Annotated in this window: 48 protein-coding genes and 2 CRISPR repeat arrays (1 of these 50 only partly in view); of the genes, 14 read left to right on the top strand and 34 right to left on the bottom strand. The window is 66.8% G+C overall.

Features of this window, described 5'->3' with window-relative positions:
• Positions 1 to 602, top strand: a 602-nt coding sequence (locus N5K27_RS03795) for a Kdo hydroxylase family protein (RefSeq protein WP_279814759.1), incomplete at its 5' end; no start/stop codon positions are given.
• A 40-nt stretch (positions 603 to 642) separates the two neighbouring features.
• On the opposite strand, the gene pcaQ is transcribed toward N5K27_RS03795, so the two are convergent.
• Entirely contained in the window at positions 643 to 1,602 is a 960-nt protein-coding gene (gene pcaQ, locus N5K27_RS03790) for a pca operon transcription factor PcaQ (protein WP_279814758.1), read from the bottom strand.
• A gap of 123 nt (positions 1,603 to 1,725) precedes the next feature.
• Between pcaQ and N5K27_RS03785 the strand changes: the two genes are divergently transcribed.
• Both N5K27_RS03785 and N5K27_RS03780 read left to right on the top strand, forming a co-directional pair.
• The gene (locus tag N5K27_RS03785; RefSeq protein ID WP_087836813.1) at positions 1,726 to 2,688 is read left to right on the top strand and encodes a tripartite tricarboxylate transporter substrate binding protein; all 963 of its coding nucleotides are present in this window, start codon (positions 1,726 to 1,728) and stop codon (positions 2,686 to 2,688) included.
• A gap of 79 nt (positions 2,689 to 2,767) precedes the next feature.
• On the top strand, positions 2,768 to 3,742 hold the full coding sequence (locus N5K27_RS03780) for a tripartite tricarboxylate transporter substrate binding protein (protein ID WP_279814756.1): 975 nt from the start codon (positions 2,768 to 2,770) through the stop codon (positions 3,740 to 3,742).
• A gap of 68 nt (positions 3,743 to 3,810) precedes the next feature.
• On the opposite strand, the gene N5K27_RS03775 is transcribed toward N5K27_RS03780, so the two are convergent.
• The 13 genes from N5K27_RS03775 to N5K27_RS03715 form a co-directional block, all read right to left on the bottom strand.
• A complete protein-coding gene (locus N5K27_RS03775; RefSeq protein WP_279814754.1) occupies positions 3,811 to 4,152 on the bottom strand; it encodes a helix-turn-helix transcriptional regulator in 342 nt (113 codons plus the stop codon).
• A gap of 35 nt (positions 4,153 to 4,187) precedes the next feature.
• A complete protein-coding gene (locus N5K27_RS03770; protein WP_279814752.1) occupies positions 4,188 to 4,445 on the bottom strand; it encodes a type II toxin-antitoxin system RelE/ParE family toxin in 258 nt (85 codons plus the stop codon).
• 108 nt (positions 4,446 to 4,553) lie between these two features.
• Positions 4,554 to 6,475: a CRISPR direct-repeat array (repeat unit 29 nt; unit sequence CGGTTCATCCCCGCTCCCGCGGGGAACAC).
• Between the two features lie 64 nt (positions 6,476 to 6,539).
• Positions 6,540 to 6,839 carry a type I-E CRISPR-associated endoribonuclease Cas2e gene (gene cas2e / locus N5K27_RS03765; RefSeq protein ID WP_087836809.1) on the bottom strand — a complete coding sequence of 100 codons (300 nt, stop codon included), beginning with the start codon at positions 6,837 to 6,839 and terminating at the stop codon, positions 6,540 to 6,542.
• Positions 6,839 to 7,726 (bottom strand): type I-E CRISPR-associated endonuclease Cas1e, encoded by an 888-nt coding sequence (cas1e, locus tag N5K27_RS03760; RefSeq protein WP_087836823.1) that lies wholly within the window; start codon positions 7,724 to 7,726, stop codon positions 6,839 to 6,841. The genes cas2e and cas1e overlap by 1 nt, the downstream gene beginning before the upstream one ends.
• A gap of 72 nt (positions 7,727 to 7,798) precedes the next feature.
• Positions 7,799 to 8,458, bottom strand: coding sequence for a type I-E CRISPR-associated protein Cas6/Cse3/CasE (cas6e, locus tag N5K27_RS03755; RefSeq protein ID WP_087836808.1), 660 nt, complete (start codon positions 8,456 to 8,458; stop codon positions 7,799 to 7,801).
• 1 nt (position 8,459) lies between these two features.
• Entirely contained in the window at positions 8,460 to 9,173 is a 714-nt protein-coding gene (cas5e, locus tag N5K27_RS03750; protein ID WP_087836807.1) for a type I-E CRISPR-associated protein Cas5/CasD, read from the bottom strand.
• Positions 9,174 to 9,176: 3 nt separating this feature from the next.
• Positions 9,177 to 10,274: a type I-E CRISPR-associated protein Cas7/Cse4/CasC gene (gene cas7e / locus N5K27_RS03745; RefSeq protein WP_279814746.1), complete on the bottom strand. Its 1,098-nt coding sequence runs from the start codon at positions 10,272 to 10,274 to the stop codon at positions 9,177 to 9,179.
• A gap of 59 nt (positions 10,275 to 10,333) precedes the next feature.
• Positions 10,334 to 10,837, bottom strand: coding sequence for a type I-E CRISPR-associated protein Cse2/CasB (gene casB, locus N5K27_RS03740; protein ID WP_279814745.1), 504 nt, complete (start codon positions 10,835 to 10,837; stop codon positions 10,334 to 10,336).
• Complete coding sequence (gene casA, locus N5K27_RS03735; RefSeq protein ID WP_279814743.1) at positions 10,837 to 12,465, bottom strand: type I-E CRISPR-associated protein Cse1/CasA; 1,629 nt, start codon at positions 12,463 to 12,465, stop codon at positions 10,837 to 10,839. The genes casB and casA overlap by 1 nt, the downstream gene beginning before the upstream one ends.
• A gap of 237 nt (positions 12,466 to 12,702) precedes the next feature.
• On the bottom strand, positions 12,703 to 15,459 hold the full coding sequence (gene cas3, locus N5K27_RS03730; RefSeq protein WP_279814741.1) for a CRISPR-associated helicase Cas3': 2,757 nt from the start codon (positions 15,457 to 15,459) through the stop codon (positions 12,703 to 12,705).
• Between the two features lie 523 nt (positions 15,460 to 15,982).
• Positions 15,983 to 16,234 carry a type II toxin-antitoxin system RelE/ParE family toxin gene (locus N5K27_RS03725; RefSeq protein WP_279814739.1) on the bottom strand — a complete coding sequence of 84 codons (252 nt, stop codon included), beginning with the start codon at positions 16,232 to 16,234 and terminating at the stop codon, positions 15,983 to 15,985.
• Positions 16,235 to 16,260: 26 nt separating this feature from the next.
• The gene (locus tag N5K27_RS03720; RefSeq protein ID WP_279814737.1) at positions 16,261 to 16,521 is read right to left on the bottom strand and encodes a CopG family ribbon-helix-helix protein; all 261 of its coding nucleotides are present in this window, start codon (positions 16,519 to 16,521) and stop codon (positions 16,261 to 16,263) included.
• A gap of 135 nt (positions 16,522 to 16,656) precedes the next feature.
• A CRISPR array of direct repeats spans positions 16,657 to 17,966; the repeat unit is 29 nt; unit sequence CGGTTCATCCCCGCTCTCGCGGGGAACAC.
• A 556-nt stretch (positions 17,967 to 18,522) separates the two neighbouring features.
• The gene (locus N5K27_RS03715; RefSeq protein ID WP_243724383.1) at positions 18,523 to 19,101 is read right to left on the bottom strand and encodes a nucleotidyltransferase domain-containing protein; all 579 of its coding nucleotides are present in this window, start codon (positions 19,099 to 19,101) and stop codon (positions 18,523 to 18,525) included.
• Positions 19,102 to 19,578: 477 nt separating this feature from the next.
• Here N5K27_RS03715 and N5K27_RS03710 point away from each other — a divergent pair, with 477 nt between their 5' ends.
• Positions 19,579 to 20,349, top strand: coding sequence for a phytanoyl-CoA dioxygenase family protein (locus tag N5K27_RS03710; RefSeq protein ID WP_087836799.1), 771 nt, complete (start codon positions 19,579 to 19,581; stop codon positions 20,347 to 20,349).
• Positions 20,350 to 20,351: 2 nt separating this feature from the next.
• On the opposite strand, the gene N5K27_RS03705 is transcribed toward N5K27_RS03710, so the two are convergent.
• Positions 20,352 to 21,263, bottom strand: a complete 912-nt coding sequence (locus N5K27_RS03705; protein ID WP_087836798.1) for a LysR family transcriptional regulator — start codon at positions 21,261 to 21,263, stop codon at positions 20,352 to 20,354.
• 97 nt (positions 21,264 to 21,360) lie between these two features.
• Between N5K27_RS03705 and N5K27_RS03700 the strand changes: the two genes are divergently transcribed.
• The 4 genes from N5K27_RS03700 to N5K27_RS03685 all read left to right on the top strand — a co-directional run bounded on the left by N5K27_RS03700 (position 21,361) and on the right by N5K27_RS03685 (position 25,177).
• On the top strand, positions 21,361 to 22,485 hold the full coding sequence (locus tag N5K27_RS03700; RefSeq protein ID WP_087836797.1) for a muconate/chloromuconate family cycloisomerase: 1,125 nt from the start codon (positions 21,361 to 21,363) through the stop codon (positions 22,483 to 22,485).
• Between the two features lie 25 nt (positions 22,486 to 22,510).
• Positions 22,511 to 22,789: a muconolactone Delta-isomerase gene (catC, locus tag N5K27_RS03695; RefSeq protein WP_087836796.1), complete on the top strand. Its 279-nt coding sequence runs from the start codon at positions 22,511 to 22,513 to the stop codon at positions 22,787 to 22,789.
• Positions 22,790 to 22,836: 47 nt separating this feature from the next.
• The gene (locus N5K27_RS03690; protein ID WP_132979090.1) at positions 22,837 to 23,820 is read left to right on the top strand and encodes a tripartite tricarboxylate transporter substrate binding protein; all 984 of its coding nucleotides are present in this window, start codon (positions 22,837 to 22,839) and stop codon (positions 23,818 to 23,820) included.
• 82 nt (positions 23,821 to 23,902) lie between these two features.
• On the top strand, positions 23,903 to 25,177 hold the full coding sequence (locus N5K27_RS03685) for an aminotransferase class I/II-fold pyridoxal phosphate-dependent enzyme (protein ID WP_087836794.1): 1,275 nt from the start codon (positions 23,903 to 23,905) through the stop codon (positions 25,175 to 25,177).
• A 41-nt stretch (positions 25,178 to 25,218) separates the two neighbouring features.
• Here N5K27_RS03685 and N5K27_RS03680 read toward each other — a convergent pair whose 3' ends face one another.
• The 14 genes from N5K27_RS03680 to N5K27_RS03615 form a co-directional block, all read right to left on the bottom strand.
• On the bottom strand, positions 25,219 to 26,271 hold the full coding sequence (locus N5K27_RS03680) for a hypothetical protein (protein WP_279814730.1): 1,053 nt from the start codon (positions 26,269 to 26,271) through the stop codon (positions 25,219 to 25,221).
• 40 nt (positions 26,272 to 26,311) lie between these two features.
• Positions 26,312 to 27,178, bottom strand: coding sequence for an IclR family transcriptional regulator (locus N5K27_RS03675; RefSeq protein ID WP_279814728.1), 867 nt, complete (start codon positions 27,176 to 27,178; stop codon positions 26,312 to 26,314).
• Positions 27,179 to 27,186: 8 nt separating this feature from the next.
• On the bottom strand, positions 27,187 to 28,119 hold the full coding sequence (locus tag N5K27_RS03670; protein ID WP_132979092.1) for a DUF6282 family protein: 933 nt from the start codon (positions 28,117 to 28,119) through the stop codon (positions 27,187 to 27,189).
• On the bottom strand, positions 28,116 to 28,910 hold the full coding sequence (locus tag N5K27_RS03665) for an aldolase/citrate lyase family protein (protein ID WP_087836790.1): 795 nt from the start codon (positions 28,908 to 28,910) through the stop codon (positions 28,116 to 28,118). Before N5K27_RS03665 ends, N5K27_RS03670 begins: the two co-directional genes overlap by 4 nt.
• 2 nt (positions 28,911 to 28,912) lie before the next feature.
• Positions 28,913 to 29,281 (bottom strand): cupin domain-containing protein, encoded by a 369-nt coding sequence (locus N5K27_RS03660; protein ID WP_087836789.1) that lies wholly within the window; start codon positions 29,279 to 29,281, stop codon positions 28,913 to 28,915.
• A 20-nt stretch (positions 29,282 to 29,301) separates the two neighbouring features.
• Positions 29,302 to 30,294 (bottom strand): tripartite tricarboxylate transporter substrate binding protein, encoded by a 993-nt coding sequence (locus tag N5K27_RS03655; protein WP_279814724.1) that lies wholly within the window; start codon positions 30,292 to 30,294, stop codon positions 29,302 to 29,304.
• A gap of 258 nt (positions 30,295 to 30,552) precedes the next feature.
• A complete protein-coding gene (lipA, locus tag N5K27_RS03650; RefSeq protein ID WP_087836787.1) occupies positions 30,553 to 31,557 on the bottom strand; it encodes a lipoyl synthase in 1,005 nt (334 codons plus the stop codon).
• A 60-nt stretch (positions 31,558 to 31,617) separates the two neighbouring features.
• Entirely contained in the window at positions 31,618 to 32,304 is a 687-nt protein-coding gene (gene lipB, locus N5K27_RS03645; RefSeq protein ID WP_087836786.1) for a lipoyl(octanoyl) transferase LipB, read from the bottom strand.
• 6 nt (positions 32,305 to 32,310) lie between these two features.
• Entirely contained in the window at positions 32,311 to 32,589 is a 279-nt protein-coding gene (locus N5K27_RS03640) for a DUF493 family protein (protein ID WP_087836785.1), read from the bottom strand.
• Positions 32,590 to 32,595: 6 nt separating this feature from the next.
• Positions 32,596 to 33,459, bottom strand: a complete 864-nt coding sequence (locus tag N5K27_RS03635; RefSeq protein ID WP_087836784.1) for a D-amino acid aminotransferase — start codon at positions 33,457 to 33,459, stop codon at positions 32,596 to 32,598.
• A gap of 155 nt (positions 33,460 to 33,614) precedes the next feature.
• Positions 33,615 to 34,775 (bottom strand): D-alanyl-D-alanine carboxypeptidase family protein, encoded by a 1,161-nt coding sequence (locus N5K27_RS03630; protein ID WP_254914538.1) that lies wholly within the window; start codon positions 34,773 to 34,775, stop codon positions 33,615 to 33,617.
• A 267-nt stretch (positions 34,776 to 35,042) separates the two neighbouring features.
• Entirely contained in the window at positions 35,043 to 35,702 is a 660-nt protein-coding gene (locus N5K27_RS03625) for an alpha/beta hydrolase (RefSeq protein ID WP_087836782.1), read from the bottom strand.
• A gap of 7 nt (positions 35,703 to 35,709) precedes the next feature.
• Entirely contained in the window at positions 35,710 to 36,027 is a 318-nt protein-coding gene (locus N5K27_RS03620) for a ferredoxin (protein WP_087836781.1), read from the bottom strand.
• A 33-nt stretch (positions 36,028 to 36,060) separates the two neighbouring features.
• Entirely contained in the window at positions 36,061 to 37,230 is a 1,170-nt protein-coding gene (locus N5K27_RS03615; protein ID WP_279814717.1) for a VanZ family protein, read from the bottom strand.
• Positions 37,231 to 37,362: 132 nt separating this feature from the next.
• Here N5K27_RS03615 and N5K27_RS03610 point away from each other — a divergent pair, with 132 nt between their 5' ends.
• The 3 genes from N5K27_RS03610 to N5K27_RS03600 all read left to right on the top strand — a co-directional run bounded on the left by N5K27_RS03610 (position 37,363) and on the right by N5K27_RS03600 (position 40,178).
• Positions 37,363 to 38,202, top strand: coding sequence for a biotin--[acetyl-CoA-carboxylase] ligase (locus N5K27_RS03610; protein ID WP_176400633.1), 840 nt, complete (start codon positions 37,363 to 37,365; stop codon positions 38,200 to 38,202).
• Between the two features lie 239 nt (positions 38,203 to 38,441).
• A complete protein-coding gene (locus tag N5K27_RS03605) occupies positions 38,442 to 39,290 on the top strand; it encodes a type III pantothenate kinase (RefSeq protein WP_176400632.1) in 849 nt (282 codons plus the stop codon).
• 21 nt (positions 39,291 to 39,311) lie between these two features.
• A complete protein-coding gene (locus N5K27_RS03600; protein WP_279814712.1) occupies positions 39,312 to 40,178 on the top strand; it encodes an SPOR domain-containing protein in 867 nt (288 codons plus the stop codon).
• Between the two features lie 6 nt (positions 40,179 to 40,184).
• Here the strand turns inward: N5K27_RS03600 and rfaE2 are convergent, their stop codons facing one another.
• Positions 40,185 to 40,664 (bottom strand): D-glycero-beta-D-manno-heptose 1-phosphate adenylyltransferase, encoded by a 480-nt coding sequence (rfaE2, locus tag N5K27_RS03595; RefSeq protein ID WP_087836777.1) that lies wholly within the window; start codon positions 40,662 to 40,664, stop codon positions 40,185 to 40,187.
• A 120-nt stretch (positions 40,665 to 40,784) separates the two neighbouring features.
• Between rfaE2 and N5K27_RS03590 the strand changes: the two genes are divergently transcribed.
• The 3 genes from N5K27_RS03590 (at position 40,785) to N5K27_RS03580 (ending at position 44,558) form a co-directional block, all read left to right on the top strand.
• Positions 40,785 to 41,444: a response regulator gene (locus N5K27_RS03590; protein ID WP_087836776.1), complete on the top strand. Its 660-nt coding sequence runs from the start codon at positions 40,785 to 40,787 to the stop codon at positions 41,442 to 41,444.
• Positions 41,441 to 42,766 (top strand): ATP-binding protein, encoded by a 1,326-nt coding sequence (locus N5K27_RS03585; RefSeq protein ID WP_279814709.1) that lies wholly within the window; start codon positions 41,441 to 41,443, stop codon positions 42,764 to 42,766. Before N5K27_RS03590 ends, N5K27_RS03585 begins: the two co-directional genes overlap by 4 nt.
• Positions 42,767 to 43,103: 337 nt before the next feature.
• Positions 43,104 to 44,558: a DegQ family serine endoprotease gene (locus N5K27_RS03580; protein ID WP_279814708.1), complete on the top strand. Its 1,455-nt coding sequence runs from the start codon at positions 43,104 to 43,106 to the stop codon at positions 44,556 to 44,558.
• A 38-nt stretch (positions 44,559 to 44,596) separates the two neighbouring features.
• Here N5K27_RS03580 and N5K27_RS03575 read toward each other — a convergent pair whose 3' ends face one another.
• The 4 genes from N5K27_RS03575 to ubiB all read right to left on the bottom strand — a co-directional run.
• Entirely contained in the window at positions 44,597 to 45,436 is an 840-nt protein-coding gene (locus N5K27_RS03575; protein ID WP_087836773.1) for a ferritin, read from the bottom strand.
• A 145-nt stretch (positions 45,437 to 45,581) separates the two neighbouring features.
• Positions 45,582 to 47,015 carry a sodium:solute symporter family protein gene (locus N5K27_RS03570; protein WP_087836772.1) on the bottom strand — a complete coding sequence of 478 codons (1,434 nt, stop codon included), beginning with the start codon at positions 47,013 to 47,015 and terminating at the stop codon, positions 45,582 to 45,584.
• Positions 47,016 to 47,169: 154 nt separating this feature from the next.
• Positions 47,170 to 47,928 carry a sulfite exporter TauE/SafE family protein gene (locus N5K27_RS03565; protein ID WP_087836821.1) on the bottom strand — a complete coding sequence of 253 codons (759 nt, stop codon included), beginning with the start codon at positions 47,926 to 47,928 and terminating at the stop codon, positions 47,170 to 47,172.
• Positions 47,929 to 48,013: 85 nt separating this feature from the next.
• Positions 48,014 to 49,479: the 3' portion of a ubiquinone biosynthesis regulatory protein kinase UbiB gene (ubiB, locus tag N5K27_RS03560; protein ID WP_087836771.1), read on the bottom strand. The gene runs 88 nt beyond the window's last position; 1,466 of the gene's 1,554 nt are visible here — the last part of the coding sequence; its start codon lies off the right edge, out of view — the gene reads right to left on this strand; its stop codon occupies positions 48,014 to 48,016.

Here is a 49,479-nt window from a genome sequence, read left to right as displayed (position 1 = left end):
ACTACGAAACCACGCGCCGCTTCCTGGACCGCCTGCTGCCCGAGTACGCCTCGCACCTGCACGCGCCCACCACCAGCCTGCGCCTGCACCGCATCGGCACCTGGAAGATGTCCTGGCGCAAGGACGACACCCGCCTGCACGTGGATGCCTTCCCTTCGCGGCCGGTGGGCGAGCAGCGCATCCTGCGCGTCTTCAACAACATCAACCCGCACGGCGATACCCGCCTATGGCGGGTGGGCGAAGCCTTCGACACGCTGTCGGCGCGCTACCTGCCGCAGATGCCGGCCTATCGGCCCGGCGTGGCCTGGCTGCTGCACAAGCTGCACATCACCAAGAGCCGCCGCAGCGCCTATGACCATTTCATGCTGCAGTTGCACGACCGCATGAAGGCCGACGCCGGCTACCAGCGCGACGGCATACAGGAAAGCATCGAATTCCCGCCCGGCAGCACCTGGATCTGCTTCTCGGACCAGACCCCGCACGCCGCCATGACCGGCCAGTTCATGCTGGAGCAGACCTACCTGCTGCCGGTCTCGGCCATGGCCCGGCCCGACCTTTCACCCCAGCGCGTGCTGGCGCGGCAGGTCGCCGCGGCGCACTAGCACTAGCGCCCTTCCCGTGGCCGCGCCCCGCGCGGCCGTTTCAGGCATTTCCCTCGGCCTGCTCGCGCCGCTGCGCGGCCGCGGCCCGTATGCATTCGATCAGCGCCCGCACCGCGTGCGAAGGCACCGCGTCGCTGCGCAGCGTCAGCCCGACCGAGGCCGAGGTGTGCTGCGTGTCGCAGGCCAGCCGGACCAGGCTGCCGGCGCGCAGGTCGTGCTCGACCACTCCCAGCGCGATCATCCAGACCGCGTCGGTGTGGGCCACGTAGGATCGGGCGAAGGCATCGGACAGGGTCTCGATCGCCTCGCGTCCCACGCCCACGCCATGACGGACCATGTACGAGTCGATGGTGTGGCGGATGGCCGTGCCCGGCAGCGGCACCACCATGCCGCAGGCGGCGATCTCCTCGGGCTCCACGCGGCGGGCCCGCGCCAACGGATGCCCCGGCCGCGCGACCACCACCACCGGTTCCTCGTACAAGTGCTCGTATGACAGGCCCAGCATTTCCGAGGGCTCCGCCACACGCCCCAGCACCAGGTCCAGTTCGCCCTGCTTGAGCAGCGCCAGCAGGCCCGCATTCACACCCGTATGCACGCTCAGCCGCACCGACGGCCATTGGCGCTTGAACAGGCTGGCAGCCTGCGGCCCGATGGTGGGGGCGACGGTGGGCAGCGTGCCGATCGCGATCACCGCCGCGTCGTCTCGCACGGCCGACGATACGTGATCCAGGCCCTCGCGCAGCGTACGCAGGCTGCTGCCGGCGTAGCCCAACAGCACGCGGCCCTTGTCCGTCAGCGACGCGCCGCGCTTGCCGCGGACCACGAGCTGCGCCTGCACCACGTCCTCGAGTTCCGCCAGGGTCTTGGAGATGGCCGGCTGCGAGATGCCCAGCGCATCGGCGGCCTGCCCCATGTGACGGTACGCGGCGATGGCGACCAGGCATTGGAGGTGCCGCAGCTTGATGCGGCCCAGTCCCATGGATATGCCGTGTTCCTGCATGAACCCTCCCCTGACCAGTGCGAATCATAACTAAAATGAAATCATCGCTTCTTATTTTTCATTTTTCATAACCAAAATAACTAAATACACTGCGGCAAAACATCAGTATCAGGAGCGAGACCCATGCCCGTTCTTCGACCGGCCCTGCTGGCCGTCGCCATGCTTGCCGCTTATCCCGCCGCGCACGCGCAATCCGACTACCCAACCAAGCCTGTACGCGTCCTGGTCGGCTCGCCGCCGGGGGCGCCCTCGGACATGGTCGCCCGTGTCCTGGCCGAACGCCTGGGCAGCCGCTTCAAGCAGACCTTCGTCGTGGAAAACCGCGCCGGCGCCAACAACGGCCTGGCCGCGCAACAGGTCGCCAAGGCCGCGCCCGACGGCTACACGCTGCTGGTCACGCCCGACACCGTGGTCACGGTCAATCCCTTCGTCTACAAGAAGATGGACTTCGACCCGCGCACCGATCTCGTGCCGGTCTCGCTGGTGGCCAACTTCAACCAGATGATGGTGTGCGGCGCCGCGCTCAAGCTCACGTCCATGGAGCAACTGATCACGCGCGCCCGGCAGACGCCGATGACCTACGCATCCGGCGGCCAGGGCTCGCCCGGCCATCTCGCGGCCGAACTGGTCCTGAGCAAGGCCGGCGTCGCCATGACCCACGTGCCCTACAAGGGTCCGAGCCCGGCGATGACCGACGTCATGGGCGGCCAGGTCGACTGCGGCTTCCTGGCGACGCCCACGGTCCTGCCCAACGTCCAGGCCGGACGGCTGACCGCGCTGGCGGTGTCCTCGGCCCGGCCCTCGCCCATGGCGCCCACCGTGCCCACCTTGCCGCAGGTCGGACTGCCCAACATCGACGCTTCGTTCAACCAGTACCTGATGGCGCCCAAGGACACGCCGGCCGCCGTGCTCCAGGCCCTGCAGGAAGCCGTGACGGCCGCGCTGCAGGAAGCGCCCGTGCGCCAGCGCCTGACCTCGCTGGACCTGACGCCGGTGGGCCAGGTGGGCGCGCAGGCCGCAGAAACCCTGAAGCGCGACACGGCCAAGTGGGCCGAGGTGGTCAAACGCATCGATATCAAGGAATAGGCCGCCTGACTACTACACTACGGGGGCAGGCCGCGACGCAGCGGCCGCGCCGACAAGATATCTGCCCCCGGAGACCCCCATGCCCGCATTCACCCGTCTGGCCGCCACCGGCATCGCTGCCACGCTTGCCGCGGCCGTCGCATCGCCCGGCCACGCCCAGGACTATCCCAGCCGTCCCATCCGCGTCATCGTCCCCTACTCGGCCGGCGGCGGCGCGGACAATGCGGCGCGGGTGATCGCGCAGCGGCTGGGCACGGCACTGCACACACAGGTCGTGATCGACAACCGGCCGGGCGCCAGCGGCATGATAGGCGCGCAGGCGGTGGCCCAGGCCACGCCCGACGGCTATACCGTGCTGTACGACGCCTCCACCTACGCGGTGAACCCCGCGCTGCGCAAGATGCCCTTCGATCCGGACAAGGACCTCGTGCCCGTGTCGCTGGCGGTCACCGTGCCCAACATCCTGGTCGTCCACCCCGACGCCCCCTACAAGAGCTTCAAAGAATTCGTGGACTACGCCCGCCAGCATCCGGGCAAGGTCAGCTACGCCTCGTACGGCGCCGGCAGCCCCGCCCACCTCGTGGGCGAGCTGCTGAAGAACCAGGCCGGCATCGACATGCTGCATGTGCCCTACAAGGGCGGCGCTCCGGCCCTGGCCGACGTGATGGGAGGACAGGTGAACGCCTACTTCGCCAACGCCGCGTCGGGCCTGTCCTACGTCCAGTCCGGCCGCCTCAAGGCGCTGGCCGTCACCTCCGCCAAGCGCATGGCCGCGCTGCCCGATACGCCCACCATCGAGGAAAACGGCTTCAAGAACTTCGAAGTGCTGGAATGGAATGGCTTCTTCGTGCCCAAGGGTACGCCGCCGGCCGTGGTCGACCGCCTGGCGAAGGAGATCAAGGCGGCCGTGTCGGATCCGGATACCCGCGCCAAGCTGAACAAGCTCGGGCTGGACACCGTGGGCGGCACGCCAGCCGAGTTCGCCACGTTCATCCAGGGGGAGACCCGCCGCTGGAAGGAGCTGGCGACGGCGAACAAGATCACGGTGGAGTAAGAGGAGCTTCCCGTCGCTGCGGCGGACAAGCGCCCACTGTCGGGTCATCCCCGCTCCCGCGGGGAACACTAGGCATCAAGCTGATCGAGCGAAATCCCGAGCGCTTGGGCAATGCGGGCCCGGGTCGCCTTGCGCGGCCGGGCATCGGGGCCTTCCATGTTCGCGTAGGTCGGTTGCCGCACCTCAAGACGCGCGGCCATTTCCGCCTGGGTGATCCCAAGGTACTCCCGCCACGCCCGGATCAGGCTCCATCCATTCTTGATCTGAAGGCTGATCACCTCATGGGGCACCGCCTCCCCCGCGGGGATGCGCGGCTTATTGCCAGTCAGCGCAATGTATTCGTCGTAGGGAAGCACAACGAAGGCTGGCCGGCCGTCGCTAGTGTTGATGATGGTGTGATTCGTGCTCATCGCATTCTCCGCCGGGCTATTGCCCGGATGGGGTTTCAGTACGTCTGGTCGTCGCGCTTCTTCACCTCTTGCACTTCGACGATTCGGATTTCATGATCCGCGTCAAATAGCACTCGATACTTACCGACGCGCAGGCGGTAACCGCACTGGTGCTTCGTAAGGGCTTTCACATTCTGGGCGTTGGGCAAGTCCACCAACGTGGACACGGCATCAACAATCGCTTCGCGGGCCTTCTGCGTACCAACCGTTGCCAATTGCTTGCGAGCCTTCTTCATCCAGTTGATGGTGTACATCTATGCCTTATCGGATATAGGTTATTTTATAGGAAAACCTATATAAAATCCATGACTCGGGGATCGCGCAGCAGGTAGCGCACCGGGCTCATGCGTGAGCGCGAAACATGATTCGTCCCCGCTCCCGCGGGGAACACGATCAGGATGTCGTTGCACGGGCTCATCGCAACGGTTCATCCCCGCTCCCGCGGGGAACACCCGTTAGTGAAATCCAAAATAACCGGCACCGCCGGTTCATCCCCGCTCCCGCGGGGAACACTAGTAGATGGCCGTCAAAGGGTCAGGCACACCCGGTTCATCCCCGCTCCCGCGGGGAACACAACATGAAGATCATGCGCTCGGCAACCGAGTTCGGTTCATCCCCGCTCCCGCGGGGAACACGATGCCAGATATCGCTGATCGTAAAGACTCCGTCGGTTCATCCCCGCTCCCGCGGGGAACACTTGAATGTCGGCCCCTAGCGCCAACTCACCTACGGTTCATCCCCGCTCCCGCGGGGAACACTCCACGCCGGCTCCGATGCCGGCCTGGTAATACGGTTCATCCCCGCTCCCGCGGGGAACACGCATGCTCGAACGCCTGTCAGAGCCGCTCACGCGGTTCATCCCCGCTCCCGCGGGGAACACCGCGGAGTTGCCAGCAATACGCGTGTCCCGTCCGGTTCATCCCCGCTCCCGCGGGGAACACAATATCTGCTGCGTACTGGTCGACGAGTGTCACGGTTCATCCCCGCTCCCGCGGGGAACACGATGCAGCGGGAGATACGGCGGCCGCCCAGCGCGGTTCATCCCCGCTCCCGCGGGGAACACCTCCTCCGGGCCGAAACTGGAAGCGTCCGGAACGGTTCATCCCCGCTCCCGCGGGGAACACTACGCCGACGACAACGGGTTCGACCAGGAGATCGGTTCATCCCCGCTCCCGCGGGGAACACTCTTGCCAGCATTGATATGTGGCGCGATGGTGCGGTTCATCCCCGCTCCCGCGGGGAACACAAGCCGGTGGCAATGGCATTGCTCGGGGCGACCGGTTCATCCCCGCTCCCGCGGGGAACACTTCGTTCGCCAGCCGCATCTGGGCCAACTCCGCGGTTCATCCCCGCTCCCGCGGGGAACACTCGTCGGCGAGCGGCGCAGGCGACGAGCGGGTCGGTTCATCCCCGCTCCCGCGGGGAACACCCCTGGCCTGCCGCCTGTGCGGCGGCGAGGAGCGGTTCATCCCCGCTCCCGCGGGGAACACTGGCGGAGTACGTGGCCGGGGGCGGGATCCGCTGGTTCATCCCCGCTCCCGCGGGGAACACTAGACGCTGGTAGCGTAGATGCCGCCGGCAGCAGGTTCATCCCCGCTCCCGCGGGGAACACTGCGAAGCGCTGGCGGTTTCCAGGGTCGCGATCGGTTCATCCCCGCTCCCGCGGGGAACACGCCTCGGGGTCCTTCACGTCCAGGCCGAAATGCGGTTCATCCCCGCTCCCGCGGGGAACACAGGAAAACCGCTCGCCGTCAGCAGAACGCCCACGGTTCATCCCCGCTCCCGCGGGGAACACCCGGGATGATCCGGCATGTCAACAAGAAAGTGCGGTTCATCCCCGCTCCCGCGGGGAACACCACATCCACATCCAGCGTGCGGATACGCTCGCCGGTTCATCCCCGCTCCCGCGGGGAACACGGCGGCATGACAAACACCGTGCGGCCGTTGGACGGTTCATCCCCGCTCCCGCGGGGAACACGGGTGCCTGCACCAGGACCGGGGAACAATCTGCGGTTCATCCCCGCTCCCGCGGGGAACACGTTAGCCAGGCGCTCGAGTGGATCGATGGCGGCGGTTCATCCCCGCTCCCGCGGGGAACACCCCAATCCCCCGCAGGTCATCGACGATCCGCGCGGTTCATCCCCGCTCCCGCGGGGAACACGGGAAGGCTTTCATGGGCTACGGCCGAGCGGGCGGTTCATCCCCGCTCCCGCGGGGAACACCCGAGCAGGCGCAGCAATATGCAACACAGATTCCGGTTCATCCCCGCTCCCGCGGGGAACACACCAAACACAACCGACTGTTTTCAAAAGAAAAAATCGGATGCCGAAAACCCACCAACTTTCTTGTTAAAGAGCCGACCCCTCTGGCGGCATGAACGCAACCAGCCTCAACCCATCGTAGTCGATCGGTTCCCGGCGGTTCGCCCCAAGCGTCTGGAAGTCATAACCGGACTCGCTGTTGCTGGCCCAGGCCATCACGACGTTGCCGTCTTCATGCCCCGCGTCGAGCTGCTGCCAGATCATTTCCCGCGTGCGCCGCGAGACGTCACCGATATAGACACCGGCTCGGACCTCGAGCAACCAGATGGCCAATCTCCCCCGCAATCTTGGCGGGACGTTTTCGGTGACGACCACAAGGAAGCTCATCAGCGGCTCCGATGTCCGACGTCGCCATCGCTTTCCGGATTCGGAATGGCTGGAGGGACGGATTCAGGAGGAGCCTCGGGTGGCAGGATGCCGCCGGCCGCGAGTACATCTTCGATCAGCGGAATGATGCGTCCGAGCAGTTTGTCCGACCGGAACAAGTCCCGGCAGGCCAGACGCACCTCGCGCTCGGGCGCTTCGGGGGATTTGGCCGCGATGCGAAAGGCGAGCGGTACCACGGTTTCGAATTTGTACAGGTCGGCGATGTCGTAGACGAAGGAGAGCGGCTTTCCAGTGTGGATGAAGCCGACCGCCGGCGCGTATCCCGCCGCGAGCACGGCAGCCTCGGTGATGCCATACAGGCAGGATGTGGCGGCGGACAGGCAGCGATTGGGAATGTCCGCGGCATCCCACTGCTGGCGGTCATAGTTGCGGGCCTGCCAGTTCACCTTGAACTGCTGCGCCAGGAGCTTGTAGGTGCCACGCACGCGCGCGCCTTCGATGCCGCGCAGTTGCTCGACGCTGCGCCTGGCGGGAGCCGGTTCGCCGAATCGGACTTCGTACATCTTGCGTACGACTTTCAGGCGCAGGTCGTCGTCCAGCGCAAGCTTGGCCTGGTAGAGCAGGCGGTCGGCTCGTGCGCCGCCGGGCTGTCCGCTCGAATACAGACGCACGCCGGACTCGCCTACCCAGACCAGCAGCGTACCCACGGTGGCGGCAAGGTTGACCGCCGCGTGGGAAATACGCGTGCCCGGTTCGAGCATGATGCACGCCACCGAGCCGACCGGAATGTGTTTGCGCACGCCGGTCTTGTCTATGAGGACGAACGCTCCATCCAGCACGTCGATCTGACCGTACTGGACGAAGATCATCGAAATGCGGTCTTTCATGGGCAAAGGCTTGAGGGGCGGAAGCAAGTGATTGCCGGCCATGCCCACCCCCTCACACGTTCAGGCGAACCGTCATAGCGGCCTGCGAACAAGCATCAGGCCGCACCCGAAGGCCTTGGCATGCCCCAGCCCCGATGTCAAGGTAGCCGCGAAGGCTTCGGGATCGGTCACACGCAGTCCCCCACGAAAATCCACGGAGCTGAAGCGGATACTGTCCGCCTTGCCGACATGCTGGGTATAGCCGTCCACGGACAGCCCCACCTCGTCGATCAGAAAGCCGTGCTGCCCACCCTGCTGGTTGAGCCACGCGGTACATGCGGATCGCACCAGCGAATAGCCCGACGCTCGCTCCGAGCCTTCCTCCTTGGCCCGCCGCTTGGCATCCATCACCACATCGTGACGGCGACTCTTGCCGTCCTCGTGCTTGCGGGTGACCACGGGGTTGGCTCGTAGTTCGAACTCCAGCTCGTCACCGGCTTGCAGCCTGGGAGCATAGGGCCGCGTTTTCACGGACCAGGCGTCGCTGAAAGCCACGGGAGGACGCTTGGAGACCACGTAGAAACGCATGGCCTGCCCCTGGTCCGCCCGGCGGAAGATATGGTCCCGGGCCGAGCCGGCTTCGGAAGGGAAAAAGCGCCACAGCCACTGGTGCTCGGCATAGACCCCCGGGAACAACTGGTGCGTGGCCTCGTTTTCCCGGCCCGGCGTGGGGGTGATGACACTGAAATGCATGTCAGGCCTCCTGGGGCAACATCGCTACGTGCTGAGTGCGTTCGCCGTACTGCCAGGCGCCCCGATGAATCAAGCGGTCACGCTGGCGAACGGTCAAACTGGATTCGACGCCCGGTGTCATGCCATCGCACCAGGTCAGCTTGAAGGGGCGACGGGTCGATCCGTCCGCGGCGTGCGGGTACCCGGACAATGCGGCCAGCACGTCGTCGACGTCCATCAGGCAAGGCGCCATGGGAGCCTCGAGCGGGCACGATTTTCGTCCCAGGTAGGGCACGAAAGCTGGAGTCAACAAGGCCTGGCGCAAGGCATCCAGCGGGTAAGGCGCCTCGTCGTCGGCCTGGACGGCGACGCGATACCGGACGCCTTGCACGTGATCGCGCGTGGACAAGATGGTGTTCAACTCCGTTCTGCGAAATGCCAACTCATCCTTGCGAGTGGCATGCCGCGTTCCCTTGAGCTGGCTGCGCGAAGCGACCTGTGCGGTATGGTAGTCCCGCAGCATCGGACCGCAGGCATACACGCCGACCGCCATCAGGTAGTGCCGGTGGACAGCCTGGATCTCCTCTTCCTGATCGCGTCGCAGACCCAGTGCCGCGCACAGCAAGCCCGCCAGGGCCGATACCGTGGGAAGGTCGTGCGTGCCCCGGTATTCGCCGACGGCCGCTTCTCCCCAGGACGCCATGGCGCCTTGCAGTTGAAAGACCAGGTACGCCATGGCTCAGTCCTGGATGAAGTCGATCAAGGCTTGCAGCGAACCCGTGCCCGCATCGGTATCCATCGCCAGGCTGGCATCCGAGCAGGCACCGTAGGTCTTGTCGAAATTCGCGCGCTGCTTCTGCAGGGACTCGATGGCCTCGGTCAGCATCGATCGATCGTCGCTACCCTGCACGGGCCGCAGGAAAGCCTGAGAAAGACTGCGTGGCTGCTGAGCGCCCTTCTCCGCCAGCACGTAGGCGGCATAAGCCCGCGAGGCATAGCTGTTCTGCATGCCGGTGGGGCTCACTTTGGCGATGGCCTCCAGCAAGGAAGCCATCGCCCGGTTCGCCAGGGTCTTGTCGCCTTGCAGATTTTCTTGCAGCAGCGTGCGGTTCACGCACACGTACAAATAGAACAGGCCCGCACCGTAACCTCGTTCGCCAATGTGACCCGCCCCAGTGTCCGTGTCCAAATCATCCACGGCGCTGAAATAATCGTCCTCGACTTCCGCGCGATGAACCGTAAAAGCGTGCGCGACCTGCACGGCTGCATCCACATTGAACTCATTGGCACTGGCAAGCATGCGGCCGAACATGGAAACGTCCACGGCGGTAGCGTCCTTGCTGAGCAGATCGAGCTCGGCGGCCTCGGGGCCTTTACCGCGCTGAACACAACTGGCCGCCAATTGCAGCGCAGCCTGTCGCTCCGCGGGTGAAACGTGCACGATCTCCTTGATCTGCAGCAGTTTCTTCAAGTCCGGTTCCTGCGTGCCGTCGCCGTCGGCTTTCTTCTTCTTTGACTCCGGCTTCTCGACTTCCAGGGAACCGAAGGCGGCGGCAATCTGGCGGGCCCACTCCAGGGCCTTCTGCGCATCCAGCCCCTGGGCCAGCATGGCGTCATGCACGTCTTTTCCAAGCAGGCGGGTACGCGTTCCCAGGTGTTCTCCCACCGCGGCCTGGAACAGATCGGAGGTACGCCAGGCACGTTTGAGGCTTTGCGAGGAGACCCGCAACCGCAAGGCGCCCCCCATTAGCGCCGTCTTGGGGCGGCCCGTGTCGTCGCGGTTCAGGTTGGCGGGCGCGTAGTGAGTCAGGATATGCAATTGGATGAAGTCGGACATGGCGTTCCTCTGTACAGCGCAAGTGGGATGAAGCGGATGGGCGAGTGGGCAAGGCTGGCCTAGTTGGGCCAGCGGTAATAGTCATACGCCCAGGCGCGTTTCACTTTGTCGCCCCAGAACACGACATCGCGGGCGAGCAGAACCGGGCATACGAGACCATCGATCAAGGGCAGCATCCGACGCAGCCCCGTGAACAAAGCTTCGTCGTTGTGTGCATCGAGCAGTCGGCGAAAACGTAACTCGCTGACGGCATTGCGATCAGAGCCCGCCACACGCTCGCTCATGGCCAACGGCAAGGCAAGGCGGCCGACGGGCTGCTTCAGACGCGCCATCAACGCGCAAGCCATGGCCAGGCGATCGGCCCGTTGATTACTGAACGCTCCCGGATGAAGTTCCTCCAACTGGTGGCGCAAGCGATGCACTGCGGGGCACATGATGGCATCGAGCACCGAAGAGGCTCGGCGCAACTGCGCTCGCCCCCCTTTGTCGTATTCGTCCAGATAGGCCAGCCAGCGCCGGATGGATTGCCCTTCGGGGCTATCAGAGGTCAGGGTCAAGGGCATCACGCCTCCTGCTCATGCTGGGTTTTGGACTGCCTGTTTGCGGCGGGCTTTGCAGGCTCGACAGGCAGGTTCAGTGTTTTCCTCAGTTTTTCGCCGAACATGGTGGCGCGCAGCAATTTGTTGGCCGCCGCAACGCGGCGCGGGTTGCTGCGGTCGATTGCTCCCGCCCCGACGAACACGTCATCGAACAGAGCAAAATTGGTCTGCTGCAATGTGTTCAGCCACGACTGGCCAAGCCCTTCCAGATCGACGTCGCTCGCCCCTGAACGGATGGCGTGGATCAGTTGTCGGAGCAGTTCATAGAATGCCGCTTCGGTTCGGTTCCAGAACGCAGCGTCCACCGCGCTGTAATCGCCTCGGGCCTCGCCGCTGAACCAGGCCGTCTTGACGGCACTGCGCAGGACATAAACGCTATCCCTGGCGCCAGCCAGCCAGCTTTGAAGAGTGAATTGCAAACGCTTGATTTCACTCGGGCCGCAATCCTCAAGGCTGTACACGGGCAATCTCGCTTCGTACCAGCATCGGGCCTTCATGTTGTCCATATCGAAACCAAAGGCCCACAGACTGAGAGTGGCTCCCGCCTGGCGCTCCCTGCGGCTGGTTCGGAAGTGGGCCACCACACGGGCCGGACGCTGGGAGGCCTTGTCATCGCTCACCCCCACCAGCCAGGGCAGCCAATGGCGATAGCCGAATCCCCCTGGTTGCGGATGCAACGGCAGCCAATCGCCCTTGAGCTGATAGTAGGGCGACAGCACATGATCCCAAGGCCCCTTGTAGTTGAACCCATAGGGGGCCGTGGCATATTGGGTCAGCAGCCCGGAATGGGTCCGATGGCAGATGTCGCATGTGCCTTCGACGGTACTGTCGAAATCCAGCCTGATCCGCCGCGGCATCGCCCAGAAGATATGCATGGGATGGGTCTGGACGGGACTCGTCTCGCCCTGATCGGGTTGGATCGCCTCGACCGGCGCCAGCCATGGGAAGGTAAAGTGCGGCGCGGACTTCTTGATGTCGCCGCCGTGCGCATGGCGTTCCGGCGGTTCCATGACGTTCAGCCACAGATCGTGCCACAGCGACCTGGCCGGTTCGCAGGCCAGCAAGGTCGTCAGCGGCCCCCCACCTCGCAAGCCCGTGCGGTGTCCGGCGCCCCCCGCGGGAGCGTTGATCTGCAAGGTCAGCAAGGCGGTCATCGCGCAGTGCGGGCAAAGGCGCTCGATGCGGCCACGCTTGACGAAATGGTCGCTGTTGTTCTTGATCGCGTTCTCGCCCGGGGAATCGATCAACAGCCCCGCGATTCCGAAATCGGCCTTGGCCGCCAGCGCGTGATCCTGCATGAAACGCGCGCCGTCACCGTCGTAGGTAAAATAGGCAATGTTGCCTTCCCACCAGGATTGCAGCGTGCTGGCGTCGGGAGGCGAAGCGAACCAGCGCTCCCAGTCGCGAGCCTTGTTCAGGGGAGCGTGCGTGGACAACAGGCCGATGGCGAACTGAGCCAGGGCACCGTTGAAATCCGCGCGATCCGCGTCGAAGGCGATCAGGTCCGGGGACGTCAGCTCGCTGGGGGCGATCCAGCGGCGCCTTCCTGAACGGTCGCGTACGGGCATCCATGCATCGGTTAGCAGTGACATCGCACTCCCCCTATCTTGAACAATGGAGGCATTCTAGACACGCACTCTCGATTCGTCAACAGAAACTAAGTATGCATTGCTCGAAAATATTTGAGGAGGGGGCGATATCCGAGAGTGCGATAATTAGGGGATCCCCTACAGCAGGCGAACACACAAGGGGATGAACCGTATGCGTTGCTACGGGCAAACTGTTCCCCGCACGAGCGGGGATGGAACGAGGGTGTCCCCTACCCTCGTTCACTCTCTCCCGAACGGGAGTGCAAGCAACCCGAACCTCCCGTCATAAACCCACTGTCGCACCACCAACTTCTCGTCCCCCTCCCTCCCCATAGCGCTCCCCACCCAATCGCCCCCCACCCGCTCCAAAACCAGCAACACCGACCACTTCCCCTGATCCGGCAACGTCAACCGGGCGGCTTCCCAAACCTGCAAGCGCTGCGGGTCTTCCGGCGGAACGGCTTCCGCGACCAACCGTTCCGGCACCCGTACCGTGCTGTAGGACCAGGCATGCCGGAGCTGCTCGTGAACACTCCATGGCACCACGCGATCACCCTCCCACCGGCACAGCACCACGTTTGCACTGGGCTCGCCCAAACGCGTGGGGGTCTGCGCATCCGACCACCAGTGCTCTCCTCGCCAGACATAACCGACATCCAGCTTGATGGTGTTTCGATGCGCGTGAGAGGCCTCGCTGCTCTCCGCGCCGATCGCCTCATTGGCCGTGAACTGCAGACCAGCCGGCATTTCCACGTCCTCCGCGAACACGCCTTCGATCAACCGCCGCGCATCGGCAGGCATGCGCAGTTGGCCTTCCTGCATGAAGCGGGCCGTCCACCACAACTGGCCATGATGGCGATAGACCTTCACCGACTTGGGGAAGGCATCCTTGAACCAGGTCGAACCGGGCTCCTCCGTCCAGGCCGGCCCCAACACCCACAGGCACGGCTGATCGCGGCCATCGGGTTCAGCGGAATCGGCCAGGCGATTGCCCCATGCGTCGCGCCGATGGCGTTGCAGGCGACCCGCCCGCTGGATGAGACGATCGATGGGTGCCAGATCGCTGATCATCCAGTCCCAGTCGGCATCAAGTGATTGTTCGGCGACCTGCGTCGCGATGACCAGCCGTCCGCGGCGCTGTTCCGCGGTGCTGTACGCGCCAAAGTGATCCAGGACGCGCGCCTCCATGTCCAACCGATCGCGCAAGGTGAAGCGCGCATGAAAGAGCATGAGATGCTCTGCGTCCAGCTCATCGGCGAACAGCGCATGGGCGGCCATGGCATCCGCGACCGTGTTGCGCACCCAGCAAACACAGCGCCCCGCCGCCAGCGCACGGCGGATGCCGGCAACCACCTCGTCCTGGTCCGATACGTAGCGTATCTTCACCGTCCGGCTGACGTCCGCCCGCGTTTCCACGCAACGGGTCGCCACCTGCCGCGGCTGGTCCGCGCTCCAGCTCGTGATCAGGGGATAGTCCGCCTCGACAGGCAACTCAGGTGGGTCGTGACGACAGCCCGCCGCGAACGCCGCCAGCAAGGCACGCTTCATGCGCTCGGGCAACGTGGCAGAAAGCAGGATCGCGCTGCCGCCCGCCGACGCATGCGCGCGGAGCAGGACCTCCAACACGCCCTGCATGTAGGCATCGCAAGCATGAACCTCATCGATGATGAGTACCTTGCGGAACAGGCCCAACAGCCGCAAGGACTGATGCTTGCCCTGCAGCACCGCCATCAAGGCCTGATCGATGGTGCCCGCGCCAGCCGGCGCCAGCAGCGCGCGCTTGTTGTGGTCGGCCAGCCAGGCAGTGCAACGGGCCGAGGCCGTTTCATCCCCCTGCGCCTGATCGTGCTCGGCGGGCCCGGGACTCAGGACCGAGGCGGCAAAGGCCTCCACCAGTTCGCGCTGGCCGTTCGCCAGCACCAGACTGGCCAGGCCCTCGAATAGCCGGACATAGAAATGACTCAGGCGGCCGTACATGGCGTTGGCCGTGGCCATGGTGGGCAGGCCGATGAAGAAACCGTCTGCCGCCCCGGCACTCATCAGCCGGTGGGTCAGCATCATGGCGGCCTCGGTCTTGCCCGCGCCGGTGACGTCTTCCAACAGGTGAATCTGCGGACCGTCGTGCAAGGAAACCTCGCTCGCCCAGGCTTGCAATGGAGACGGTTGCGTCAACGTTGGGAACAACTCGATGAAGGTGGCCCGCTGGCGGGCTTCGACAGGCAGAACACCGATAGCTTCACAAGCGTCGGCAGCAAGCTCCTGCGCCCGCGTCCAATACTCCGCAAGCGAAACCTCGTCGTCCCGATACGGAAAATAATCCTGGTTGGAGCCGACCCAATCCGCAAGTACTGCCACCCCGGCTATCCACCAGGAGAGCTCACGGCTGGCGTCCTCGAACGCGTCGACATCGACAAAACAAGGAGCTTCCCAATCCATGTCCGCGAGAAACAATTCGCGCATGTGATGGACGAATTGCCGAATGGCCCGATGATCGTCCGGATTCACGAAGTGGGGCCAGGGGTTCTCCACGCTCTCGGAAGGAGGCTGGCCATGATGGCCAGTCACTGCGCGCACCCAATGATCAATCGCGCGCATCAGCGAGACGCTGTTGGGACCGAACCAGCCCTCGCCGATCGCTTCGCCCTCCAGCACCGACGACCAGTAGACCAGCCCAAGCGTATCGTGCCGGATCGAATAGCCATGGCGGCTTTCCCGGCCCTGCAGCTTCAGCAGGATATCGTTGCGCTGGCCCTGAAAAGTCGTGGCGAACTTGCCCAGATCGTGCAGAACGAGCCAGAAAGCGACCCACCCTTCCAACTGCTCGGCGTTCATGGCCAGGCGGGCACAAAGCAGGCGGCGAAGCGACGAAGCGCGCCGGAGATAAGCGACGCCACAAGCGGCCACGTCCAGGCAGTGGTATGGCAACAGATGCCAACCGATCGAACCGTTCTTCGACGGCTTCGCTTTCCCCCAGTATTTCAGCGACAGGTCAGCCATGACTACACGATGCGGAGACTCCGTTTTTCATTACGCCATCAAAGGGCCGCATGACGGCGGCGAGGGCATGACGGTTCAATGATGGTTTTTCATCAAGATAACATTTTGATAAAAACGGATACAAATCGGGTTATCCCGGCAGGAGCTAGCCAGCCACCAACGGATTAGAGACCGCAAGATGGGTTATCGCCGTCTTGGGATTGCGGGGTAGAACGTGCGAACAGAACAGAGTGTCCCGCCTCGTCGTGGACTCTGGACACCGTCCTACTATTCATCCAGAGCGGAATACGCCACACGAGCCCGTCACCAGATGATTCCCAAGCCTGCGGCTTCGCAAAGATCGCCCAGGCGGCGAACGGGATATCCGATTGGCCGCCGGTCCAACGGCGAACGGTACGACTGTCGGATAGGCCGACCAGTTGGGCAGCCTCGGCGCCAGTCAATCCTGCCGGGCCGTTGGAGGTTACAGCAAGCCGGCTTCGTTATTTGTCCCGGACTGCCCGCTCACGCAGAGAACTTCTTCTCAATACCCTACTTCTTTTTGAGGGCGCACAGCCAAAATGGACGCGGTTTCGCCATGCAATTGATATAGGACAACATAGCCGCGTTGCCCGAAATCGATCAGCCATTCACGAAACTCCGCGTCCATGTCTTCGATCGGACGACCGACGCGCAGCTGCTTGGCAAGCATCCCCACCCCGGTGCGGATTGCTTGTACGGCACGTCGCGCGGCGCTTATATCCTTCTGCGCGTGAAAGCGATATAGGTTCTGCACATCGTCTAGTGCCAGTGGCGTCCATATCACTCGTGGCACATGGGTGGCTCCGCATCCTTACCCGCTTCGAGCTTCGCCAGCCAGGCATCCGCTTCTTCAAGCGCCAAGTGCAATCCGTTGGCCTGATAGTCATTCCATGCACGCATCGCATCCTGCTTGAACGCCTCGCGCTCCACGTACTGCGTGATTGCTTCGCGCATGATCCAGTGGGCCGAACGGTCCCGCTGATCTGCAAGGCGATGTATGCGAGCTTTCAAGTCGTCATTGAGCTTGATGGTCGTGGCCATGATGGAATGTATATTCGAAGGTAATACTAGTGAATACCATAGTCCTTGTGCGAGTGTCCGTCTACGGCGTGTGGCAATGGCTTATGCTGGCTCACGCACAGGAAGGGCCACGGACAAGACTCTGGCCATATGGATCGGTTCATCCCCGCTCTCGCGGGGAACACTCCATTTCCGACCATCGCGCCAGGCGCAGTTCCGGTTCATCCCCGCTCTCGCGGGGAACACACGAGCTGAGCGAAGCGCGCCTGCGTGATCTTCGGTTCATCCCCGCTCTCGCGGGGAACACCCGTCGTAGATCACCTTGGCGAACTCGTTTTGCGGTTCATCCCCGCTCTCGCGGGGAACACCGCCGAGAACGCAAGTGCGAGCCGTCGAAAGCCGGTTCATCCCCGCTCTCGCGGGGAACACGGATTCAGTGCCCTCCGGCTCCGACTCCCGATCGGTTCATCCCCGCTCTCGCGGGGAACACGCCGCCTCACTCCAAGAGCAGAAAGCCCGAACCGGTTCATCCCCGCTCTCGCGGGGAACACCATGCTTTGGCATCGTCCCACTCGAGGAAGAACGGTTCATCCCCGCTCTCGCGGGGAACACGCTGCATCGCTTGAAAAGGCCCCGCATCACGGCGGTTCATCCCCGCTCTCGCGGGGAACACGTGGCGGTGGTCGGGCTGGCCGCCCAACTCTACGGTTCATCCCCGCTCTCGCGGGGAACACGCCCCCACCCTCCGCGGCAAGAAATCGGAGAACGGTTCATCCCCGCTCTCGCGGGGAACACCATCGAGAACGAGCTACTCCAGATGTACTGGGCGGTTCATCCCCGCTCTCGCGGGGAACACCACAGTCCGGTAGGTGCCGCACTGCCGGATCCCGGTTCATCCCCGCTCTCGCGGGGAACACCAACAAAAATCCTAAAAAAATGTTGGGTTTTGCGGTTCATCCCCGCTCTCGCGGGGAACACCGCCCAACGCGCATGAGCGCATGGACATCATTCGGTTCATCCCCGCTCTCGCGGGGAACACGCCTCCCGGTCTACATTGGTGGCGAAGGATGCCGGTTCATCCCCGCTCTCGCGGGGAACACTCGGGTTGCTTGTAGGGACTCGGCTGCGGTGCCGGTTCATCCCCGCTCTCGCGGGGAACACGCTGACAGCAGCTCAATCACTTGAGGTGCGTACGGTTCATCCCCGCTCTCGCGGGGAACACCGCACCGGGAGCCGCGCCCACTGCCGAATGGACGGTTCATCCCCGCTCTCGCGGGGAACACGGGTTGCCAGGCATCGTTTTGCACAACGTCGTCGGTTCATCCCCGCTCTCGCGGGGAACACAGGCGCTGGACGCGCTCCCAGAACTCGATCTCCGGTTCATCCCCGCTCTCGCGGGGAACACCGAGGATTTCGCATGGCTGGTGGTCCAAGAGGCGGTTCATCCCCGCTCTCGCGGGGAACACACCAAACATAACCGATTGTTTTCAAAAGAGAAAATCGGACGCCAAAAATCTACCAACTTTCTTCCAGGAAACTCAACTCGTTAGAAAGCCGAAAGAACAGGCTTCAACTCGTCATGTCAACCAGACATTGCAGCTTATTTCTCAGCGGACAGAACCTAGCGGAGCAAGGGCATCGACCTTGTCAGCCACTACCTGGCACGCCGCCACAAGGTCTGTGACGATCCGATCATCGACACTCAAATCTCCTCCATACTCACCGAGATTACGGATGTCGTGACACTTCGAGAGCACTCGCCAGACCGCCGGTCCGAGACCCAATGTGTGGGGTAGCAATTGGAAAACCAGATAGCGATTTGTTGACCGATACCCGTTCCATCGCAGCGCAGCCAGGCAAAGTGCGTGGGCGGCGTTGTAGGCCAGATCGAAACGGCTCTCGATGGACAGGGACGAATTGAGTGCGTCCTTCAGCCTCGCATGACCTGACCTCTTCAAGCCGTCGAATTCCTTGGCGTCCGGCGGCTCCGCCTTGAGCGGCTTGCCTGGGCCGGTCAGGCTCTCAAACGGGGAGGTCGTCGGGGCCTCCCAGGATCCAGAGCTTGGGCTGATCCAGCACTCGGGAAAGGAAAGACTCCTGTACGGTCACCCGCTTCAAGAATTCCGCGCGAGTCAAGATAGTGGGGTTCACTGGCCGCCCCAGTGTGTGGCTTGCCTCTTCCAATGCTTCAAAGACATCTCCGTAGCTCACGTCATCGCTCACAAGCATAAGATCAATGTCGCTTCGCGCCGTGTCCATTTTCTTCGCAACAGAACCGTAGACAAACGCCGCGGTGATTCGACGCTCCAGAGGCCGAAGAGCACTGCGCAGAGGTTCTGCCAACCCTATCGTCTTCTGCACGATCGCACACAGTTCCTCAAAAATCGGGGAGTCTGGGTTGGCCTGATAGTGCTTTTGATTGCCAACAGCCTTGACGGTGACCAGGCCGCTCTGAGCCAAGGCCGCCAACTCACGCTGAACCGCGCCGGAGCCACTGGCCACGATTCCCATCACCTCGTTGGCATAGAAACTGCGCCAAGGCTGGCCGAACAGCAATCCCAACACGCGCTGTTTGGTTCGAGGGAATAGGGCATCGGCCAAGTTAGAGTGCATGGTGAAGCAAAACATACCCATATTGGGAATGAATTTACCCAATATGGGTATTTAATTCAAGGTATTTCTACAGGCGAATTGGCTACTGCACAAATGCACCCTTGGCCAAGATCAGGCATACACCCGAGTAACCTCCCCACTCTCGCGGGGAACACCAACCAACCCTAAGCACTTGTTTTAAAAAGAAAAAACCGTCCTCCAAAATCCACCGTTTTTTTTCAACGATCCACGCCGCCCAACAGAACAACCGCTGTCATCGCCAAACCATCATACTCAACCCGCCCCGCTTCTATCCAATTCACGCGCGCCGATCGGGACTCGTCCTCCCTTCAAACCCACGCTGGACCGCCAGCCCGCGAAAACCCAGCCCGCCAGATCCAGCAGACGGGCAAGGGTGCAAGCGTTTTTCGAAGGAATTCAGCGTATCCTAGGCAGCTGATTTTTCTTCTTTTGTGTTAGAGCAGCATGGCTAGCCTGTCACGCGATGAACAGATCGCGGCACTGCGCCGGGATGGTCTGGTGGTGGTGCGCAATTTCCTGGATGACGACGCCTGCGCGGCGCTGCTGCAGATCGCGCGCGCGCAGCTCAATGCCCATATCGAGCCCATCGAGTACGAGGCGGACCTGGGTTATCCGGGCGCGCCGACTTCGCGCGAGGCCGAGGGCGGGCGGACGGTGCGGCGGCTGCTGGATGCGTGGTCGCGCGACGAGGCCTATCGGCAGTACGCGACCTGTGCGCCCATCCGCGACTGGATGGCGGCGTACTTCGGCGAACCGGCCAAGCTGTCGCTGGCCCATCACAACTGCGTCATGACCAAGCATCCGCGCTACGGCACGCTCACGGGCTGGCACCGGGACTTCCGCTACTGGTCGTTCCAGCGCGACGACATGGTCTCGATCTGGCTGGCGCTGGGCGACGAAGTGGACCGCAACGGCGCGCTGCACCTGGTGCCGGGATCGCACCGGGAAAGCTTCGATGCCTCGCGCTTCGATGAACGCAAGTTCTTCCGCGACGACCTGCCCGCCAACCGCGCGGTCATCGAGCGCGCCATCGTGCCGGAGCTGCATGCGGGCGATGTGATGTTTTTCCACTGCAATACCCTGCACGCGGCCGACCGCAACGCCACGGACGAGGTGAAGTTCTCGGCGGTGTTCACCTACCACGCCGCCAGCAACCGTCCGCTGCCCGGCACCCGTTCGGCCGCCAAGGGCAGCATCAGCCTGGAAGGCGCATGAACCTAGCGCGCATGCGCGCGCAGTTCCTCGGCCGCCAGCTCATCGGCCAGCGCGCCGGCCTGCAGCAGGAACGGTGACCGGTCGTCCCGGCGGCGGCTTACGATCACCGGCGAGGTGAATCCGGGGCTGTCCAGCGGCACATAGACGATGTCTTCGCGCTGCAGGCGCTGCACCGACGCGGGCACCACGGTCACGCCCAGGCCGGCGGCGACCAGTCCGATGGCGGTCTGCAGTTCGTTGGCCTCCTGGACCACGTCCAGCCCATGGCCTGCCGCGCGGAACAGGCCCAGCACGTGATCGGCGTAGCTGGGCCGCGGCCGCGCCGGATACAGGATGAAAGGCTGCGCGGCCAACTCGGCCGCATCCACCCCGCGGCGCGCGCGCCGGGCCAGTGGATGGGCGCGCGCCACCACCGCGACCAGCGGCTCGGCCATCAGTACCTTGCGTTCGATGTCGGGGTCGTCGAAAAGAATGCGCCCGAAGCCGATGTCGATGCGGCCCGCCTTGAGCGCTTCCATCTGCTGCAATGTCGTCAGCTCCGACAGACCCACCTCGACGTGCCGGTCCGCGCCCCGCAGGCGGCGGATCAGCTCCGGCACGAATCCGTACAGCGTGGACGGCACGAAGCCCACGCCGAACCAGCGCCGTCCCTGCTGGCCCAGGCGCCGGGTGGCCTCGGTGATCTCCTGCAGGCGCGCGGTCAATTGCAGCGAGTGTTCGAGCAGGAAGCGGCCGGCCTCGGTCAATCGCAGCGATCGGCCGGTGCGCTCGAACAGAAGCACTCCCAGTTCGTCTTCCAGCGCGCGTATCTGGCGGCTGAGCGGCGGTTGCGCCATGTGCAGTTTCTCGGCCGCGCGCGTCACGTTCATTTCCTGCGCCACGGCCTGGAAGTAGCGGAGTTGCCTGACGTCCATCGATACCTTCAGGGTATTGAAAACGCCAAATATAGTCTTGGACTCAGGAAAAATCGAATCCCATACTGGCTTCCCGAACCAAACAAACCGGAAAAGTATGGTTTTCCCACGCATCGAGTCGATCGAGGCCATCCTGGTCGACCTGCCCACCATCCGTGCCCATCAGTTGGCGATGACGGTTATGAACGTGCAGACGCTGGTCATCGTGCGCCTGCGCTGCTCCGACGGCGCGGAGGGGCTGGGAGAAGCCACCACCATAGGCGGGCTGAGCTACGGCGAGGAAAGCCCCGAAGGCATCAAGCTCGCCATCGACACCTACCTGGCCCCGGCGCTGCTGGGGCAGGATGCCTCGAACGTGCTGGCCGCCGCTCGGCGCATGAACCGGGTGGCGCGCGGCAACACCTTCGCCAAGTCGGCGCTCGAGACGGCGTTGCTCGACGCGCAGGGCAAGCGGCTGGGCGTACCGGTCTCGAAGCTGCTGGGCGGCGCCGTGCGCGACGCCGTTCCCGTGCTCTGGACACTGGCCAGCGGCGATACCCGGCGCGACATCGAAGAGGCCGAGTCCCTGCTGGCCGCACGGCGGCACGACACTTTCAAGCTGAAGATCGGCCGCCGCTCCGTGGCCGAGGACGTGGCCCACGTGTGCGCCATCAAGCAGGCGCTGGGTACGCGGGCACGCGTGACCGTGGACGTGAACCAGGCCTGGAGCGAGTCGCAGGCGGCCACCGGCATCGCCCGGCTGGAAGCGGCCGGCGTGGATCTGATCGAGCAGCCGCTTCCCCGCGCCCATCGCGCCGGCATGGCCAGGCTGGCCGCGCGTTTCGTCGTGCCCATCATGGCCGACGAGGCCGTCCACAGCCCTGAGGACGCCATGGACCTCGCCCGCCTGGGCGCAGCCGACGTGCTGGCCCTGAAGATCTCCAAGTCGGGCGGCCTCTACGACGTGCTGCGCACCGCCGCCGTCGGCGATGCCGCGGGCATGGCGCTGTACGGCGGCACCATGCTCGAAGGCAGCATAGGCACCGTGGCCGCCGCGCACGCCTTCGCCACCCTGCCCCGTCTTGAATGGGGCACCGAGCTGTTCGGCCCCTTGCTGCTGGTGGACGACGTCGTCCAGCAACGTCCTGCCTATCAGGAATTCTCGATGACGCTGCCCACCGCGCCGGGGCTGGGACTGGCGCTCGATGAAGAAAAACTGACGCGCTACCGCCGCGACCGTTGAAGCGCCCTATCACCAGGAGAGTCACATGTTGTTCCTCGTCCGCATGGATGTCCGCCTGCCGCCCTCCATGCCCAAGGAAGAAGCCGATGCGCTGAAGGCCACGGAGAAAGCCTATTCCCAAGGCCTGCAGCGGCAGGGCAAATGGCCGCACCTCTACCGCGTGGTGGGGGAGTACGCCAACTACAGCATTTTCGACGTGGCCGACAACGACGAGCTGCACACCCTGCTGTCGTCGCTGCCGCTGTTTCCCTACATGGAGATCCACGTCACGCCGCTGGCCCGCCACCCCTCGTCCATTCACTGAGCGTCCCGGCGGCCCATCCGCATCTACTATCCATATCGGAGACAACGATGAAACCCCTGCATAAGACGACGTCCGCCCTGGCCCTGGCCGCCCTGTTTGCCCTGCCGCTCGCGGCGGCGGCCGCGGGCGACGGCTACCCGGACCACCCGGTCCGCTGGATCGTTCCCTTCCCGCCGGGCGGCGCCATGGACAACATCGCGCGCACGCTGGGCGAAGCCATGGGCAAGAGCCTGGGCCAGTCCTTCGTGATCGAGAACCGCGCGGGCGCCGGCGGCAACATCGGCGCCACCGCGGTGGCGCGCGCCAGGCCGGACGGCTACACCATCATGATCGTGGCCAACGGCATGGCGGTGAACCCCGCGCTGTATCCCGACATGGCCTACGACCCCGTCAAGGATTTCGCGCCCATTTCGCTGCTGGCCGTCGTGCCCAACGTACTGGTGGTCAATCCCCAGCGTATCCAGGCCAGGACCGTGCCGGAAGTCATCGCGCTCGCCAAGGCGCATCCCGGCAAGTACACCTATGCCTCGGCCGGCGTGGGAACCTCCATCCACCTGGCGGGCGAGCTCTTCGCCAAGATGGCCGGCGTGCAGATGCTGCACGTGCCCTACAAGGGCAGCGGCCCGGCGATCGCCGACATGCTGGGCGGACAGGTCGACTACATGTTCGACAGCATCACCTCGTCCAAGCCGCACATCGATGCCGGCAAGCTCGTCCCCATCGCGGTCACCACCAGGAAGCGTTCGGCCGCGCTGCCCAACGTGCCGACGGTGGCCGAGGCCGGCCTGCCCGGCTATGAACTGACGCCGTGGTTCGCCGCCTTCGCGCCGGCCGGCACGCCGCCCGCCGTGATCGACAAGTTGAACCGCGCCATGCGCGACGCGCTGAAGACGCCCAAGGTGCAAGGCACGCTGGCCGCGATCGGCGCCGAGCCCATAGGCGGATCGCCCGCCGAACTGCGCGACTATCTCGCCTCGGAAATCAAGAGCGGGCGCGAGCTGATCGAATCGCGCGGAATCAGGATGGAGTGATACGCGAACCCGGGGCTGTCTCCGAAGCGCATCCTCGCGCATAATGCGCCGTTCATCGAAGCGGAACTGCGGAGACAGCCCCATGAAAATAGAAACCCTGGCGGTACACGCCGGCTACAGCCCCGAGCCCACGACCCACGCGGTGGCCGTGCCCATCTACCAGACGGTCGCCTACTCCTTCGACAGCGCGCAGCATGGCGCCGACCTGTTCGACCTGAAGGTGCCGGGCAACATCTACACCCGCATCATGAACCCCACCACCGACGTGCTGGAGAAGCGCGTGGCCGCGCTCGAAGGCGGCGTGGGCGCGCTGGCGCTGGCATCGGGCATGGCGGCCATCACCTACGCGATACAGACCATCGCCGAAGCCGGCGACAACATCGTCGCGGCCAGCACGCTGTATGGCGGCACCTACAACCTGTTCGCCCATACCTTCCCGCAGCAGGGCCTGGAGACGCGCTTCGCCGACCCGTCCGATCCCGCGTCGTTCGCCCCGCTGATCGATGCGCGGACCAAGGCCATCTTCTGCGAGTCGGTGGGCAACCCGCTGGGCAACGTCACCGACATCGCCGCGCTGGCGGACATCGCGCACGCCCACGGCATCCCCCTGATCGTGGACAACACCGTCCCCAGCCCCTACCTGTGCCGGCCGTTCGAGCACGGCGCCGACATCGTCGTGCACGCGCTGACCAAGTACATGGGTGGCCACGGCAACAGCATGGCCGGGGCCATCGTCGACAGCGGCAAGTTTCCCTGGGCGAAGCACAAGGATCGTTTCCGCCGGCTGAACGAGCCCGACGTTTCGTACCACGGCGTGGTCTACACCGAAGCCCTGGGCGAGGCGGCCTTCATCGGCCGCGCGAGGGTCGTGCCGCTGCGCAACACCGGCGCCGCGCTGTCGCCCTTCAACGCTTTCCTGGTGCTGCAAGGCATCGAGACCCTGCCCCTGCGCATGGACCGCATCTGCGACAACAGCCAGGCCATCGCCCAATACCTGCAGGACCACCCCAAGGTCGGCTGGGTCAACTACGCCGGCCTGTCCGGCCACCCCGACCACCACCTGGCGCAGCGCTACATGGGCGGACGCGCCTCGGGCATCCTGTCGTTCGGCCTGAAGACCGGCGGCCGCGAGGCCGGCGCCCGGGTGCTGGATGCGCTCAAGCTCTTCACGCGACTGGTCAACATCGGCGATGCGCGTTCGTTGGCCACGCATCCCGCGTCCACCACGCACCGCCAGCTGGATGCCGACGAGCTGAAGAAGGCCGGCGTGAGCGAGGACATGCTGCGGCTGTCCATCGGCATCGAGCACCTGGATGACCTGATCGACGACCTGGACCAGGCGCTGGCCGCGGCCTGACCCGGGAACAAGGCAGCCCCAGGGCTGCCTGTTGCGACGGCTCAGGCCGCCGCGGGCGGCACGAAGGTCTGCCAGTACCCGGGCCGCGAGGCCTGGTCGGCATAGGACGCCAGCCGGTCGGCCGCCACGCCCAGCAGGTCGGTGGCGCGCTTGCCCCGGCCCTGCACGTACTCGTCCAGCTCTCGCACGCTGCGCGCCAGCACCTCGTACCCCCCGGTGAACACCGCCGAGGTCATCTCGGTGGCGCAGGCGCCCGCCAGCAGGAACCGGGCCACGTCGAGGCCGCTGCGCGCGCCGTTGGTGGCCAGCAGGGGGTAGTCCGGCCCCAGCCGCTTGCGGCTCAGCGCCAGCCAGCGTGCCGTCAGCGGCAGCGCCCAGCCGCCGCCCAGCGCGGCCGACGTGCCCAGCACGGGCGCCTCGGTGTCGAGATCGGGCAGGAAGCCCATGAAGCGTCCCATCATCACCACCGCGTCCGCGCCCGCCTGTCTGGCCGCCTCGGCCAGGGCCGCGACGTCCTCGCTCTGCCCGGTCAGCTTGATCCACAGCGGCAGCCGGGTCGCGGCACGCAGCGTGCGGACGATGGTCGTGATGCGTTCGCTGCTGCGTTCCAGCACGATGGCGCCGCGCGCGGCCTCCTCGCCGTGGGGCGCGCCGATGTTCACTTCCAGCACCCGCAGGCCCATCTGCTCGATGGCCCGCGCATAGCGCGCGCACTGGTCGAGATCGCTCAGGATCAGGCTGGGGATGACGTAGGCGCCCTGCGCCGCGGCTTCGCGATCCAGCGCGACCAGTTGCTCCATCCAGGGTTCGAACTCCAGCTGGATCAGGCCCGAGCGGCACAGCAGTTGCGCGTCGGCGGGCGGCGCGAAGTTCCAAGGCAGCCGGCGCCAGTCGCTGCCCAGCAGCGCGTAGTCGGTACGGTCCAGTTGCTGCCTGGCCGCGGCCGATTCATTGACGGACTTGGCGACCACGGCGCCCACGCCCGCCCGCAGGGCGGCGCGGATACCGTCGGCCGTCATGGTGTGTTCCCCCGATCCGCAGATCACGGGGTTCTTCAAGGGCAGCGATCCCACCGCCACTTCGAGTCTGGACATGGAATTCTCTTCGGATGTCGGCCGGGCACGCCCGGCCGCTTCAATTCTTCCCGGCGCCGGCCAGCCCCAGGTGCTTGTAGGAAACCCCGTTCAGGCGCTCGGTCAGCGCGGCGGCGGCCTGCTGCACCAGCTTCACCATGCCGGGCGGCGGCGGCGAAGGCACGTCCTTGCTCGCGCCGATCACGCCGATGATGCCCACCAGCTCGTCGCTCTTTTCCGAGCCGCGGAAAATGGGCGCGGCCAGCACGTTGATGCCTTCCAGCACCTCGCCGTTGGCTTCTTCGAACAGCCGCTCGCGTATCAACGCCAGGCGTTCCAGGATGCGCGCAGGTTCGACCATGGAGCGGTCGGTGTAGGCCTGCAGCTCGCGCCGGAGGATCTTGCGCTGCGTGGCGGCATCGCAGTAGGCCAGCACGATCCGGCCCTGGGCCGAGCAGTGATGCGGCACGCGGTTGCCGGGCTTGACGGTGATGCAGACCTGGTTGGTCGACTCCACCGATGAGATGACCAGCGCCGAGTCCTCGGTGACCGCGGACAGCAGCGCCGTCTGGCTGGTCTGGTCGCGCAGCTGCGTCAGGTAGGGATCGGCGATCAGCCGCAGGTCGAACTGCTCGCCCGCGGCGGTTCCGTAGGACACCAGCTTGGCGCCCAGCCGGTATTTCTCGCTGACCAGATCCTGTTCGACGATGCCGATCTGCCGCAGGGAAGCCAGGTGCCGGTAGACGCGCGGCTTGGGCTCGTCGATGGCCAGCGCCAGCTCGGTCACGCCCAGCGGACGCCGTGCCGCGGCCAACTGGTCGAGTATCGTGAAGACGATGGCCACCGACTCCAGCAGCGCGGGCCCCGCCCCCTTGGCCGAGGTCGCGGGTGCTTCCGGTTCCGTCTTCTTTGCGGCGCTGGTCCTCATGCTTCTCCTCAGATACCCATCAGGGCGGATGCGTTCGTGGAGGTCATTTTACGAACATCCGCCTCGGAGTAGCCCAGGTCCAGGCAGGTCCGGATCACGTGGCGGAAACCGTCCACGATCCGCGGATTGCCCTGCTGGCCGAGATCCGAGCCCAGTATGGTCCGGTCCACCGTGCCGGCCTCGATGATCTGGCGCAGGAACTCCGGTTCGTAGAACTTGAACTTGGAGCCGGGCACCCACATGCACATCGAGTGCTCCATGTAGACGCCGTCGCGGGCCAGCACCTTCATGTCGTCGAGCGTGGCATCCACCACGTAGGTGGGATGGTTGACCAGCAGACGCTTGACGCCGCGCTTGCGGGCTTCGTCGAACAGCGGCCAGATCTCCGAGATGTGCAGGTGCCCCGCGGACAGCACCACGTCGGCCTCGGCGATCAGGTCGAGGATGTCCTTGACCTCGTCCTTGAGCTTGCCGCCGGCATCCAGCACCGTCAGCGGCACCGGGTCGATCATCTTCTTCTTGGTCTGCGGGAATTTCTCGGTGAATTTGTGATCCTGCTTGTGGTGGTCGATGTGATTGGCCGACGAGAAGGTCGGCATCCACACCAGGCGCGCGCCCAGCTTGATGCCATGCTCGACCGCGTGCACGTTCAGGCCTCCCACCGCGTTGTTCAGCGGCACGCCGGACAGCATGAGCACGCCCAGGTTGCTGAAATGCTTGTTCAGCAGATAGGTGACGGGGGTGGCCGAGTAATAGTGGTCCTTCAGCAGCACGGCTTTCAGGCCGGCCTCGGAGGCTTCCCGCATGGCCTCCAGGTGGTCCAGGTAACGGGCCATCACCGACGGGCCGCTGTGGCAATGCAGGTCGATGGCGCCCTTGACGAGGTTTTCGACCCGGAGATCCAGCTCGGTGGCCGGGGTTGCGACGACAGAAGTATTCATGGGTTGCACTCCGATGTTTGAAGAAAGGCCGCGGCCATGCGCCCGCCCAGGCCCAGCGCGGCGGCGCGCAGCCAGCCCTGGTCCGAGCCGATCACGAACAGGCTGACGCCGCGCGCGGCGTAGGCGGCCAGCGCGTCGGCATCGGGAAGGAAAATGCCGACGGCGACCCCGGCGGCCGCGCCGGCCTGGATCACCGTGTCGACCGCCTGCGCGACCAGGGGATGATCGAGTTCCGTCACGCCATAGGAAACCGCCAGGTCGGCGCGTCCGATGAACAGGCAATCGACCCCGGGCACGGCGGCGATCGCGGCGATGTTGTCCACGCCCGCGCGGTCCTCGATCTGGCACAGCACGCTGACGCCGGCATCGGCTTCCCGCATGTGCCGCGCCATGGGCAGCGCGCCATATCCGCCCGAGCGCGGCGAATTGCTGTAGCCGCGCATGCCATCGGCGTAGCGGGTCCGCGCGACGATCTCGCGGGCACACTCGGCATCGACCACGTGCGGCACCAGCACGCCCGCGGCCCCCATGTCCAGCACGCGCAGCACGCTGGCGGCACCGGGGTCGGGCAGGCGCACGACCGCCGCGGTGCCGGCCGCGCGCGCGGCCAGCGCGCACTGGTCCAGCTGCGCCGGATCGAACACGGCATGCTCGGCATCGAGCACGACGAAGTCCAGGCCGGCGCCGCCGGCGATCTCGACGTGCTGGTAGGCGGGTGTCTTGATGAACGTCCCGCCCAGCGGCGCGCGCTCGCGCAGGCGGGCGCGGAAGGCCTGGTTCGCGGTGGCCATGGTCACTCGAACTCGGCGCGCTGGTACTCGACCAGGTGCTTGTAGTCTTCGCGCAGCGGCGCGAACACGTCCAGGTTCAGGACCACCTCGTCGCCCACGGGCTCGGCATAGTGCACCACGTGCGGCGGGATGCGGATCATGCTGCCCGGGCCGCCCTCGACCACTTCGTCGCCCAGGTGGAAGCGCACACGGCCCTGCACGATGATCACCAGTTGCTCGAAGGTGTGGCTGTGCGGATTGGTGTCCATGCCCGGCGTCAGCCAGTTCATGACGCACATCACGTCGTCGCCGCGGAACCCGACCCGCTCCACGCCCTTGCGTACGGTTTCCCGGGCCAGGTCGTTCCAGTTATGCAGATTCGCCAATGCCATACCGCCTCCTTGAGTTCGCTTCATTGCACCGTGACGCCCGCGGTTTCCAGCAGCTTGCTCCAGCGCGGGATGTCCAGCTTCAGGCGCGCCGTGACGCGCTCCGGCGTACCGCCTTCCGGCTCGGCGCCGATATCGGTGATGCGGCGCCGGACCTCCTCCTTGGCCAGGCCCTCGTTCAGGGCGCGGTTCAGCTTCTGGATGATGGCGGCCGGCGTGCCGCGTGGAGCGTTCAATGACAGCCAGGAACTGGCGTCGAAGCCGGGATATCCCAGTTCGGCCACGGTGGGCACCGACGGCAGCATGTTGGAACGCTTGGGCGTGGTCACCGCCAGGGCGCGCAGCTTGCCCGACTTCACCAGCGGCGTGGCGGTCGGCACGATGTCCATCATCACCTGCACGTTGCCGCCGACCAGGTCGGTCAGCGCGGGCGAGCTGCCCTTGTAGGGCACGTGCATCCAGCTGACGCCGGCCACTTGCTGGAAATACTCCCCCATCAGGTGATTGATGCTGCCGCTGCCGGCCGACCCCATGGCCAGCGGACGCGGGCTGGACTTGGACAAGGCGATCAGCTCGGCCACGGTGTTGGCCTTGAGCGCGGGATTCACCACCAGGATGCCCGGGGTGCTGGCGTACCAGATCACCGGATCCAGCCGCTCCAGCGGATCGAACTTGCGCTCCTTGAACAGCGCCGGGCTGACCGTCAGCGGCCCGGCCGCGCCGACCGCGAGCGTGTAACCGTCGGGCGCGGCTTTAGCCACTTCTTCCATGGCCAGCAAACCGCCCGCGCCGGGGCGGTTTTCCACGATCACGGCCTGGCCCAGGCTTTCGTTCAGCGATTGCGCCATCAGGCGGCCGACGATGTCGACCGCGCCGCCCGGCGCGAACGGCACGATCAGCCGGATGGGCTTGGTGGGATAGGTCTGGGCCACCGACACGCCACAAACGGACATGCAGGCGAGGACGATGGCGCCGCCGCGCCAGACGGTGGCGGGGAAAAACCGCGGGAATGACATGGTGTCTCCTTGTTCGAGCGTGAGCGTCCCCCTGCCTGCACGGCATGGGCGCGAGATTCCGGGAACGAGGGAGAGACGGGGGAGATTGCGGGCACGGGGCCCGCTCCTGTCTCTCATTTGTTCTTTTAAAAAGAAAAGAATTTCTTTGTAAGAAACATGGTAAAGAGCCGGACCGGGGGTGTCAAGCGCCCACGCAGGCGACGGGCGAAAAAAAACGAGGCCCGAAGGCCTCGTTCTCGGCGGCGGAACCCGGACGCGTCAGGCAACGCCCGCCGCGTGCGCCTGCTGGTCGGCGTGGTAGGACGAACGCACCATCGCGCCCACGGCGGCATGGGTGAAACCCATGGCGTAGGCCTCGCGCTCGAACATCGCGAAGGTATCGGGATGCACGTAGCGCAGCACCGGCAGGTGGTGCTCGGAAGGCTGCAGGTACTGCCCGATGGTGATCATGTCGACGTTGTGCGCGCGCATGTCGCGCATCACCTGCAGGATCTCCTCGTCGGTCTCGCCCAGGCCCAGCATCAGGCCGGACTTGGTCGGCACGTCCGGATGCAGCGCCTTGAACTCGGCCAGCAGCCTGAGCGAATGCTCGTAGTTCGAACCCGGGCGCGCCTGCTTGTACAGGCGGGGCACGGTTTCCAGGTTGTGGTTCATGACGTCGGGCGGGCCGGCGTTCAGGATGGCCAGCGCGCGATCCAGGCGGCCGCGGAAGTCGGGTACCAGGATCTCGATGCGGGTCGAGGGCGACAGCTCGCGCGTCTTGGCGATGCACTCCACGAAGTGGGCGGCGCCGCCGTCGCGCAGGTCGTCGCGGTCCACCGAGGTGATCACGACATAGTTGAGCTTCAGCGCGGCGATGGTGCGGGCCAGGTTCAGGGGCTCGTCGGTGTCCAGCGGATCGGGACGGCCGTGGCCCACATCACAGAACGGACAGCGGCGGGTGCACTTGTCGCCCATGATCATGAACGTGGCCGTGCCCTTGCCGAAGCACTCGCCGATGTTCGGACACGAGGCTTCCTCGCACACCGTGTGCAGGTTGTGTTCGCGCAGGATGCGCTTGATGTCGTAGAAACGCGACCCCGGGGACGCCGCCTTCACGCGGATCCATTCCGGCTTCTTGAGCCGCTCCACCTGCACGACCTTGACGGGAATGCGCGAGACCTTGGATTCGGATTTCTGCTTCTGCAGCGGATCGTAGGCCGGTGCCGCCACGGGTGCGTCGGCATTGCCGCCCACGGCGGACGTTTCGGGCACAGAGCTCATCGACTGGTTCCTGTTCGGCGTGACCGGGGTAGAACCGGGGGCCGGGATTAGTAAAGACCCTTATTCTACCGCCGCCGGCGCCGGGGCGGCCAAAGCCCCTGCCGGCGCCCGGGCCGTCAGCGTCCGTTCCAGGTGGCGCGCAAGGCGGTTGCCGGCCTCTTCCAGGCCGATCCCGCAACCGCAGGACGCCAGGTCCACGGTCCTCAATCCCGCGTAGCCGCAAGGGTTGATCCAGGTGAAGGGCGACAGGTCCATCGCCACGTTCAGCGCCACGCCGTGATAGGTGCAGCCGCGATGGACCTTGATGCCCAGCGCGGAAATCTTGGCCAGCTCCAGCGCCGCCTGGGGCGGCCGGGGCCAGTCGACGTAGACGCCGGGGGCGTCCGGCTTGCGGCGCGCATCGGGCAGGCCCAGGCCGGCCAGCATGTCGATCACCGCCTGCTCCACCCGCGCCACGTATTCCTTGACGAAGTACCCCGCCCGCTTCAGGTCCAGCAGCACATAGGCCACCACCTGGCCCGGGCCGTGGTAGGTCACCTGCCCGCCCCGATCGCTCTTGACCACCGGCACGTCGCGCGGCGCCAGCACGTGTTCGGGCTTGCCGGCCAGGCCCAGCGTGAAGACCGGCGGATGCTCCACCAGCCAGATCTCGTCCGGCGTCTCGGGCCCGCGCGCGGCCGTGAAGGCCTTCATGGCCTCCCAGGTCTCGTGGTAGTCGGCGGGGGACGGCAGCCAGCGGATCAGCATGCGGCGTTACAGCACGTACTTGACCATGGGGTGCGAGGTCAGCTCGCGATACAGGGCGTCCAGCTGCTCGCGCGAGGTGGCCCGCACGATGAAGGTCAGGCCCAGGTAATTGCCGCCCGAGCTGGGCCGCCTTTCCACCGTTTCTGGGTCGAACCCGGGATCGTGGCGCAGGACGACCTCGGTCAGCACCGCGACGAAATCGGGGTGATGGGCGCCCATGACCTTGATCGGAAAGTCCGACGGGTATTCGATCAGCGAATCGGGAACTTCAGGTAAATCTGCCATGATGAATCAAAGCCTTGCGATCGCCTCGTCGTATCCCTCGCGCAGCCGCGCATAGACCGGCCCGGGTCGGCCATTGCCGACGGGCTTGCCGTCCAGGGATACGACGGGCAGGATTTCCTTGGTGGCCGACGACAGCATCAGTTCGTCGGCCGCGTCGACCTCGGCCCGGGAAATCTGCCGCATCTCCAGCGGAATGCCCCGGGCCGCGGCCATGTCCTCGATGAAACCGTAGCGGATGCCTTCCAGGATGAGGTTGTCCTTCAGGGGCGCCAGCAGCCGGCCGTCCTTGACGACCCAGACGTTGCTGGACGAGCCCTCGGAAAGATGGCCGTCGCGGAACATCACCACCTCGGGCACGTCGCGATCGGCCGCGAACTGCCGCGCCAGCACGTTGCCCAGCAGCGAGGTGGACTTGATCTCGCAATGCAGCCAGCGCTCGTCCGGCATGCTGACCGTCTTCACGCCGTTTTCCCGCGCCTGCGCCGAGGGCCGCGCGAACGGGCTGCTCATGCCGAACACCGTGGGCACTACCTGCGCCGGAAAGGCATGGTCACGCTTGGCCACGCCCCGGGTCAGCTGCAGGTAGACGATCTGGTCCTGTGCATCCGAGGTTTCGATCAGCTTGCCCACCAGATCCTGCCACTGCTGAACCGTATGCGGATTCGGAATCCGGATCGCGGCCAGGCTGCGCTCCAGCCGGGCCAGATGCTGCGCCATCCGGAACGGCTTGCGCCCATACACCGGCACGACCTCGTAGATCCCGTCGCCGAAGATGAACCCCCGGTCCAGCACGGATATCTTGGCCTGCGACAACGGCGTGAACTCGCCGTTCAGATAGACCCGAGGATCACCCTCGATACCAGGAATCATTCCAACCCCACAATGAGAGCCCGGACAAACATACCGCACGATCACCATCCTACACCCGCCATCACCCCGGTGTTACCCAGGATGCGGTGGATCCGGCTTTGCCGGTCCGCCCACATCGCCCCCCTTGGGGGGCGCGCGTCAGCGCGTAGGGGGGATCACTGAAACCAGAGACGAACCGCGTCGAACGCCCGGCCGAAGATGCCGGCCACGTCCACGGGTTCGAGCACGGTCAGCGGCACTTCGCGCACCGGCTTGTCGTTCAGGGTCAGCTTGACCGTGCCCACCTGCTGGCCCGCCTGCAGCGGCGCGACCAGGGGATCGGTGCGTTCGATGGTGGACTTGACGTTGCCGGCCTGGCCGCGCGGCACGGTCACCCAGATCGCCGACGGCGAACCCAGCTTGGCCTTGCCCACGCTGCCCTTCCAGACCTTGGGCTCCACCACCGCCTGCTTGGCGTCGTAGACCTTGACGGTATCGAAGTTCTGGAAGCCCCAGTTCAGCAGCTTCAGGCTTTCCTGCGCCCGGGCGTTCTCGCTCGAGGCGCCCACCAGCACCGTCAGCACGCGACGGTCGCCGCGCATCGCCGAGGCGATCAGGCAATAGCCCGCGGCATCGGTATGGCCGGTCTTCATGCCATCCACCGACGGATCCACCCACAGCAGCCGGTTGCGATTGGGCTGGGTGATCTTGTTGTAGGTGAACTGGCGTTCCTTGTAGTAGCCGTAGTAGTCGGGATGATCCTGGATCAGCCGCTTGGCCAGCAGGGCCAGGTCGCGCACGGTGGTCACGTGCTGCGGGTCGGGCAGGCCCGTGGAGTTGGTGAAGTGCGTCTCCTTCAGGCCCAGGCGCGCGGCTTCCTGGTTCATCAGCGCGACGAACGCGTCCTCGCTGCCGGCCACGGCCTCGGCCAGCGCCACGGTGGCGTCGTTGCCGGACTGCGTGATCATGCCGCGGATCAGTTCTTCGACCGTGACGGGCTTGCGCGGCTCGATGAACATGCGCGAGCCGCCCGTGCGCCACGCCTTCTGCGACACGTTGACCGTCTGGGCCAGCGTCAGGCGCTTTTCCTTGAGCGCGTTGAACACCAGGTAGGCCGACATGACCTTGGTGAGCGAGGCGGGCTCGATGCGTTCGCTCGAACGTTCCTCGGCCAGGACCTGGTCGCTGGTGACATCGATGGTCACCCACGCGCGCGCCGCGATCGCGGGTGCCGGCACGGAAGCCAGCAGGCCGACGGTCGACATCGGCGGCGCGGACGGCGTCGCGGTGGAAGTGGTGGCGGGCGGTGCGGCGGCGGCCAGGGCGGAGGCAGGCATGGCGGCCGGGAACGCGAGAAAGCAGGCGGAAGCCACGGTGGCCAGTGCGAACCGACGTCCCGGACCAGACGAGAAAAAGCGCAGTTTCATGTGGGAGGATGGTCGTGCAAGAGGGGCATGCCGCCGGGCATGCCCTGGGGCCGCCTGGCGCTCGCCCCGCGATGCGGGGTGGAAAACGTGATTATAGGCACCCGGGCCGCCGGGCCGGCGACGCGGTGCCGGACACCTGATGCAACCGAATGCTACAGCTGGATCGCGTCGCGGCGGTCATCCCAGGACCCGGGCCAGGTAGGCCAGCACCAGCCGCTTCACGACCACCAGGTTGCCGTGGAAGAAGTGGCCCGAGCCAGGGATGACCGTTACCGGAAGGCTTTGCGGGCGCGCCCAGTCCATGACGGATTGCAGCGGCACGGTATCGTCCTGTTCGCCGTGAATGACCAGGGTGTCTTCCGGCACGCTGGCCACGGAAAACCGGCTGGCCGCGGTCCCCAGCAGCACCAGGCCCGCGATGTCCAGCCCGCGCTCGCTCCGCGGTCCGCAGCCGGCGTGGACCTGGCTGGCCACCGCGCTGCCGAACGAGAATCCGCCCAGCACGAAGCGCCCGCCGGCCAGGGCCGGGTAACGGTCGCGGAACTGGTCCACCACGCCCAGCATGTCGGCGGCTTCGCCCTGGCCGTTGTCGAATTCCCCCGCCGATGCGCCCACGCCCCGGAAGTTGGGCCGCAGCGCCGCCAGCCCCTGCTGGAGGCAGGCGCGAGCGATCGTGGTGACCACCTTGTTGTCGCGCGTGCCGCCGAACAGCGGATGCGGATGCAGGACCAGCGCCCACCCGCGCGCGGATTCCAGGCCGCCTTCGGGAATATCGAGCGCGCAATCGACGGCACCGGCGCCGCCCTCCAGGACCAGGTGTTCCGTGGTGATGGCCATGCGAACCTCAGATCCTCAGGCGTTCGACCGGCTCGCCCCGCACCAGGTGCGAGTCGATGATCTCGTCGATGTCGCTCTGGTCCACGTAGGTGTACCAGACGCCCTCGGGATAGACCACCAGCACGGGGCCTTCCTCGCAGCGATCCAGGCAGCCCGCCTTGTTGATGCGGATCTCGCCCTTGCCGGCCAGCCCCAGCTGCTTGATGCGTTTCTTGGCGTAGTCCTGCATGGCTTGCGCACCCTGGCGCGCACAGCTGGGCCGGGGGGCATCGGCCCCGCGCTCGTTCAGGCAGAAGAAGACGTGGTGTTTGTAGTAGGACTCCATACCGGCTCGCAAAGGAATGGGGACTTCGGGTGGTCAGGCGGAACGCCGCCGGGCCAGGAAAAAGAGGGCCGCCAGCGGCCAGATCACGGACAGGCCGAGCGTGAGCGACTCCAGGTGCAGCCAGCCCGTGCGGGCCATCGCGGTCGTCATGTCGAAATATTGGTCGGACGGAAACAGGTTGACGATGCCCAGTTGCACGCACAGCGCCGTGATGCCCAGGGCCCGCTGCCAGGCCGGTTTCAGGTAGGCCATGCCCGTCGCCAGCAGCAGTCCGGCCGCCGTGCCCACGGCGGCCCCGGCGGTGACCCACGCGCCGGGCGCCTGCCCGGGGACGGCCAGGGGCTGCAGGGCCGCCTTCGCCAGCACGGCGCAGGCGACCAGCACGAGAGGAAGGATACCGCGCGCCGGCACCGGGCGCGCCACGTGCAGGAGCAGCATCGCGGCCCCCACCACCGCGGCGGCGGTGCAGATCTGTTCGGCAACGATGCGCTGCGCCGGCTCGGGCGACCACAGGAAGCCCACCACGTCCGATGGCAGCGCGGCCCAGTCGCCCAGCAGCAGCCACAGCTCGCCGGTACCGAACAGCATGGGCTGGCGCGGGATCTGCATGAACACCCACAGCATCGCCAGGATCAGCGCAGGGCCGGCCTCGGGGCGGAACCACCGCTGGCGCCAGCGCGCCAGCGCGCCATGGCCGATCAGCCAGGAGGCCGTGGCGGTGCCGGCCAGCGCGCCCAGCAGGGCGCCGGCGGTATTGGCGGCGAGGTCCACGTTCGAGGCGATGCGATTGGGCAGATAGGTCTGCAATGCCTCCAGCGCACCCGACAGCAGTCCGCAGCACACCGTGGCCAAGGCAACGGCCAGCAGGCCCCTGCAGGCCGGATAGACGGCCCAGACGAACAACGCGCCGACCGGCAGATAGGCGGCGACGTTGGCGATGATCTCCGAGCCGACCCAGTATTGCGGCCATGGCGCGCGCAGGTAGGCGAACGCCGGCACGCCGACGTCCACCCAGCCCGAGAACGGATACAGGCTGGCGTAGACGACCAGCAGGACGATGATGGACAGCGCCAGCCGCGCCAGCGGCGCGCCGTGCAGGCCCGATGGCACGGGCACGGCGGACGGGGGGATCGGGGTGCCCTCGTGTCGCTGCGCGACATCCTCCCTGGGGGAGGGAGCACGTCCTTCGGGCGGCGTGCTCATGGGCGGCGGGAGCAAAACGTAAACGACATGACTCAAGTTTATGCGTTTTGCGGGCTCCGGCATGCGAAATCCGCCGGCTCTGCCTACAATCCCGTGTTTCCGCGTTCCACGCGCGGCCCTCGACGAAGACCCATGGTTGCACCAGACTCTGCCCTCTCCGACGCCCGGCTTGCCCCGCCCGCGGAGCTTGCCGCCGGCTTGCGGCGCCTGCTGCCGGACTGGACCGTGACGTGGCTGGACGCCACCGCGTCCACCAACGCCGACCTCCAGCAATACCTGCGCCGCGGCGGCACCGGGCCGGCGCTGCTGGGCAGCCACGCGCAAACCTCCGGACGCGGGCGCGCCGGCCGGCCCTGGCGCACCCGCGCGGGCGACGCGCTGCTTTTCTCCTGCGGCTGGCAGGCCGACATCCCGCCCGCGCGCCTGCCGCCGCTGTCGCTGGTGGCGGGCGTGGCCGCGTGCGAGGCCCTGAGCAACCTGCTGGGCAGCGGCGCCGACGGCGCGCTGGCGCTGAAATGGCCCAACGACGTGCAGTGGAACACGGCCAAGCTGGCGGGCATCCTGGTCGAGACCGTGACCGTGCCGGCCTCGGGGCGCATGGGCCTGATCCTGGGCATCGGCATCAACCTTCGCGGCGCGGCCGCGCTGTCGCAGGCGCTGGGCCGCGAGGTCGCCGACTGGGCGCAGACCGGCGGCGCCGACGACCCGGCGCGCCTGGCCGCCACGGTGGCAAGATCCTGGCAGGACGCCATCGCCGGCTACGCCGCCGAGGGCTTCGGCCCGTTCCAGGCACGGTTCGCCCGCTGGGACGCCCTGTACGGCCTGCCGGTGCGGGTCATGGACAACGGACACGTCTTGTTCGAAGGCACGGCCCGGGGCGTGGACGAAAGCGGCAAGCTGCTGGTCCAGGCCGCCGACGGCCTGCGCGCCGTCACCGTGGGCGACATTTCCGTGCGGACGGCCGGCGCATGAGCGCGCCCGCGCGGCCGCCCGGAGGGCGCGCGACCTCCCCCGGGGAGGACGTCGCGCAGCGACAGGAGGGTAGTCCGGTGAGCGCGCCCGCGCGGCCGCCCGGAGGGCGCGCGACCTCCCGCGGGGAGGATGTCGCGAAGCGACAGGAGGGTAGTCCGGTGAACGCGCCCGCGCGGCCGCCCGAAGGGCGCGCGTCCTCCCCCGGGGAGGATGTCGCGCAGCGACAGGAGGGTAGTCCGGTGAACGCGCCCGCGCAGCGTGCGGGCACGCTGCTGATCGACGCCGGCAACACCCGCGTGAAATTCGGCTGGCGGAACGACGACGCGACCTCGGGCCAGGCCGTGCCGCGCACGTCCCTGCAGGTCGCGTTCCGCCACGAGGAAGTGCCCGAGGCCCTGCTGCCCTGGCTGGACGAAGCGGGCCTGCGGCCCCGCGCCGCGCTGGGCTCGAACGTGGCCGGCGATGACAGCGAGCGCACCATCGCCTCGCTGCTGGCGCGCAACGGCTGCGCGGTGGACTGGATACGCGCAGGCCGGCGTCTGCTGGGCGTCACGAATGGCTACCGGCACCCCGAGCGCCTGGGCGCGGATCGCTGGCTCAGCCTGGTGGGGATCTGGAACCGCTGGCGCCGCCAGGCCGCCCCCGGCGCCGCGGCCCCGGTGCATGTGCTGGCCCATTTCGGCACCGCCACCACCGTGGATACCCTGGACGGCTCCGGCCGCTTCGTCGGCGGCCTGATCCTTCCGGGGCGCGACCTGATGCGCCAGTCGCTTGCGGCCGGCACCGCCGGCCTGCCGCGCGCCAACGGCCAGGTCGCGCCTTTTCCCGACAACACCGGCGACGCCATCATGTCCGGCGTGGCGGCGGCCCAGGCCGGCGCGGTGGCGCGCCAGTGGCTGGCCGCGCGCGAACGCTTCCGGCAGGAACCGCTGCTGGTGGCCAGCGGCGGCGCCTGGTCCGCCATCGCCGGGGAAGTCGCCCACCTGATGCGCGCGGCCGGCTCGACGCGCCAGGTGCTGGTCGTCGATAATCCCGTCCTCGACGGCCTGGCCTGCCTGGCCGAATCGGGGCTCGCCCCCTCTTCCTGACCCCCTACCCACCGGCTTTCCATGCGCAGCCTGTTCGTCGTCTTGCTCCTGGCCAACGTGGCGCTCTTCGCGCTGGATCGCGGCTGGTTCGGCCAGCCCTTCTCGGAACGCGGCCGCGATCCCGCCCGGATGCGCTCGGAACTGCGCGCCGACACCATACAGGTCCCCCGGCTGCCCGGCATCAACGCCACCGACGAAGCGCCGCCCGCGCCCGCCGAACCGGCGCAATCCAGTCCGGCGGCCCCGGACGCCGAGCCTTCGGCCGGCGCCGCCGACATCGATGCCGCGCCAGGCTCCGCGGCGCAAACCACACCCCCGGCCGGCGCCGTCATTCCCGCGGCCGCCACGGCCAACGCCGAGCCGGCGCCGGCGATTCCCCCGACCGTTCCCCCCGCCGCGGCGCCGGCCAGCCCGCCCGCGCCGCCCGAACCGCTCGCCTGCGTGGAATGGGGCGCGTTCAGCGAAGCCGACCTCATCATCGCCAGGAAATGGGCGAACGACCACCTGCCGGCCGCGAAACAGGGCACGCGGCGCGAACCGGGCAAGCAGGGATGGATGGTCATCGTGCCGCCGCTGCCCAGCGCCTCGGCCGCGCAGGCCGCGGCCGCCCAGTTCGGCAAGAACGGCGTCAAGGACTACTTCGTGATCCAGGAAGGCGGCCCGCTCCAGCACGCCATTTCGCTGGGCGTCTTCAGCACCGAGGCCGCGGCGAAGAAACAGGCCACGATCCTGCAGGGCCAGGGCGTGCGCAACGCCAAGGTCGTGGCGCGCGGCGCCCAGGGCGGCAAGAGCTGGCTGCGCCTGGACGGCGTCGCCGCCGCCGGCCGCCGCGCCATCGAAGGGGCGCGCAACCTGTTCGACCGCCCCACGGTGCGCGACTGCCGCTGACGGCGCTCAGCGCGTCCGGATGCGCTGCACGAGCTTGGTGGTGGAACGGTCGTGCTCGAAGTCGATGGCCACCGCGTCGCCACCCCAACTGCGCACCAGCGCGGTCTCGGGCAGCTTGTCCATGTCGTAGTCCCCGCCCTTGACGATCAGGTCGGGCCGCAACTGGCCGATCAGCTCCAGCGGCGTGTCCTGGTCGAACCACGTCACCACGTCCACCGAGGCCAGCGCCGCCAGCAGCGCCGCGCGGTCGTCCTGGCTGTTCAGCGGCCGGTCCGGCCCCTTGCCCAGGCGGCGCGCCGAGGCATCGGTGTTCACCGCCACCACCAGCATCGCGCCCAGTTGCGCGGCGGCGTCCAGGTAGGTGACGTGGCCGCGGTGCAGGATGTCGAACACCCCGTTGGTGAAGACCAGCGGGCGCGGCCAGGCCGCGCGGGCGGCCGCGCATGCGGCGGGACTGAGTATCTTGGATTCGAAACGGGCTGGCACGGTCTGGCGGCACGGAAAGGGTGGAACGGCCCATTGTAGAGGTAGCGGGCGGCGGCGCGCGCACGGGGCGATACACTGTGCGCGTCCATGGCCGGGACCTGCCCGGGACGAGGAAATGCGATGCGACTGCTGCTGGTCGAAGACGATCCGATGATAGGCGAGAGCGTGCTGGACGTCCTGCGCGCCGAACACTACGCGGTCGACTGGGTCAAGAACGCCGGCAGCGCGGACACCGCGCTGCGCACCGAGGCCTATGACCTCGTGCTGCTCGACCTGGGCCTGCCCGATGGCGATGGCCTGGACGTGCTGCGCGAACTGCGCGCGCGCAAGGCCCGCATCCCCGTCATCATCGCCACGGCGCGCGACGCCATCGACCAGCGCATCGCCGGCCTGGACGCCGGCGCCGACGACTACGTCGTCAAGCCGTACGACGTGGACGAGATCCTGGCCCGCATCCGCGCGCTGATCCGCCGCAGCGCGGGCCGGGCCGAACCGCTGTACGAACACGACGGCGTCGTCCTCGATCCCGCCACGCACACCGCCACCGTCAACGGCCAGCCCGTCACGCTCACCGCCAAGGAATGGGCGGTGCTCGAACCCCTGCTGGCGCGGCCGGGCCTGATCCTGTCGCGCGCCCAGCTGGAAGAAAAGCTCTACAGCTGGAAGGACGAGATCAGCAGCAACGCGGTCGAGGTCTACATCCACGGCCTGCGCAAGAAACTGGGCACGCAATTCATCCAGACCGTGCGCGGCGTGGGCTACGTCATTCCCAAATCATGAAACTCCTGCCCGGCCACTCCCTGCGCGCGCGCCTGCTGGCCTTCCTGCTGGCCGCCATCTTCCTGGCCGCGCTGGTACAAGGCGCCATCGCCTATCGCGGCGCGCTGGTCCAGACCGACGAGATCTTCGACTACCAGCTGCAGCGCACCGCGCTGGCGCTGGGCAACGGCAATCCGCTGTTCAGCACCGGGCCGGAAGGCGGACTGCTGGACGACCCGGCCGCGCGCGACCTCATCATCCAGATCTGGACGCCGGATGGCGTGCGCCTGTTCCGCTCCACGCCCAAGCTCGTGCTGCCCGACCGCGTCGTCCTGGGCTTCTCCACCGTCGAGGCCGACGGCGCCACCTACCGCATGTACTCGATGGAGGCGCCGCTGCAGATCATCCAGGTCGCCCAGGACGTGCGCGTGCGCACCGGCACGGCGCGCACGCTCGCGCTGCGTACCATCTGGCCCATCGCGGCCATGGCGCCGCTGCTGATGCTGGTCGTCTGGTGGGTGATCAGCCTCTCGCTCGGCCCGGTGGATCGCACGCGCCGCCAGGTCGCCTCGCGCCAGGCCGACGACCTGTCGCCCGTCAGCGAGGCCGGCCTGCCCGACGAAGTCCGGCCCCTGGTCCACGAGCTCAACCTGCTGCTCGGCCGCGTCCGCCAGGCCTTCGACGCGCAGAAACAATTCGTGGGTGACGCCGCGCACGAACTGCGCTCGCCGCTGGCGGCGCTCAAGCTGCAGCTGCAATCGCTGCGCCGCGCCCAGGACGACGCCACCCGCCAGGTGGCGGTGACCCGGCTGGCGGCCGGCATAGACCGCGCCACCCGGCTGGTCGAGCAGTTGCTCTCGCTGGCGCGCCAGGAAGCGCAAGGGCCGGCGCTCGCGGCGGTGGACCTGGGCGACGTCGTGCGCACCGCGCTGGCCGACATCCTGCCCCAGGCCCACGCGCGCGGGGTGGACCTCGGCATGGAAGGCGCCGCCAGCGCGCGTATCGCGGGCCAGGACGAAGCCCTGGTCCTGCTGGTGCGCAACCTGCTGGAAAACGCCGTCAAATACGCCCCCGAATCCGGACGCGTCGACGTCCGGCTCTCGACTGGCCCGCAGGGCGTCACGCTGGACGTGGACGACAACGGCCCCGGCATCCCCCAGATCGAACGCGGCCGCGTCTTCGACCGCTTCTACCGCGCCCACACCGCCGACACCCCCGGCAGCGGCCTGGGCCTGGCCATCGTCAAGGCCATCGCCGACCGCCACCACGCCACGATAGAACTCCTGGACTCCCCCCTGGGCGGCCTGCGCGCGAGGGTGGTGTTTCCCTCCCCTACGCGCTGACGCGCGCAAGGGAAGCCCACCCCCTACCCGCTTGCGCGGGCCCCCTCAAGGGGGCGAAACCGGCGGACTGGCAAAGCCAGATCCGCGGTTTCCTGGGTCTCGGGAAACTATCTTGAACTGAAGCACGGTTGCTACCGCTGGCAGCCAGCGAAGCACCGGCGCCACATCCCAAGACCGCGGTACTAGACCCAGGATGCGGTGGATCCGGCTCCGCCGGTCCACCCGCATCGCCCCCTGGGGGGCGCGCGAAGCGCGTAGGGGGGAGCCCCTTAAGCTCCATTTAAGACAAGCGCTCCACCATGACGCCATGTTCCATCACCTGGCAGAGGAGCCCTCCATGAACACCCGCAAATTCTCCGCTTCGCATCTGGCCGTCGCGCTGGTTGCCGCCGGCGTGTTCGGCGTAGCCGGCGCCACCGCGTTCCAGCGCGTCTCCACGACGCAGGCCATGCCGGTCTCCGCCGCGACCGCCCAGGCTGCCGCGCCCGTGGGGGCGGTGACGCCGCCCGATTTCTCGCAGATCACGCAGCGCTACGGCCCGGCCGTGGTCAACATCAGCGTGACCGGCACCACCAAGGTATCGGACGACGACGGCGATCCGTTCGCGCAATTCTTCCGCGGCTTCCCCGGCTATCCCGGCGGTGGCGGCGGCACGCATAGCGTGCCGATGCGCGGGCAGGGTTCCGGCTTCATCGTCAGCCCCGACGGCATCATCCTGACCAACGCCCACGTGGTGAAGGACGCCAAGGAAGTCACCGTCAAGCTGACCGACCGGCGCGAGTTCCGCGCCAAGGTACTCGGCTCGGACCCCCAGACCGACGTCGCCGTGATCAAGATCGACGCGCGCAACCTGCCGGTCGTGGTCGTGGGCAATCCCAACGACCTGCGCGTGGGCGAATGGGTGCTGGCCATCGGTTCGCCCTATGGCCTGGAGAACACGGTGACGGCGGGCGTGGTCAGCGCCAAGGGCCGCTCGCTGCCCAACGACGGCTCGGTGCCGTTCATCCAGACCGACGTCGCCGTCAATCCGGGCAACTCGGGCGGGCCGCTATTCAACTCGCGCGGCGAAGTGGTCGGCATCAACTCGCAGATCTACAGCCAGACCGGCGGCTATCAAGGCCTGTCGTTCGCCATTCCGATCGACGTGGCGGCCAAGGTCAAGGACCAGATCGTGGCGCATGGCGAGGTCCACCATGCCCGCCTGGGCGTCACCATCCAGGAAGTCAACCAGGCGCTGGCCGACTCGTTCAAGCTGGACTCGCCCACCGGCGCCCTGGTCGCCAACGTGGAAAAGGGCAGCCCCGCGGACAAGGCCGGACTGAAATCCGGCGACATCATCCGCAAGATCGACGGCAAGCCCGTGGTGGCCTCGGGCGACCTGCCCGCGGTGATCAGCCTGGCCACGCCGGGACAGGACGTCAAGCTGGAAGTCTGGCGCAATGGATCGCCGCGCGACATCGTCGCCAAGCTGGGCAGCGCCAAGGCCGAAGCCACGGCCAGCGCCGATACGCGAGGCGATGCCGCGCACGGCCGGCTTGGCCTGGCCCTGCGGCCGCTCACGCCGCAGGAACGGATGGCCGTCGGCGACAGCGGTGGACTGGTCGTCGAGCAGGTGGGCGGCCCGGCCGAACAGGCCGGCATCGAGCCCGGGGACCTGCTGCTGTCGCTGAACGGCGTCCCGGTACAGAGCGTCGACCAGGTTCGCTCGCTGATCGCGAAGTCGGGCAAGAACGTGGCGCTGCTCGTGCAGCGAGGCGACGCCAAGATCTTCGTGCCCGTGCAGCTCGGCTGATCGCCAGCCCCTCGCATCGCCCCGCGACTGGCCGCTGCTCAGCCAGCGGCCAGCTCCTTGCGATAGCGGTTCAGGTCCTGCACGGTCGCGAAGCTGCGGCCGAGCAGGGTCGACATGGTGTGCAGGATGCGGTCGGCCACCTTGCCTTCCCATTCCCGGTCGAACTGGATCTGGTCGTCCAGCCAGCGGTCGAGCCAGCCCGGCTCGGGCAGCCGGGATTGCACGGTGTCGTTGGGGAACAGGCTTTTGTTGACGTGCAGGTTCGTGGGGTGCAGCGCCTGCGAGGTGCGCTTGGCCGAGGCCATCAGCACGCCGATCTTGGCGAAGGCCGCGCGCGCCTGGTCGGCCAGTTCCTTGCCGCGCTCGGTCAGGGCCCGCCTCATGTAGCGCAGGTAAGCCCCCGCATGGCGGGCCTCGTCCTGCGCGATGAGCTTGTAGATGGCCTTGATGACCGGCTCGCTGTGCCATTGCGCCGCGCGGCGATACCAATGGTTGAGCCGGATCTCGCCGCAGAAGTGCAGCGTCAGGGTCTCGAGCGCGGGCGCGGCGTCGAACTCGAAGCGCACGTGGTGCAGTTCTTCCTCGGTCGGCAGCATGTCGGGGCGGAAGCGCTTCAGGTATTCCTGCAGCACCAGCGAGTGCTTCTGCTCTTCATAGAACCAGATCGACATGAACGCGCTGAAGTCGCTGTCCTCGCGGTTGTCGCGCAGGAACATCTCGGTGGCCGGCAGCGCCGACCACTCGGTGATCGCGTTCATCTTGATCGTATGCGCCTGCTCGTCGGTCAGCAGACTGGCGTCGAACTGGTCCCACGGCACGTCCTTCCCCATGTCCCAGCGCACGGACTCCAGGGATTTGAATAGTTCCGGGTACAGCATGATGGGCCCTTGTATGGAAGCCGGCAGCTTGAGCGTTCCAAGTCGCCGGAAGGTCGGCGAACGATACAGGGGGCGTCTTACCCCCGCATGACACACTCCTTCCAGATCCGGCCGGGCGTGGCGCGGAAGGCGCCTGTAACAGAACTTACAGGACCGGATGCAGTGCGGGCCGCTCGCGCGCCCGCACCACTTGGGGAAGGAGGCTGCCGGCCCAGATGCCGACGAAACCCGCCAGCAGTCCCGCCAATTGTGGCGGAAAATCCTCCGCGGCAAAAGCCCTGACCAGCAGCCAGGCCGCCACGCCCATCACCGAGGACAGCAGCGCCCCCTGCGTGGTCGCCCGCCGCCAGTACAGCCCCATGAGCAGCGGCACGAAGGCCCCCACGAGCGTAACGGTGTAGGCGCCGGCCACCATCTCGTAGATGCTGTCGGACGTGCTGAGCGCGAACGTCAGCACGCACAGTCCGAACAGCACCACGGACACGCGCATCGCGCGCAGGAAATGCTTGTCGGACATGCCGGGCAGGAAGTGGCGCAGGATGTTCTCGGCGAAGGTGGTGGAAGGCGCCAGCAGCGTGGCCGAGGCGGTCGACATGATGGCCGACAGCAGCGCGCCGAAGAAGAACACCTGCGCCAGCGTGGGCATGCGCTCGAGTATGAAGGTGGGCAGGATCTTCTGGGGGTCCTCCTGCAGCAGCGAGCCGACCGTGTCCGGCATCACGCTGAAGGCGGCCACGCCGATGTACATGGGGATGCAGGCGAACATCAGGTAGAGCAGCCCGCCGATGACCGGACCGCGCCGGGCCGTCGTCACGTCCTTGGACGACATCACGCGCTGGTAGACGTCCTGCTGGGGAATGGAGCCCAGCATCATCGTGACCAGCGCAGCGAAGAAGAACAGTATGTCGTGCGTCGTGGCGGGCGGCAGGAAGTTGAGCAGGTCGCGGCTGGTCGCCTCGTGCACGACCACGCCCACGCCGCCGGCCAGGTCGGTGGCGAAATAGGCGATGGTGAACAGGCCGGCCACGATCACGATCATCTGGAAGAAATCGGTCAGCGCGACCGACCACATGCCGCCGAACAGCGTGTAGGTCATCACGATCAGGGTGCCGATGATCATGCCGCTGGTCTGCGAGAACACGCCGGGATCCAGCATGTGGAACACCAGTCCCAGGGCCTTGACCTGCGCGGCCACCCAGCCCAGGTACGAGATGATGATCGCCAGGCTCATGATGACCTCGACGATGGGGCCGTAGCGCTCGCGGTAGTAGTCGCCCAGCGTCAGCAGGTTGTGCCGGTAGAGCCGCGCGGCGAAGAATACGCCCACCAGCACCAGGCACATCGAGGCGCCGAAGGGATCCTCGACCACGCCGCCCAGCCCTTCCCGCACGAACACGGCCGACACGCCCAGCACCGCCTCGGATCCGAACCAGGTGGCGAAGGTCGTGGCGACCACGATGAACAGGGGCAGCGACCTGCCGGCCACCGCGTAGTCGGCTGAGTTCGACACCCGGCGGGCGGCGACCACGCCGATGCAGATGGAAACCAGCAGGTAGAGCAAGACGAACCAGAACACCATGATGCCGAGCCCACCCGGGAAAAAAAGCCAAAACCGCGCGAGTATCGCACAGCGGGCCAGGGCTTTCCAGGTCCGTCGGGGCGGGAGTCACGGCATGTGGGCATGGGCGCCACGGTGGGGGCCGGAGCGTCGCGGCCGGCATCCCCGGGCAGGTTCAGAAGCACAGATACAGGCCCAGGAGGCCGAGCCCCGTGAAGAATCCCCGGCGGAACGCCGCGGGGCTGATGCGGTGGCGCAGGTACTGGCCCGCCCACATGCCCGCCATGGCCGGCACCAGGGCCACCAGGGAAGCCGCCATCTGCTGGTAGCCCAGCGCGCCGCCGCGCGCCAGCGCCACGGCCAGAGCCAGCGTCGAGACCGTGAAGGCCATGCCCAGCGCCTGCACCAGCTCGTCCTTGGCCAGGCCCAGCGCCTGCAGGTAGGGCACGGCGGGAATCACGAACACCCCCGTGGCCGCGGTCACCGCGCCGGTCGCCAGGCCGGCCAGCGCGCCCAGCCGGCGCTCGGCGCCCGGCGGCACGCGCAGTTGGAAGGCCATCAGGCCGAAGGCCGCGTACAGCACCAGGGCCACGCCCAGCGCCCGGACCGCCCAGGATTGGGACCCCGTACCGGCCAGCGCCGCCGTCAGCCAGGTGCCGGCCACCACCCCCGCCAGCAGGGGCCACAGCCGCCTGGCCAGGTGCACGAAGCGGCCGCCGGCGGCCAGTTGCCAGACGTTGGTCACCATGGACGGCACCACGAGCAGCGCCGCGGCCTGCGCCGGGACCATGGCCAACCCCAGCAGCCCCATGGCGACGGTGGGCAGGCCCAGGCCGATGACGCCCTTCACGGCGCCAGCCACGAAGAAGGTACCCAGGATAAGCAGGATCAGGGGCCAGCTGGCCGCGGAATAGAGAGAGAGCAAGGAGTCCATGGCGCCATGCTGCCGCAAGCCGCGCCGGCTGGAAATGCGGATTGCGCCGATCCAGCCTTCGGAAAATCCTGAACCAGGCCCCGGGCTACCTCGAGACCGCCCACAGCGCCACGGCCACGCCCACCGCCAGCACCGCCGCGATCACCGCCATCAGGCGATTGGTCTGCTGTTGGGCGGCCCGCAGCCGCTGCAGCTCGGCCAGGGTATCGGCGGAACGATCCGGACGGGCCAGTTGATGGTGCACCAGGCGCGGTAGCTCGGGCAGCATCTGCGCCCATTGCTGCGACTCGCGCCGGAGGTTGTTGCGCAGCGCCGCCCAGCCAACGCGCTCGTTCATCCAGCGCTCGAGATAGGGCTTGGCCGTCTTCCAGAGGTCCAGCGAGGGATCCAGTTCGCGTCCCAGCCCTTCGACGTTGAGCAGGGTCTTCTGCAGCAGCACCAGTTGCGGCTGGATCTCGACGTTGAAGCGGCGCGAAGTCTGGAACAGGCGCAGCAGCACCTGCCCCAGCGAGATCTCGGCCAGCGGCCGGTCGAAATAGGGCTCGCAGCAGGCGCGGATCGCCCCTTCCAGCTCTTCCTCGCGCGTGCCGGGCGGCACCCAGCCGGACTCGATGTGCAGGCGGGCGACCTGGCGGTAGTCGCGCCGGAAGAAAGCCAGGAAGTTCTGCGCCAGGTAGTTCTTGTCGAACTCGGACAGCGATCCGACGATGCCGAAATCGAGCGCGATGTAGCGCCCCAGCGTGCGCGGATCGTCCGACACGTAGATGTTGCCCGGATGCATGTCGGCGTGGAAGAAGCCGTCCGCGAACATCTGGGTGAAACAGATCTCCACCCCGTCGCGCGCCAGCTTCTTCAGGTCCACGCCGGCCTCGACCAGCCGCGCGGCGTGGTTGACGGGTATGCCGCGCATGCGCTCCATCGTGAAGATGGACGACGAGCAATAGTCCCACATCACTTCCGGCACGATCAGCAGGTCGCCGCGCGGCCCGCCCGGGGCGAAGTTGCGGCGCAGCTGGCTGCAGTTGGCCGCCTCGCGCAGCAGGTCGAGTTCATCGTGCAGGTATTTGTCGAACTCGGCCACCACCTCGCGCGGCTTCAGGCGCCGTCCGTCGGCCGAGATCTTCTCGATCAGCGTGGCCGCCGCCCGCAACAGCCGCAGGTCCTTGTCGATCACCGGCGCCATGTTGGGCCGCAGCACCTTCACCGCCACGTCGCGGCCGTCCTTGAGCACCGCGAAGTGCACCTGCGCAATCGAGGCCGAGGCCACCGGCTCGCGCTCGAAGCTGGCGAACAGTTCGTCCGGATGCCGGCCCAGCTCCTTGCGGATGCTGGCGATCGCCACCTCGGACGGGAATGGCGGCACGCGGTCCTGCAAGCGCGCCAGTTCGTCGGCGATGTCCGCGGGAATCAGGTCCCGCCGCGTCGACAGCACCTGGCCGAACTTGACGAAGATGGGGCCGAGCGTCTCCAGCGCCAGGCGCAGCCGCTCGCCGCGCGGCGCATGCAGCTTGCGGCCCAGCCTCATCACGACCAGCAGGCGCTCGGTCCAGG

Source organism: Pigmentiphaga sp. GD03639 (genome assembly GCF_029845405.1).
In the GTDB taxonomy this organism is placed as follows: Bacteria; Pseudomonadota; Gammaproteobacteria; order Burkholderiales; family Burkholderiaceae_B; genus Pigmentiphaga; species Pigmentiphaga daeguensis.
This window is presented reverse-complemented; position numbering and strand designations above follow the sequence as displayed.

Coding starts and splice junctions, on each gene's coding strand:
- pcaQ (WP_279814758.1), bottom strand. CDS start 1,602: ATGCAGGAACACGGCATATCCATGGGACTGGGCCGCATCAAGCTGCGG.
- N5K27_RS03785 (WP_087836813.1), top strand. CDS start 1,726: ATGCCCGTTCTTCGACCGGCCCTGCTGGCCGTCGCCATGCTTGCCGCT.
- N5K27_RS03780 (WP_279814756.1), top strand. CDS start 2,768: ATGCCCGCATTCACCCGTCTGGCCGCCACCGGCATCGCTGCCACGCTT.
- N5K27_RS03775 (WP_279814754.1), bottom strand. CDS start 4,152: ATGAGCACGAATCACACCATCATCAACACTAGCGACGGCCGGCCAGCC.
- N5K27_RS03770 (WP_279814752.1), bottom strand. CDS start 4,445: ATGTACACCATCAACTGGATGAAGAAGGCTCGCAAGCAATTGGCAACG.
- cas2e (WP_087836809.1), bottom strand. CDS start 6,839: ATGAGCTTCCTTGTGGTCGTCACCGAAAACGTCCCGCCAAGATTGCGG.
- cas1e (WP_087836823.1), bottom strand. CDS start 7,726: ATGAAAGACCGCATTTCGATGATCTTCGTCCAGTACGGTCAGATCGAC.
- cas6e (WP_087836808.1), bottom strand. CDS start 8,458: ATGCATTTCAGTGTCATCACCCCCACGCCGGGCCGGGAAAACGAGGCC.
- cas5e (WP_087836807.1), bottom strand. CDS start 9,173: ATGGCGTACCTGGTCTTTCAACTGCAAGGCGCCATGGCGTCCTGGGGA.
- cas7e (WP_279814746.1), bottom strand. CDS start 10,274: ATGTCCGACTTCATCCAATTGCATATCCTGACTCACTACGCGCCCGCC.
- casB (WP_279814745.1), bottom strand. CDS start 10,837: ATGCCCTTGACCCTGACCTCTGATAGCCCCGAAGGGCAATCCATCCGG.
- casA (WP_279814743.1), bottom strand. CDS start 12,465: ATGTCACTGCTAACCGATGCATGGATGCCCGTACGCGACCGTTCAGGA.
- cas3 (WP_279814741.1), bottom strand. CDS start 15,459: ATGGCTGACCTGTCGCTGAAATACTGGGGGAAAGCGAAGCCGTCGAAG.
- N5K27_RS03720 (WP_279814737.1), bottom strand. CDS start 16,521: ATGGCCACGACCATCAAGCTCAATGACGACTTGAAAGCTCGCATACAT.
- N5K27_RS03710 (WP_087836799.1), top strand. CDS start 19,579: ATGGCTAGCCTGTCACGCGATGAACAGATCGCGGCACTGCGCCGGGAT.
- N5K27_RS03705 (WP_087836798.1), bottom strand. CDS start 21,263: ATGGACGTCAGGCAACTCCGCTACTTCCAGGCCGTGGCGCAGGAAATG.
- N5K27_RS03700 (WP_087836797.1), top strand. CDS start 21,361: ATGGTTTTCCCACGCATCGAGTCGATCGAGGCCATCCTGGTCGACCTG.
- catC (WP_087836796.1), top strand. CDS start 22,511: ATGTTGTTCCTCGTCCGCATGGATGTCCGCCTGCCGCCCTCCATGCCC.
- N5K27_RS03690 (WP_132979090.1), top strand. CDS start 22,837: ATGAAACCCCTGCATAAGACGACGTCCGCCCTGGCCCTGGCCGCCCTG.
- N5K27_RS03685 (WP_087836794.1), top strand. CDS start 23,903: ATGAAAATAGAAACCCTGGCGGTACACGCCGGCTACAGCCCCGAGCCC.
- N5K27_RS03680 (WP_279814730.1), bottom strand. CDS start 26,271: ATGTCCAGACTCGAAGTGGCGGTGGGATCGCTGCCCTTGAAGAACCCC.
- N5K27_RS03675 (WP_279814728.1), bottom strand. CDS start 27,178: ATGAGGACCAGCGCCGCAAAGAAGACGGAACCGGAAGCACCCGCGACC.
- N5K27_RS03670 (WP_132979092.1), bottom strand. CDS start 28,119: ATGAATACTTCTGTCGTCGCAACCCCGGCCACCGAGCTGGATCTCCGG.
- N5K27_RS03665 (WP_087836790.1), bottom strand. CDS start 28,910: ATGGCCACCGCGAACCAGGCCTTCCGCGCCCGCCTGCGCGAGCGCGCG.
- N5K27_RS03660 (WP_087836789.1), bottom strand. CDS start 29,281: ATGGCATTGGCGAATCTGCATAACTGGAACGACCTGGCCCGGGAAACC.
- N5K27_RS03655 (WP_279814724.1), bottom strand. CDS start 30,294: ATGTCATTCCCGCGGTTTTTCCCCGCCACCGTCTGGCGCGGCGGCGCC.
- lipA (WP_087836787.1), bottom strand. CDS start 31,557: ATGAGCTCTGTGCCCGAAACGTCCGCCGTGGGCGGCAATGCCGACGCA.
- lipB (WP_087836786.1), bottom strand. CDS start 32,304: ATGCTGATCCGCTGGCTGCCGTCCCCCGCCGACTACCACGAGACCTGG.
- N5K27_RS03640 (WP_087836785.1), bottom strand. CDS start 32,589: ATGGCAGATTTACCTGAAGTTCCCGATTCGCTGATCGAATACCCGTCG.
- N5K27_RS03635 (WP_087836784.1), bottom strand. CDS start 33,459: ATGATTCCTGGTATCGAGGGTGATCCTCGGGTCTATCTGAACGGCGAG.
- N5K27_RS03630 (WP_254914538.1), bottom strand. CDS start 34,775: ATGCCTGCCTCCGCCCTGGCCGCCGCCGCACCGCCCGCCACCACTTCC.
- N5K27_RS03625 (WP_087836782.1), bottom strand. CDS start 35,702: ATGGCCATCACCACGGAACACCTGGTCCTGGAGGGCGGCGCCGGTGCC.
- N5K27_RS03620 (WP_087836781.1), bottom strand. CDS start 36,027: ATGGAGTCCTACTACAAACACCACGTCTTCTTCTGCCTGAACGAGCGC.
- N5K27_RS03615 (WP_279814717.1), bottom strand. CDS start 37,230: ATGAGCACGCCGCCCGAAGGACGTGCTCCCTCCCCCAGGGAGGATGTC.
- N5K27_RS03610 (WP_176400633.1), top strand. CDS start 37,363: ATGGTTGCACCAGACTCTGCCCTCTCCGACGCCCGGCTTGCCCCGCCC.
- N5K27_RS03600 (WP_279814712.1), top strand. CDS start 39,312: ATGCGCAGCCTGTTCGTCGTCTTGCTCCTGGCCAACGTGGCGCTCTTC.
- N5K27_RS03590 (WP_087836776.1), top strand. CDS start 40,785: ATGCGACTGCTGCTGGTCGAAGACGATCCGATGATAGGCGAGAGCGTG.
- N5K27_RS03585 (WP_279814709.1), top strand. CDS start 41,441: ATGAAACTCCTGCCCGGCCACTCCCTGCGCGCGCGCCTGCTGGCCTTC.
- N5K27_RS03580 (WP_279814708.1), top strand. CDS start 43,104: ATGAACACCCGCAAATTCTCCGCTTCGCATCTGGCCGTCGCGCTGGTT.
- N5K27_RS03575 (WP_087836773.1), bottom strand. CDS start 45,436: ATGCTGTACCCGGAACTATTCAAATCCCTGGAGTCCGTGCGCTGGGAC.
- N5K27_RS03570 (WP_087836772.1), bottom strand. CDS start 47,015: ATGGTGTTCTGGTTCGTCTTGCTCTACCTGCTGGTTTCCATCTGCATC.
- N5K27_RS03565 (WP_087836821.1), bottom strand. CDS start 47,928: ATGGACTCCTTGCTCTCTCTCTATTCCGCGGCCAGCTGGCCCCTGATC.